Raw genomic sequence first — 44,409 nt, forward strand, 5'->3', positions numbered from 1 at the left:
GAACGCGAGCGCGACGGTGGCGGTGCCGAGCAGGAATAGCGCCGAGATCAGCTTGGCCGTCTTGCCGTATTCCCGGTCGATCGTCATGAAAATGACGGTGCCGATCGGACGGGCCATGAAGGCCAGCGCGAAGACCATGAAGGAATAGAGGGTCCCGGTCAGCTCGCTCGCGAACGGAAAAACCAGACGCGGAAACACGATCACCGAGGCGATCGCGAAGACGAAGAAGTCGAAGAATTCCGAGGTACGGCCGATGATGACGCCGATGGCGATCTCGCCGGGACTGGCCTGGTCGTGGCCGTGCTCGCCCGTGTGGAGGTTTGCCATTTCGGGGGTCTGTGCCGTCGCCATTGGTGCGCCCTTAACGTCCTGAAAACCAAAGCCGACCGCCCGGCGGGGCCCAGGCAATCTGGCCCTATCTGGCCCAACCTCCCGCACTGCAACATTGGACAAATTGTCCAATGTCCCCATTGTTGCGCCGCAGCTACCCCTTGGCCCCGCAAAGGAAACTCAATCTCATAAGGCTCGGCCCGTGTCCCGTCTCAAGATCCTGGCGCTACTACCTCTGGCTGCTGCGCTCAGCGGCTGCGACTACGTCGTGCTGGCGCCAGCCGGCGATATCGCAGCGCAACAGCGCGACCTCGTCATCATCTCCACCGTCCTGATGCTGCTGATCGTCGTGCCCGTGATGGCGCTGACGGTGCTGTTCGCCTGGCGCTACCGCCAGTCCAACACCGAGGCCCGCTACGAGCCGGACTGGGATCACTCGACCAAGCTCGAGCTGGTGATCTGGTCGGCGCCGCTCTTGATCATCGTTTGCCTCGGCGCGCTGACCTGGATGGGCACGCATCTGCTCGATCCCTATCGCACCCTCGGCCGCATTCATGCCGAGCGCGCGGTGGACAAGTCCAAGGCCCCGCTCGAGGTCGACGTCGTCGCGCTCGACTGGAAGTGGCTCTTCATCTACCCGGATTACGGCATCGCCACCGTCAACGAGCTCGCAGCTCCGGTCGATCGCCCGATCACCTTCCGCATCACTGCGTCCTCGGTGATGAACTCGTTCTACATCCCCGCGCTCGCCGGCCAGATCTATGCGATGCCGGGCATGGAGACCAAGCTCCACGCCGTCGTCAACCACGCCGGCACCTACAAGGGTTTTTCGGCGAACTATAGCGGCGCCGGCTTCTCCGGCATGCACTTCAACTTCAAGGGGCTCGACGACAAGGGTTTTGACGCCTGGATCGCCAGCGCCAAGTCGGCCGGCGGCTCGCTCGGCCGCGCCGAATATCTCCAGCTGGAGAAGCCCAGCCAGAACGAGCCGGTGCGGCGCTGGGGCACCGTCGATGCCGATCTCTACCGCCTGATCCTCAACATGTGCGTCGAGACCGGCAAGATGTGCCAAAGCGAGATGATGGCGATCGACGCCAAGGGCGGCAACGGCCATCAGGGCCTGAACAACACCCTGCCGCTCGCCTACGACAAGTATGCCCGCCGCGGCACGGTGCTCGGACCAGAGCCGACCTTCGTCGCCGGCACCTGCACGCCGGATGCGCCGCAGGGGCAGACCACCGCCTCGATCAAGGCTCCGACCGATTTCGCGCCGCTCCTGGGTGCCGGCCTGAAGCGGCCGTCGTTCACGCCGCTGAAGTCCTCGTCCTTCTTCCTCGGACAGCGTCCCAAGTCCGATTCCTGAAGTCAGATTCCTAAAGAGAACGCGCATGTCTCCTGATCTTCTCAAGCTCATCTTCGGCCGGCTCGGCCTCGAATCGCTGCCGCTGCACGAGCCGATCGTCGTCGGCACCTTCGTAGTGGTCGCGCTCGGCGGCGCCGCGCTGCTCGGCGGCCTCACCTATTTCCGCCTCTGGGGCTATCTCTGGCGCGAATGGTTCACCACGGTGGATCACAAGCGCATCGGCATCATGTACATGATCCTCGGCATCGTGATGCTGCTGCGCGGCTTTGCCGACGCGCTGATGATGCGCGGCCAGCAGATGCTCGCGTTCAACGGCTCCGAAGGCTATCTCAACGCCCATCACTACGACCAGATCTTCACCGCCCACGGCGTGATCATGATCTTCTTCGTGGCGATGCCGCTGGTCACCGGCCTGATGAACTACGTCGTGCCGCTGCAGATCGGCGCGCGCGACGTCTCGTTCCCGTTCCTGAACAATTTCAGCTTCTGGATGACGGTCGGCGGCGCGGTGCTGGTGATGGCCTCGCTGTTCATCGGCGAATTCGCCCGCACCGGCTGGCTGGCTTATCCGCCGCTGTCGAACATCGGCTACAGTCCCGACGTCGGCGTCGACTATTACATCTGGGCGCTGCAGGTCGCCGGCGTTGGCACGACGCTATCCGGCATCAACCTGATCTGCACCATCGTCAAGCTGCGCTGCCCCGGCATGACCATGATGAAGATGCCGGTGTTCACCTGGACCTCGCTCTGCACCAACGTGCTGATCGTCGCCTCCTTCCCGGTCCTGACCGTGGTGCTCGCGCTGCTGTCGCTCGACCGCTACGTCGGCACCAACTTCTTCACCAACGATTTCGGCGGCAGCCCGATGATGTACGTGAACCTGATCTGGATCTGGGGCCACCCCGAAGTCTACATCCTGGTTCTCCCGGCCTTCGGCATCTTCTCGGAAGTGACCTCGACCTTCTCGGGCAAGCGGCTGTTCGGCTACACCTCGATGGTCTACGCCACGGTGGTCATCACCATCCTGTCCTACCTCGTGTGGCTGCACCACTTCTTCACGATGGGCTCGGGTGCCAGCGTCAACTCGTTCTTCGGCATCACCACGATGATCATCTCGATCCCGACGGGCGCGAAGATGTTCAACTGGCTGTTCACGATGTATCGCGGCCGCATCCGCTACGAGCTGCCGATGATGTGGACCATCGCCTTCATGCTGACCTTCGTGATCGGCGGCATGACCGGCGTTCTGCTCGCGGTGCCGCCGGCCGACTTCGTGCTGCACAACAGCCTGTTCCTGATCGCGCACTTCCACAACGTGATCATCGGCGGCGTGGTGTTCGGCGCGTTCGCCGGCATCAACTACTGGTTTCCGAAGGCGTTCGGCTTCAAGCTCGATCCGTTCTGGGGCAAGATGTCGTTCTGGTTCTGGGTCACGGGCTTCTACCTGGCCTTCATGCCGCTCTACGTGCTCGGCCTGATGGGCGTGACCCGCCGCCTGCGCGTGTTCGACGATCCGTCCTTGCAGATCTGGTTCGTCATCGCCGCGATCGGTGCCGTGTTCGTCTTCATCGGCATCCTCGCGATGCTGATGCAGTTCGCGGTCAGCCTGCTCAAGCGCGAGCAGCTCAAGGACGTCACCGGCGATCCCTGGGACGCGCGCACGCTGGAATGGGCGACCTCCTCGCCGCCGCCGGACTACAACTTCGCCTTCACCCCGGTCGTTCACGACAATGACGCGTGGTGGGACATGAAGCGGCGCGGCTATCAGCGTCCGCTCACCGGGTTCAAGCCGATCCACATGCCCAGCAGCACCGGCACCGGCATCATCCTCGCCGGCTTCGCCACCGCGATGGGCTTTGCTCTCGTCTGGTACATGTGGTGGCTCGCCGCCCTGAGCTTCATCGCGATGCTCGCCGTCGGGATCGGCCACACCTTCAACTATCACCGCGACTTCGACATTCCGGCTGACGACGTCATCCGGACCGAGGACGCGCGCACCAAGCTGCTCGCCGGAGCCAAGTAAATGACTGTTGCCCTCAATCCCTCGCAGACCGGCGAGCCGGTCTTCTACCTCGCCGACGAGCATCCGCATCCGGAAGGCTGGAGCACCTCGCTCGGCTTCTGGATCTATCTGATGAGCGACTGTCTCATCTTTGCGATCCTGTTCGCCACCTACGGCGTGCTCGGCGGCAACTATGCCGCCGGCCCCGCGCCGAAGGACCTGTTCGACCTCACCCTGGTCGCGGTGAACACCTCGATGCTGCTGCTGTCGTCGATCACCTACGGCTTTGCGATGCTGACGATGCAGCAGAACAAGGTCGCGCAGACGCAAATCTGGCTCGCGATCACCGGCCTGTTCGGCCTCGCCTTCATCGGCATCGAGTTCTTCGAGTTCGCCCACATGATCCACGAGGGCGCCACGCCGCAGCGCAGCGCCTTCCTCTCCGCCTTCTTCACCCTGGTCGGCACCCACGGCCTGCACGTCACCTGCGGCCTGATCTGGCTGGTGACGCTGATGGTGCAGGTCGGAAAGTTCGGCCTGATCGAGGCCAACCGCCGCCGCCTGATGTGTCTGTCGATGTTCTGGCACTTCCTCGACGTGGTCTGGATCGGCGTCTTCACCTTCGTCTATCTCCTGGGAGTTCTGCGATGAGCACCGATACCCACGCAGCTGGCGCGCACGACCATCACCACGAGGGCGGCCACGCCCACAGCACGTTCTCGGGCTACATGCTCGGCTTCGTGCTCTCGGTCGTGCTCACCGCGATCCCGTTCTGGCTGGTGATGAGCGGCGCGCTGCCGAGCAAGCAGATCACCGCGCTGGTGATCATGGCCTTCGCAATCGTGCAGATCGTCGTGCACATGGTCTATTTCCTGCACATGAACACGGCCTCCGAGAACGGCTGGACCATGATGGCGCTGATCTTCACCATCGTGATGGTGGTGATCGCGCTGTCGGGTTCGCTGTGGGTGATGAGCCATCTCAACAGCAACATGATGCCGATGCACCAGATGAGCGGCATGAAGTGAGCGAAACCGGGACCGTGACAGGTGAGGACGGAGATGCGCGCAGCAAGGCTGCGCGGTCGCCGTCCTTGTGGCTCACGGTCCTCTCGCTCATTGCTTTCGTGCTTCTGATCGCGCTTGGCGTCTGGCAGATCGAGCGCCGCGCCTGGAAGCTGGCGCTGATCGACCGGATCGAGCAGCGCGTCCACGCGCCGGCTCAGCCGATCCCCTCGCCCGCGGCGTGGTCCACCGTCAGCGCCGCAAATGACGAATACAGGCACGTCAGCCTCAGCGGGCGCTTCCTGCATGAGAGCGAGACGCTGGTTCAGGCCGTCACCGAGGAAGGCCCCGGCTATTGGGTGCTGACGCCGCTTGCGCGCGACGACGGCATGCTGGTCCTGATCAATCGCGGCTTCGTGCCGTCCGAGCGCCGCGACGCATCGACGCGCCGGGACGGCAATCCGCAAGGTCGGGTCGAGATCACCGGCCTCCTGCGCATCACCGAGCCGAAGGGCGGCTTCTTGCGGACCAATGTGCCCCAGCACAACCGCTGGTACTCGCGGGACGTCGCCGCCATTGCGGCGGCGCGCGGGCTTGGCGAGGTCGCGCCCTTCTTCGTGGACGCCGACGCCGGATCACAAATCGCCGGCGGCCCAATCGGCGGATTGACCGTGATCCGCTTTCCCAATAACCACCTGATCTACGCGCTGACGTGGTTTGCCCTGGCTTTCATGCTGGCCGGCAGACTTTTCGTCATATTCGGCGGCGGGCTGTTCCGTCGCAAGCGCTTCGTCCACGACAAGGCCGGCGGCTCGGATGCCGACGCCCGCAGGACGGGATCAGATGCTGGAACGATCGTCGAGCCGACCTGACGACGGGAAAACGCTTTCCCAGACGCTTGGGCGTGATGGGCAAGCCGTCACGCTGCAATCGCAGGCCGACGCGCGCAGCGAGCTGATCGGCACCATGCCGACCGAGGACGAGACCAACCGCAAGAACATGGCGCTGCTGATCCAGCTGCGCTGGACCGCGGTGGTCGGCCAGATCGTGACCATCGGTGCCGTGCATTTCGGCCTCGGCATCCCCCTGCCGCTGGAGCGGATGGGCGCGGTGATCGGCGCGCTGGTGCTGCTCAACGTCTCCAGCCTGGTCTGGGTGCGCCATCGCGCTGCGATCACCAACAACGAGCTGTTGGTCGCCTTGATACTGGACGTCGCCGCGCTGACCGCGCAGCTCTATCTCTCCGGCGGCGCCACCAATCCTTTCACCTCGCTGTTCCTGCTCCAGGTGACGCTCGGTGCGGTGCTGCTCGATGCCCGATCGACCTGGTCGCTGGTGGCGCTGACCTGCGCCAGCTTCGTCTGGCTGACATTGGCCTACCGGCCGCTCGATCTGCCGCCCAATCCGTTGAGCGAGACCTATACGCTCACCGTAACAGGCATGCTCCTGGGCTTCGTGCTCAACGCCGTGCTGCTCGTCGTGTTCGTCACCCGCATCAACAGGAATTTGCGCGAGCGCGACGCGCATCTGGCGGCGCTGCGCCAGCATGCCGCCGAACAGGACCATATCGTGCGCATGGGCCTGCTCGCCTCCGGTGCGGCGCATGAGCTCGGCACGCCGCTCGCCTCGCTCTCGGTAATCCTCAGCGACTGGCGCCGCATGCCCGATCTTGCCGCCGATCAGGAGCTTGCCGAGGACCTCGCGGAGATGGAAACCTCGTTGCAGCGCTGCAAGTCGATCGTGACAGGCATCTTGGTGTCGGCGGGCGAAGCGCGCGGCGAAGGCTCCTCGCCGACGACGGTGACGGCCTTCGTCACCGCGCTGGTCGACGAATGGCGCAATGCGCGCTCCGCCCGCACGCTCTACTTCGTCAACACCTTCGGCGAGGACGTCGCAATCGTCTCCGACGTCGCGCTGAAGCAGGTGATCTTCAACGTGCTCGACAACGCCTATGAGGTCTCGCGCGAGTGGGTCGAGCTCGTCGCCGAGCGCGAGGGCGACAATCTCGTGCTGTCGATCTCCGACCGCGGCCCGGGCTTTGCGCCGGAGATGCTGGCGCAGCTGGGCAAGCCCTACCAGTCGAGCAAGGGTCGCGCCGGCGGCGGGCTCGGCCTGTTCCTGGTGGTGAACGTCGTGCGCAAATTGGGGGGCACCGTGAGCGCCAAGAACCACAGGAAGCGCGGCGCCACGGTGCGCCTCACGCTGCCGCTCGCAACATTGGCGATCGGAGGGAATTTTGACGCCTGACCGTTCGCTGATCGTTGTCGAGGACGATGCGGGTTTTGCCCGCACGCTGAAGCGCTCGTTCGAGCGCCGCGGCTACGAGGTGGTACTCGCCGCCTCGATCGAGGAGGTGCGCCAGGTGCTGGAGGAACGCTCTTTCGGTCATGCCGTGGTCGACCTCAAGCTCGGCGGCGCCTCGGGCCTTGCCTGCGTCGAGCTCCTGCACACGCATGACCCGGACATGCTGATCGTGGTGCTGACCGGCTTTGCCAGCATCTCCACCGCGGTCGAGGCGATCAAGTTAGGGGCCTGCCACTATCTGGCAAAGCCGTCGAACACCGACGACATCGAGGCCGCCTTCCACAAGGCCGAAGGCAACGCCGAGGTCGCGCTCGATGCGCGGCCGACCTCGATCAAGACGTTGGAATGGGAACGCATCCACCAGACCTTGATCGAGACCGACTTCAACATCTCGGAAGCGGCCCGCCGGCTGGGCATGCACCGGCGGACGCTGGCAAGGAAGCTCGAGAAGCGGCCGGTGAAGTAGGAGCGCTATCGCATTTGAGAGCATTCCCTGCGGTCCATCCTTCGAGACGCCCGCTTTAGGCGGGCTCCTCAGGATGAGGCGGAGTGCGCGGCAGCAGTTTTCAACGAGCACTGATGCTGATGAGCCTCATCCTGAGGAGGCGCGTCAGCGCCGTCTCGAAGGACGAGGCGTGCGCACCGGCCGCCTCCACGAGTCATATACGATAGCCCTCGGTCACGTAGGGGAAGCGCGTCGAGGCTCCTCCTGCTTGCCTATTTGCCGAACTGCGCGATCAATTCGGCCAGCGCGACGTGGCCTGTGCACGATCCCGTTCCCGGATCAGACCCGCCGTCCTCCAGAGCGGTGGCGTAGAGGACCGCGGGATCGGACTCGAGGCGTGCGCGCAGTGCCGCCAGCTTCGGCCAGCGGCTCCTCTCCGCGACCGCGTGGAAGTCGAGCCAGCGTGCGACGCCGACGAGCACGGCGTCGGCGAGGGTCGGCCGCTCCCCGAGCAGGAATTGTTGCGCTTCGATCATCGCTTCGAGCTTGTCATGACGCTCGATGACCCTTGCTGTACCAAAGGCGCGCAGGACCGACTTCGCGGCAGGCTCCATGGCTTCGGCTTCCAATGCGGCCCACAGCGGCGCGAAGGCGGCGGTGAAACCGGTATTCACGAACGCCATGAGCTGATGCATGCGATCGGATTGCCGTGACAGCGGATCGAAGCTGATGCGCCGTTCGACATCCCTGGCCTCTAGCCAGGCCGCGATCGCCATCGTTTCCGTCAGCACCTCGCCCTGCTCGGTGATGAAGACCGGCGTCTCGTGTCGCGGATTGATACGGGCGTATGACGGGCTTCGCATCTCGCCCATCATATCGACCCGACACAGCCGATATGGCTTACCCAGCCATTCGAGAGCAGCAACGAGCCCCATGGAGCTTCCCTTCGGGAAGCCGTAGAGTAGAATTGGGTCCATGATCCATTCTCCGTGATTTCTGATGATCACGCTGCGCAGCGGTGATGCGACCCTAGCCGCTCGCCGCATCAAGTAAATTACGAACTTTTTTGTAACCTGGAGGCGCCGATGAAGGATCTCGTGTCGAGATGTCCCATCGAGGAAGTGATGCAGATTCTGAGCGGTCGCTGGCCGACGCTGCTGATCTATTATTTGAAGCAGGGCACCAAGCGCTTCAGCGACTTGCGCCGAGACAATCCGACCATCTCACACAGGATGCTCGCGCTTGAGCTCCGCAAGCTGGAAGACGCCGGTATCGTAAGCCGCACGGAATTCGGCGGATATCCGCTGCGCGTGGAGTACGATCTGACGGCCGCCGGTCACGCGCTCGTGCCGTTGATCGATGCCCTGGGGGACTGGTGGGCGTCGGTTTCAGCCAGGGCTGACGGAGAAGAGCTTCGGGGTGAAATCCGCGTCTCGGCAACGACGCAGCGGACTTGATGCGCTGAAGGCTTAAACGAGGAGACTGCCGTGACAATGCTCGTCGAGCGCTTCAACCTGCCGGCTGCGCATTCGCCCGCGCCGAGCGAGCGCGATGTCGAAACAGTTCAGTTCGCACAAGCCGCGCTGACGTCCGCCAAGCGGGAGGGCCTGCAACTCGCGGTGCGGGCGCGCTATGTCGCCCTCGTCGTCATTGGCTGCCTGATCATGGTGATCAACCCGGCCTGGGAGCAGCTCTACTACGTGGCGCTGCTCGGCTTGTTCGCACTGATCGGCTGGGCCCAGGTCCGGGTTGGGCGGGTCGGCCTGTCACGGCCGGAATTGGCACTCCTGTTCTGCGACCTGGCGCTGCTGACCTGCCTCATCGTGGTTCCCAATCCGTTCGGAGCCTCGCACTGGCCGGTCGCGATGCAGTACCATTCCGGCAACTTCATCTATTTCTTCGTCCTGCTCGCGGGCGCCACACTGGCCTATACTTGGCGGACCGTGATTGCGGTCAGCGTTTGGACGGCTGCGCTCTGGTTGATCGGCATCGCCTGGGTCTGGTGGCAACCCGATCGCGATCCTGCGCTGACGGCCCGCATCGCGGCCGCAACAGGCAGCGATGAGCGCTTGTTTGCGATGATCTCGCCCAGCGAGATCGTGTTCCACGTTCGCATCCAGGAGATCGTCGTCTTCATGATCGTGGCCATGACCTTGGCGCTCGCGGTCCGCCGCAGCAACGACCTCCTGGTCCGGCATGCCGCGGTGGAGCGCGAGCGCGGCAACCTAGCGCGCTACTTCTCCCCCAATGTCGTGGCGGAATTGTCGAAACAGGACGAGCCGTTGAAGCAGGTGCGCACGCAACACGTCGCGGTGCTGTTCGTCGACATCGTCGGCTTCACGGCCTTTGCCGATGGACGCTCGCCGCAGGAGGTTGTGCGGACGTTGCGGGAATTCCACGGATTGATGGAGCAGGAGGTTTTCCGCCATAGCGGCACGCTCGACAAATATCTCGGGGACGGATTGATGGCAACGTTCGGCACGCCCTTTGCCGGCGAGCACGACGCCAGCAACGCGCTGCGATGTGCCCAGGCGATGATCGCGGCGGCGGAGAGTTGGAACGATCAGCGGGCAGCGTCAGGCGAGCCAAAGCTGCATGTGAGCTTTGGCTTGCATTATGGGCCGGTGGTGCTCGGCGACCTCGGGCAGACCTGTCTGGAATTTGCCGTGATCGGCGCGACCGTCAACGTGGCAAGCCGTCTCGAGGCCTTGACCCGCACCCTGGGCTGCGCGCTGGTGGCAAGTGACGACCTCGTCAGCCAGGCGAAGGCCGAGCTGGGCGGCGCAGCCGCAACGTTTCAGTCATTGGAAGCGCGAGAGGCGCGGGCGGTCCGCGGCATTCAGCAGCCGATCGCGATCTGGACCCAGCCGCGCGGCGCGTAGAGCCGAACTCCCGCGGCCTCAGGAAGCCAAACAAAAAGCCCGGCCAAACGGCCGGGCTTTTGATTGCTTGCGTTCGGCGCCGGCTTACGCGGCCTCGTCGGCGACGGTGCTGTCGTCGCCATCGGTATCGTCGGTATCACCCTCGGCATCCGTGTCAGCTTCGCCCTCGGCAGCTTCCGCCTTGGCATTGCGGCGCGGGCTCTTGGCGAGCTGCGCCTCGATCTCCTTGACCGCTTCGGTCTCGGTCGAGTGCTGCACCACCGCGATCTCGCGGGACAGGCGGTCGAGCGCCGCTTCATAGAGCTGGCGTTCCGAGTAGGACTGCTCGGGCTGCGATTCCGAGCGATAGAGGTCGCGCACGACTTCCGCGATCGCGACGATGTCGCCCGAATTGATCTTCGCTTCGTATTCCTGGGCGCGGCGCGACCACATGGTGCGCTTGACGCGGGCGCGGCCCTTGAGCGTTTCCAGCGCCTTCTTGACCAGCGCCGGATCGGACAGCTTGCGCATGCCGACATTGGCGACCTTGGCGGTCGGCACGCGCAGCGTCATCTTGTCCTTGATGAAGTTGATGACGAACAGCTCGAGCTTCGCACCGGCGATCTCCTGCTCCTCGATGGCCAGGATCTGGCCGACGCCGTGAGCGGGATAGACCACGAATTCGTTGGCCTTGAAGCCCTGACGCTGGGTCACGACCTTCTTTTCCTCGACCTTCGGCGCAGCCGCGGGCTTGGCGGCCGGCTTGGCGGCGACGGGAGCCTTGGCGGGCGCAACGGCAACAGGGGCCTTCGTCGCGGCGGGCTTGGCAGCGGGGGCCTTGGCAGTCACAGGCTTGACATTCAAAGGCTTGGCGGCAGCAGGCTTGGCAGCGGTCGCTTTCGCGGCCGGTTTGGCAGTCTTGTTAGGCATTGCGCTTCTTTTGTTCTTCGAGGACTTTGCAGCCGGCGCCTTCGTCGCGGTCCGACCCTTGGATGCGCTACGGCTGGCCGCGGCGACTTTTTTGGCCTCCTTATGGGAAGCCCTCGCTGAAGTACTCTTTTTACGCGTTTTCTGTGACACAGCCTGCGCGCGGAAACTGCCACGCCCCTGTTCGACATTTGGTTTCACGGGAACCCAGAGGGGCCAACGGGGCTGACGGGGTTCGGCTTAATGTGCCCAATATAGCACATTTCCCGCAAAAATCAATGATTTAGGGGTCTTGAGGGCTGGTTTTCGGCGGCAGCGCCGCTATTAGGGTTAAGTTTGGGCGCGAATTAGTCCCCAGAGCCGGGGTTCGGAGAAAAATATTTCTCGAACTTGCCTTCCATGCCGTCGAATTCCTTGGCGTCGGCAGGTGATTCTTTCTTCTGGGTGATGTTCGGCCAGCTCTTGGCGTAGTCGGCGTTGACCTGGAGCCACTTTTCGAGGCCCGGTTCCGTGTCCGGCTTGATGGCGTCGGCGGGGCATTCCGGCTCGCACACGCCGCAATCGATGCATTCGTCGGGATGGATGACGAGCATGTTGTCGCCCTCGTAGAAGCAATCGACCGGGCAGACCTCGACGCAGTCGGTGTACTTGCACTTGATGCAGTTTTCAGTGACGACGTAAGTCATCCAACGCTCCGAAAAGCTCTTTTAGAAGTCGCGGCTTGCCTAGCGCGGATGGCCGGGCGCCGCAAGGTCGGGAAGGCCCGATCATGACGGCTTTGTGTGTTTGATCGATCAAGAAATGAATGCAAAGCGCAATTAATTGCGCGTGCCGAGCTCCTCATAGAGCACGCGAGCCGAGGCGGCATCGCCACGGCGCTCGTTGAAGGCGGTGACCTTCAGCACGCGCACGGTGCGATCGAGCGCGATGGTGAGGACGTCGCCAAGCTTAATGGCATGGCCCGGCGACGTCTCGCGCACGCCGTTGACGCGGACATGGCCGGTGACGACGAGCTCGGCCGCGGAGGTGCGCGCCTTCACCACCCGCGCGTGCCACAGCCATTTGTCGATACGCTGCCGCTCGGTCGTCGTCGTCGTGGGATTACTCCTTCCGCCCCAGCTGCTCTTTCAGCGCGGCGAGCTTTGCGAAGGGCGAGTTCGGATCGACCGGACGATCGCGCTCGCGCGGGTTCGCGCTCGAGGCGTAGGGACGCAGCGAGGGACCCGACTCGCGATCACGGCGGTCGCGGCCCTTGTCGCGGTCGCGGCCGCGATTGTCGCGGCCCTTGTCGCGATCTCCGCCGAACTTCTTGTTGTCGCGGTTGCGATCGCGATCCTTGTCGCGGTCCCCCTTGCCCTGGAAGCTGCGATTGCGGTCGTCGCGACGCTCACCGCCCTCGCCGCCTTCACGCGGCTTGCGGAAGTCGCGGCCGCCATCGCGGCGATGGCCGCCGCCGTGACGATGGCCCGGCTTCGCGCCGTCGGCGGCTTCGCCGGGCGCGGCGCTCGCAGCATCGGGTGCAGCGCCAGCCTCAGCGCCGGGCCGCGGACGCTGGTTGTTGTGGCGCTGATGGCGATGGCGCTCGTGGCGCGGCTTGCGATCTTCGTGACGACCGGCAGGGCGCCAGACCTCGACCAGCTCAGGCTCGGCCGGTGCGACTGTTGCCTCAGGCGCGGCAGCATCGGGGGATGCAGCAGCTTCCGTCGCGGCGGTCTCGGCGGCAGCCGCTTCGAGGCCGGCAGCCTCGGCGGGCGTCGCAGCCTCTTCTGCGGGCGGCGCGATTCCGGGGGCGTCCTCGGGCGTGACGGGCGCTTCCGGAGACGCTTCCAGCGCCGGCTCCTCGTGAGCCTCCGCAGGAGCGGGCTCGTCGTGCGGCTCCATGCCGGGCGCGTCTTCGACGGTGACGGATTCGGCCGTAGCCTCAGCGGCCGGAGCCTCAGCCGGCAGGCCGGCAACGGCTTCCGCCGCAGCCTCGGTCGAGATCTCCGCGCTGCCTTCAGCGGGCGGCGTCTCGGCCGCGACGGTCTCAGTGACGATCTGCTCGGTCACGACCTGCTCGGCGACCACAGGCTTCGGCGGCAGCGGCGGGCGCTTCTCCATGCGATAGCCCAGCGCGCGCAGCACGGAGGCGAAATCCTCGCCGGCAGATCCGGTGAGCGAGGTCATCGCCTGCGTCACCACGAAGCTGCGGCCATCGAACGCGCCGGCGGGCTTCTCGCCCGGCGAATTCTCGCGCCAGGCCAGCGCCGGGCGGATCAGGTCGGCGAGGCGCTCCAGAATGTCGACGCGCACCGCGCGCTCGCCGGCCTGCTTGTAGCCGAGCACGCGATAGGCATCGCGCGGCAGCGCCTTGTCGACCGGGAACGAGGTACGGCCCGAGGAGGCCAGATGCTGCGCGCCCGAGAGCGCGGAGAGATCGACATTGTCCTGCTTCAGCGCCCAGAGCAGCGCGGCAAGCGCACGCGCGGCGGGCTTGAGCAGGCCGGGGAAATAGATGTGATAGGCGCCGAAGCGGACGCCGTATTTGCGCAACACGGCGCGCGAGGGCTGGTCGAGATCCTTCAGCTCGCTGGCGATCTTCGGCCGCTCGAGCACGCCGAGCGCCTCGACCAGCTGATAGGCGATGCCGCGGGCAATGCCGGTGACGTCCTCGGCCTTCGACAGCTCGAACATCGGCCCGAGCAGCTTTTCGATGTGCGTCTTGAGCCAGAGCTCGAGCCGCGCCTGCACCTTGTCGCGGGGCGCGCCGGTCAGGCGCTCGTCGGAGATGATGCGGATGCGCGGATGCAGCGCCTCGTCTGCGGCGGCGAGGCGCGCCACGGCATCGCCGGTCCAGCGGATGATGCCTTCGGACGTGAGCACGAACTGCTCGTCCGGCGCATTGCCCAGCTTTTCGGCGCGCGCGTTGATCTCGCCGGCGAGCACCGCTTGCGCTGCAGCCTGCAAGGCTTTCGCATCGGAGCCGGCTTCCGCCGCATCCGGTGCAAAGGTGAAGCCATCGAGGCGGCCGATGACATGGCCTTCGACGATGACTTCGCCGGTCTTGCCGATTTCAGTATTCAAGCTCGTGTTCTCCCGCAGGCGGCGCATCAATACACTGGTCCGGCGATCAACGAAACGCTCAGTCAAGCGTTCATGGAGCGCATCCGATAATTTATTTTCGACCTCCCGCGCGATCCCCTGCCAGCGTTCCGGGTCTTTCAGCCAGTCCGGGCGGTTGGCGACGAAGGTCCAGGTGCGGATCTGGGCGATTCGGGCCGACAGCGTGTCGATGTCGCCGTCGATGCGGTCGGCCTGGGTGACCTGGGACTCGAACCAGGCATCGGGAATGCAGCCCTTGCGCATCAGGAAGCCGTACAGCGTCGTCACCAGCTCGGCATGGGCGGCCGGCGACAGCTTTCTGTAGTCCGGGACCTGGCAGGCTTCCCAGAGCCGCTCCACGGCAGCCTTGCCATGCGCGATATCGCGCACCTCGCCGTCGCGGGCGGCGTGATCGAGCACGCGCATGTCCTCGGCGATCGGCGCGCGCGTCAGCGTCTCGTGGCCGGGGGCGAGGTTCAGCGAGACCTGGAGCGCGCCGAGCGAGGAGAAATCGAGCTTCGAATTGCGCCATTGCAGCACCTTCACGGCATCGAAGGTGTGGTTCTGCAGCGCGTTGACGAGCTCGGGCTCGAACGGCGCGCAGCGGCCGGTGGTGCCGAAGGTGCCGTTGCGGGTGGCGCGGCCGGCGCGCCCCGCAATCTGCGCGAATTCGGACGGCGTGAGGCGGCGGAACTGGTAGCCGTCGAACTTGCGGTCGGAGGCGAAGGCGACGTGGTCGACGTCGAGATTGAGGCCCATGCCGACGGCGTCGGTGGCGACGAGATAATCGACGTCGCCGTTCTGGAACATCGCGACTTGCGCGTTTCGTGTGCGGGGCGAGAGCGAGCCCAGCACCACGGCGGCGCCGCCATGCTGGCGGCGGATCAGCTCGGCAATCGCGTAAACTTCATCGGCCGAGAACGCGACGATGGCGGTGCGGCGCGGCTGGCGCGTGATCTTGCGATCGCCGGCGAACTCGAGCTGCGACAATCTGGGCCGCGTGATCATGGACACGCCCGGCAACAGGCGCTCGATGATCGGGCGCATGGTGGCGGCCCCGAGCAGCAGCGTCTCGTCGCGGCCGCGGCGGTTGAGGATTCGATCGGTGAAGACGTGGCCGCGCTCGAGATCGGCGGCGATCTGGACCTCGTCGACGGCGAGGAAGGAGACGTCGATATCGCGCGGCATCGCCTCGACGGTCGAGACCCAATAGCGCGGGTTCTTCGGCTTGATCTTCTCCTCGCCGGTGACGAGCGCGACGCTGGCCTCGCCCGCGCGGGCGGCGATCTTGTTGTAGACCTCGCGCGCGAGCAGGCGCAGCGGCAGGCCGATCATGCCCGAGGGATGCGCCAGCATCCGCTCGATGGCGAGATGGGTCTTGCCGGTGTTGGTCGGCCCGAGCACCGCAGTGACGCCCGCGCCGGGTGCGCGCTCGGAAGCGAAGGGGGAGGAGGAAAAAGCCATGTCTATCGGATTAGGTAATGGCGATTTGGGCGAATGTCAGTGCTGGATGGGGCGGTGAGGGGGCTGGCTCTTCGTTCCTCATCCTGAGGAGCGCGTCAGCGCGTCTCGAAGGATGAAGGCCCGGCTGGTGCTGCTGGGCGAGCCAAGCCCCTCGCCCTTCGAGACGGCCGCTTGCGCGGCCTCCTCAGGGTGAGGGGCACACCGCGGGCGTGAAAACGCCTTCCCCAAATCCCGCGCAACTGTCTCACTTTGCGACGCTTTTCCCGTTCGCTTTAAGCTTCGGAACGACTCTAGAACGAATCGCGGCCGAATCGCTGACTCCCCTGTGAGTCCCGTTCCGTTCACGCAACATGTCGCGGGACTCGTCTTGGTTGCGCACTAGATGGAGTTTTGCGGGGGCGCACAAGCGGCCGGGGTGGTTAAAGCTGGGGACGAGGCTGAGTCGAATCAGAATCGGGGAGGAGTCAAATGGATTCCCTGGGCACGGGGTGGTCAAACAAAGAGTGCGAAAACAACCCCATGCACAGTAGGTAAGTGCTTGATTTTGCTAGGCCACCACCGAACGCTCGTCATTCCCGGGCGCGACGCAGTCGCGAACCCGGAATCCATCGTGAAACCGTCTCTGTAGCCCGATGGATTCCGGGTTCGCGCCAAGGGGCGCGCCCCGGAATGACGTCGGAGAGAGCGGTGCGGCCTCCTTGCCTACTGCGTCTTGGCGACCCTCGGCGGCTGGGGGGCGGAGATGAAGCTCGTCGCTTCCAGCATGGCCGGGCCGAGCGGCGTCGGCACTTTCAGCCAGAACGGGACCAGGATGCGCGTGCCGGCGATGGGGGCGAACGCGATCTCCATGTTGCGCTGGGCGGCGAGGTATTTGATCACCGGGCGGTCGGGAATGTAGCCGGCGATCGGCACGAAATAGATCGCGCAGACCACGACCGGGCCCTTGTACCCCTTCTCCGCCTTCACGGTCTCCATGCGCTTGAAATCGAGCTTGAGCTCGTAGCGCATGCGGCCGTCGAACACCGGCGCGGAGCTGTGGCAGGCGTCCTGCGAAACGGGATCACCGGTGCCGGGCACGCGCAGGAGCGAGGCCGTCATGGGGTCCCAGACGCCGCGGCGGTGGGCCTCGGTGACGACGATGCGGTCCGGATCGACCGGCGGCTCCGGCACGATGGCAAAATCCTTCACATTGCCCTTGTCCAGGGTGATGCGGATCTCTTCAGTCTTCTTCTGGGTGGTGGTGGAGGCCTGGTAGCCGGTCGCAACCAGCGCGCCATTGACCACGCGCCCCTGGCTGGCGCCGGTGCCGGACCCGCCCGTAAACGACTTCAAAAGCCCGGTGGTGCCGCCGGCGGCCGCCGCCGAGAACACGTCGTCCTGGATATCGATGTTCCAGGCGCCCTTGCCGACGGGAATGCCCGCCAGCGTCGCCTCATATTGCGCCTCGAGCTTGCCTTGCGCCGCCGCCGGCGCCGCGCCGGACGCCAGGCCCAGCACCACCGCCAGGCCACAAATCGCCATCAGCCGGCCAGCCAAGGGGACGTCCAAGCGGACGCCCCGACACAGACAGGCTGAGCGCAGGTCTTGCGCGAAATGAAGGGTTGTCGGCACGAAATAATCCAATCGGGGCGCGATCCGCTGTTACTTAAGCCAAAAACCGCGACAAACAATGTGTCGGGGCGTGCAGCCCCGGGAACTCCACTGGACTCTTCGACGGCGAATACGCCCTTTATGTGATGGTAAGGCGCGACAATCATTGCCGTTTTGGTGATCGGGCGGTAACGGGGGGCGTTCCGACCTCTCTTCCCTCCGCCGTCATGCCCCGCGAAGGCGGGGCATCCAGTACGCCGCGGCCTCTCGACTCTGGCCGCGCCGCTGCGGAGTACTGGATCGCCCGGTCAAGCCGGGCGATGACACCGAGCGTGGGGCACGAGATCCCGGGTTCGGGCTCTGCCCGCCCCGGGACGACGGGCCAAAAACGGCCCGTCGCCTTGACGCAAGGCCCCTTCCCCCCTATACGTCCGCCCGCTCCCTGCAAGGACGAAAGAATTTGCCCCCGTGGCGCCGAAATGGCGGCCGCACTCGTTGGGGGTTCGAACTAAAGGATTTATGCCATGTCTCGCCGCTGCGAACTGACGGCCAAGGGCCCCCTCGTCGGCCACAAGGTCAGCCACTCCAACATCAAGACCAAGCGCCGCTTCCTGCCGAACCTCGTCAACGTGACGTTCATCTCGGAAGCCCTGGGCCGCAACGTGCGCCTGCGCGTCTCCACCAACGCGATCAAGAGCGTCGACCACAATGGCGGCCTCGATGCCTACCTGCTCAAGGCCAACGCCGACGCGCTCTCCCCGCGCGCGGTCGAGCTGAAGCGCGCCATCCAGAAGAAGGTCGGCGACACCCAGCCGGCCAAGCAGGCAAGCTGAGATTTTTCAGGATAGGGCGGGGGCTAAGTTGCGTCGCGTGGCGTAGGCTTAGCCGAGTAAGAGTTCGAGTAGCGGCCGGATCGGAAGATCCGGCCGTTTTTGTTTGTACACAGGAGAGCAGCTTCCGGAGTGCAGCGCGTTGACCGCCGGATATCCTGTTTTCCTCTGCTGCGCCTTTGTTCAACAGCTGCCTCCGACCAAATCGAGCGAGGCGATTGTGATCGCTCAAAGGTTGTGACAGCTTTTCCTTTAGATTCGCGGCGTATCCCACATTGGCCGCCTACTAACGGACAAGAAATGAAAGCTATCGGCTTCAATTTTCACAAAGGCAGGATCCGAGTCGTCGTCTTGGAATTCATCGAAGGCAAGGCAACGTTCTTGAGCAGAAAGTTGGTCGACATCGATCCAAACCTACCTTTGCCGGAGCTCACACACAGGTACGTTTCGAACCTTCGTGGACTACTCGATGAAACGCCAACGGATTCGGTCGCTGTTCGGCTTGTCTACGAATCAGCCAGCCTCGATGCCGCAAAATCGCAAATCATGCCTGCCGGACTTCTCGCTTTGATCTGCCACGAGAAGGGGCGAACACTCTATCAATATACACCACAGGCTCTTCGCTCAGGGAAGGCGTTCGGTCTGGATAGGTCGAAGAAGCCAATCAGGGAAGTAGACGCTCTGTTCGGAGACCATCCTCCTCATTGGGACGATCTCCACCGCGGCGCCGTGTTAGTTGCTTGGCGAGCATTGTTGGAGAACAATTGATGCAGCTGGCGCCCGGAGATCAGATCGGTCCCAAGTACACGACCAAGCAGCACTTGGGACAGGGTTCTTTTGGCACTGTCTACGAGATGCGCGACAACCTTCTTGCGCGAGATTGCGCGCTGAAGTTCGTAGAAAATACGAATCCAACAGAATTCAAAGCGCATTACGAAGGACAAATTCTTCATAAGTGCAAACACGACAACATTGTTGGTGTGAACTCTGTCGATGTGTTGCAAGCTCCGACCGGCGAGCTGTACGCGGCAATCGACATGGAATACTGTCGAGATGGATCGGTACAAGACCTACTGGTAGCGGAATTCATCTCTATCCGCCGGTCGTTAAAGATATTGATCGATACATGCTTTGGTCTAGAGCATGCCCACCGACAATCCATCCTTCATCGCGATATAAAACCAGCGAATATCCTGGTGGCCGGCAATCGCTACAAATTAAGCGATTTCGGACTCGCGAAGACTGAATTGTTAGGCAGCGGCGCGGGCACCCGAGTCTACCTAGCCCCTGAAGTTTGGAACAATATCACGAATGTTTCAACAGAAGTATACTCTGCGGGTATGACCCTATTCCAGCTCTGCAACAACTATCCCGACCTGCACACACGCGTGACCATCGGTCAGGTGAAAGCGGGTAAGGTGATCGAGGTGGTCGGATATCGCGATTATGTACCACGACGCCTGAAGACAATCTGCAATAAAGCATGCGCCCTAGATCCAGACCGTCGCTACAAGACTATCGAAGAGATGCGCCAAGCAATTGAGCGACTTCGAGTGGCGCAGAACTGGGAATTGAAGGCTGATCTGGAATGGATCGCACAGATCGGACAGCAACATCACCAGATGCGCTGCGAAGGCACCGGTCCGGTAAACTGCATCTATCTCGTAAATGGCCGTAGAAAGAATGCAAATTGCCGGATCGTCGCTGATGTAGATGCGGCGCGACTGCATCAGCACCAATGGGTGGCAGGAAATACGTTGTCTTGATCTTCGATCATGCCTGCTCACCTCGAGTGTCATGCAGTCCAGCGATGATGGCGATGACGTTAACAATCGAAATGGTGGCCTCGCAGCAAATGGCGGCCTCACGAAACGTTGCAGTTCGCTTGTGCTGGAGGTGAACAGCTAAATCCAAGGCGGCTTTCGCATGTTTTCTCACAAATTCATTGGCGCCTCCACTGAGTGAGCTCGCTATGTACGCTTCAAGCATCCGCTTTGCGTCCGTAGCACTCGCAGTGACCCCATCTAGCGTAGGGTGCTCATTTGAGTCGAATACTTCTTGGGCCGCCGAAATCAGTAACTCCCGGCCCAATAAGCCCACGCTTTGGAATTGCTCTTCGTTCTCCGCTGCATCAAGTCTTCTGCGCATTTCAACCACAGTGCGGTCCACACGCACCCAACCCGTCGGCTCGTAGGGTGACGCCGGCTTTTCCCGTAGCTGCTTTCGAACAATTTCAAATGCATCACTCACGAATTTCCGACGAGATTTGTAGGTCGGCAGATCGTCCTGGCTCCATCGACCATACCAATCCCATAGAGAACGGTACGGCGGCAATTTTTCGTAGCCCCGCGAACGCAATTCGGATTCAGCCTCATCGAAGAGTGCTACGAATTGACGTTCCACATTCTGAATTTGAGGACCACCCGTAGCAACGGCAATCATCATTGCCATCAGCTTGTCTAACGTTGAGATAAGTTCTTCGTCGGTCATGCATTCTCTAGAAAACGGAGCGCCGACTCTATGCTTTAAGTCCGCGTTGCGGCCGGTTCATAGTCGCCGACAGCACCTATTGGCGGATCGACCGAGAACCTAACCACCTACCGTCAATCATTCACCATTCTCCTGGCAAAAGCCACCGAGAGGGAAAGCGCTGGGTGACGGCGCAGGGCAGCTAGGGTGAACTATATACTATCAAATGCAGAGTGGCCCCGATATCACTCAATCGAACTTCTGATGGCTTTCTCCACTGATACCCTTGTCAGGTAACTTCCGCTATACTCGCCCCGGTAGCATCACCCGGAGGCGCATCCCATGGAATCCGCCCACCCCGCCGACCACAAGCCCGCCGGCAAGAACCTCGTCATCTGCTGTGACGGCATCGGCAACGAGATCTCGGAGAACATCTCCAACGTCCTGAAGCTCTATCGCTGCCTGCGCAAGACGGACAAGCCCTCGCCGCGACAGATGGCGCCCTTCGACTCCGGCGGCCGGCACCGCAGCGCCACCCGTAAACACCCCCCGCGCCCGTTAACCGTCCATTAACCAACGCACCCTAGCCTGCTGCAATCGTCCAGCCATCACTAGCTCGAAATCCCTTCCCGGTTCGCTCCAGGAGAAGCGCGGATGTGCGTTGAGTTGTTGACGTATGCCGATCTCGGTGCCCGCCTCAATGTCTCGCGCGAGGCCGCGCGGGCAGTGGCGCGGCGTCGGCGGTTGCCGCGCTCGCGGTCGGCTGACGGCAAGGCGGTGGTGAGCGTCGATCTCGCCGCGCTCCGCTACACGCCGCGTCCGCGACGCGCCCGCCGGGCAGATCCCATCGCGACCTCCCTGGCCAGGATCGAGGCCGTCAAGACCGAGGTCTTCAAGGCGGAGATCGCGCGGCTCGAATCCGTCGCAACCGCCTACAGGGCCGTGTTCGAGCGCGAGCGCGAACGTGCCGATCGCCTCGCCGTCGAGCTGACGCAGGCGGCCGCCGAGACGACGGCCGCCAATGCATGGGCTGCACGACTGGAAGACGAAGTGACGGCGCTGCGGAGCGGTCGCCGCCCTGGCGGCTCGATCGCGGGACACGCGGCGCGTCGGTTGGGACACCTGGCCGCCTTCATCGTGCAAGCAGACCGCGCGGCCCGCAGGTAGGACTCAGAACTTTCTTTAATCCCCGGCTTGCCGGAGCAATCGCGAGGGAAGAATGACTGGCAACACCGATATCCATGAAATGAAGGCCCGCATCGTCGTGTTCGGCGTCGGCGGCGCCGGCGGCAATGCCGTCAACAACATGATCGCGGCCGGGCTGCAGGGGGTCGAGTTCGTGGTCGCCAACACCGACGCGCAGGCGCTGGCGATGTCGAAGGCGAAGCGCCTCATCCAGCTCGGCACGAAGGTGACCGCGGGCCTCGGCGCCGGCTCGCAGCCGGAACTGGGACGCGCCGCAGCCGAAGAGGCGATCGACACGATCCGCGAGCAATTGACCGGCGCGCACATGGTGTTCGTGACGGCAGGCATGGGCGGCGGCACCGGCACCGGGGCTGCACCCGTCGTCGCCAGAATCGCGCGCGAGCTCGGCATTCTCACCATCGGCGTGGTCACCAAGCCGTTCTACTTCGAGGGCCAGCGCCGCATGCGCTTTGCCGAAGCCGGCATCGAGGAGCTGCTGAAGACAGTCGACACCCTCCTGATCATCCCGAACCAGAACCTGTTCCGGGTGGCCAGCGAGAAGACCACGTTCGCCGATGCCTTCGCCCTTGCCGACCAGGTGCTTTACTCGGGCGTGGCCTGCATCAGCGACCTCATCGTCAAGGAAGGCCTGATCAATCTCGATTTTGCCGACGTCCTCTCCGTCATGAAGGAGAAGGGCAAGGCCATGATGGGACGGGGCGAGGCCTCCGGCGAGAAGCGCGTGCTCGCAGCCGCCGTGGCCGCGATTTCCAATCCGCTGATCGAGAATCCCTCGATCAAGCGCGCCAGTGGCCTCATCATTTCCATCACCGGCGGCAAGGATCTCATGCTGTACGAGGTCGACGAAGCCGCCACCCGCATTCGCGACGAGGCCGACCCGGACGCCAACATCATCGTCGGGGCGTCCTTTGACGAAAGCTTAGAGGGCATCGTCCGCGTCTCGGTGGTGGCGACCGGTATCGATAATCTCGATCCGGCGCAGGCGCTACCAGTGGAAACCGCCCTCACCCAGCTCGCCGGCAGGCTGCGCAACGACGGCGGCCGCATCGCCGATCGCATCGAGCGCAGTGCCCCCCTTCCGCAAGCGGCAAGCCCGCCGCTGCGGCCGCAGCCGCACCACCCCGTGGGACCGCCGGCACGGCCGAGCCTGGACCATGCGCAGCAGGCGGCGCTTCAGCCGCTGGATCCTTACGGGCGTGCGCCTGCGCGCAATGCGCCCGACGAGAGCGCTCTCGATATTCCGGCCTTCCTGCGCCGCGCGGCGAACTGAGCGGCGGCGAGCGGGGAAGTTACCTGCTCGGCAACCAGCGAGCCCAACGACAACTTGTCATCCCGGGGCGCGACGAAGTCGCGAGCCCGGGATCCATAACCACCATCGTGAGTATGGATTCCGGGCTCGCGCCAAGAGGCGCGCCCCGGAATGACGGCGTAGAGCGTGCGCAGCCGCCGAGGCTTCAGGCCGCCGTGCTGTGCGGCTTCTCCGCTGCTTCCTTGTCCGTTTCCTTGTCGCGGGACAGCCAGGCCGGAAAGCGCAGCAGGCGTTCGTTGGTGTCCTTCGGCAGCTCGACGGGCGGCACTTCAACGGCCGAACTCGGCAAGTCCAGCGCCGCGTGGCCGGATCGCACTGCATCCGCGCGCTGATCCAGTTCACGCAACAGGGGATCGAGCACGCTGTCGACCTCGGTCGCCACCGACACCAGGAAACTATTGAGCTCGCGCGCCTCGGGCACAACGGCCGCCGCCGATTCGACCGCCCTGGAGAGACCGTCCACGACAGGTGCAAACGCGCCGGCGGCTTGCTTGATTCGCGTCTTGATCAGTTCGATCTCGCTCAGGACGCGCTCACGCTCCCGCCTCTTCTTCTCCTCCGAAAGGCGGGCTTCAATTTCGGCGATCTGGGCCGTCAGGGTCGTCGCTTCAGATGCGAGCGCATCGCGTCTGCCGCGCGCGCGATCGAGATCGCGGCTGAGATTGTCCACTAAGTCGTCCCTTGCGAACATGGCTTTGCTCCGTAGGACAGGCGTTCTGCCCTGTAGGACGGCCTTGGCGCGAACAGCCAGCCTCGCCACCGACCGGATGGCCGGATCAGCCGAAACAGGCATCAACTTCCGCCGCGTCACATGGGCCGACATGGTGATCCCCCATCGTCAACATTAGGCAACCGCATGGTTAACAAGAGGTTAATGTCAACAGACGATGCTGCCATTGGGGCTGCATGCCGGCGGCGTCGCCTTCCTCCCCTCGCTGCCACCCATTTTCCGCTATACTCGCCCGGGTAGCATCCCTCGGAGGCGCATCCCATGGAGTCCGCAGCCACCGCCGACCACAAGCCCGCCAGCAAGAACCTCGTCATCTGCTGTGACGGCACCGGCAACGAGATCTCGGAGAACATCTCCAACGTCCTGAAGCTCTATCGCTGCCTGCGCAAGACGGACAAGACGCAGCCCAGGCAGATGGTGTTTTACGATCCCGGGGTCGGCACCATGACGGAGCCGTCGACCTGGGGGCGCTGGAAGGCCAACATCAAGCTGGTGTGGGGGCTCGCGACCGGCTACGGGCTCGACGACAACGTGCTGTCGTCCTATTGCTTCCTGGTTCAGCATTACGCGCCCGGCGACAAGATCTATTTGTTCGGCTTTTCGCGCGGGGCTTACACCGTGCGCGTGCTGGCGGGGCTGATCCACAAAATTGGCCTGATCTCGCCGGAGCAGGCGAACCTCGCAGGCAGCGGGCTCATCGCCTACAAGCAATATTCCGGCAGCGGGCGCGGCAACGACGTCGAGGACATCAAGAACATCGTGTTCGACGAGAGCGGGCCGCTGCCGAAGGACGAATTCGACCTCGCCGCGCAATTCGCGCGCATCACCTCGACGCGCTGGCCGACCATCCATTTCGTCGGCGTCTGGGACACGGTGGCGAGCGTGATCGTGCCGCGCGCCGATCGCTTCTACTGGCCGAGCCTGGAGGAGCTCGCCTTCACACTGCGCGATCCCAGCATCAGGATCTTCCGGCAGGCGATCGCGATCGACGAGCGGCGGCGCATGTTCCGCCTGAAGCCATACGCGGAGCCGCAGGAGTTCTGGAGCAACCGCTACGTGCCTGATGAGAAGAAGGTGCCGCAGGACATCATGCAGGTGTGGTTCGCCGGCGTGCATTGCGACGTCGGCGGCGGCTATCCGGAGGCCGAGAGCGGCGAGTCCAAATATCCGCTGCTCTGGATGATCGACGAGGCCGAGAAGGCGGGGCTGAAGTTCAACCCGCGCACGGTGAACCAGCTTGCCTGGGGCATCCAGCGCAAGAACTCGCCGTTCACATATGTCGAGCCGGCTTTTACCGGCAAGAGCGGCATGCTGCACGATTCCATGACGGCGGCCTGGCGGGTGCTGGAGTTCTTGCCGAAGCGCGCGAAATATCGGGAATGGCCGGAGCGGAAAGTCTATTTCGGCTTCTACATCCCCGATGGCGAACCGCGCCTGATCCCCGAAGGCGCGCATGTGCATGAGAGCGTGCTGAAGCGCATGGCGGTTGAGCCGGGCTACCGGCCGGTGAACCTGCCGAAGGACTATGTGACGGTGCCGATGCCGGTGCCGCCGGGGGCGGATGTGGGGGCGGAGGTGGAGGGGGTGACGGGGTGACTTCCCTTCTCCCCTTGTGGGAGAAGGTGGCATAGGCGGCCTACGGCCGCCGTCTTAAGCATACGCCGACGCGTAGCGTCGGCTACGGCGCCGGATGAGGGGTTGTTGCCGCGCGTGGGACCGTTCGCGAGGATAGAACCCCTCACCCGGCTTCGATGCTTCGCATCGAAGCCACCCTCTCCCACAAGGGGAGAGGGGAAGCGCACTCCGCTACCGCTGCTTTTGCCTTTCGCTGACACTTTTCGTTAAAATTCTCGGGCGCGGCTTAGGGGGATCGCATCAACTCTTTTCCATGATTGGGACAGATCAGCCGCCGCGACCTGCGGAGTTGGAGGAGACGTGCCAATGCATCCGCGCAAGTTCGTCCGTGTGAAGCCCGCAGGCCTGGTGTCACGCCAGGCCAAGATCATCACCGACCCGCGCGCGCCGGTGATCCCGTGCACGCTGATCGACTATTCGCCCGGCGGGGCCTGCGTCGATCTCGGCGGTCAGGTGGCGATCCCCGATCGCTTCGAGCTGCTGCACGTCAACACCAAGAAGCGCTGCCGCATCGCCTGGAAGCGCGGCACGCGCGTGGGCGTGGTGTTTTGAGGGAATAGCGGCCGGTTGCTGGCCCTGCCTTTTTGGCAAGGACTCGCCTTGGAGAGATTTTCCCTGCAGCCATCCTTCGAGACGCCCGCTTTAAGCGGGCTCCTCAGGATGAGGGGGGAGTGCGCGGCGGCAGTTCTCGACGGGCACCGGCGCCGATGAGCCTCATCCTGAGGAGGCGCGTAGCGCCGTCTCGAAGGACGAGGCGTGCGCGCCGCCGCCGCCACATCTCATCTTCAACAGCCCGCCTTTGCGCTGCAAACGGCCAGCGTCTTCGCGCATGACGGCTCCGGCGGGGTCGGCTAGATTGCGTCCCTAACAACAAGAACGAATTGTCCGGGGAGGACAGGCGTGCACCAGGGACGTGTCGTGTTCGGCGCGATCGAGGAGGTCGTGTTCGGCCATCCTGCGGCTGAAGCCATCGTCGCGCAGATGGACCGGCTCGGAACAAGCCGCGCCTTCCTGATGGTGTCGGGGACGCTGAACCGGCAGACCGACGAAATCACGAAAATCAGGGAGGCGCTCGGCTCCCGCTGCGCCGGCCTGTTCGACGCGATGCCGGCCCATACGCCGCGCGAGGCGGTGATCGCGGCGACACAAGCGGCGCGCGCGGTGGAGGCGGATCTGATCGTCACAATCGGCGGCGGTTCCATCACTGACGGCGCCAAGGCGGTGCAGCTCTGCCTTGCCAACGGCATCGACGATATCGCCGGCATCGACCGCATCCGCGTGCACAAGGGCGCCGCGCCCGAGATGAAGGCCCCAATCGTGCGGCAGGTCAGCGTGCCGACCACGATCGCCGGCGGCGAGTTCTCATCGATCGCCGGTGTCACCGACCGCGCGAGCCACGTGAAGCAGATGCTGCGGCATCCGCTCGCGGTGCCGCGCGCGACCATCCTCGATCCTGCCATCACCGTGCACACGCCGGAATGGCTGTTCCTGTCGACCGGCATCCGCGCCGTCGACCATTGCGTCGAGGCGATCTGCTCGCGCGAGACGCATCCTTACGCCGATGCGCAGGCGGTGAAGGGCCTCGCCATGCTCGCCGACGCGCTGCCGCGGGTAAAGGCCGACCCTTTGGATCTCGATGCGCGGATGGACGCGCAGATCGGCACCTGGCTGTCGATGGGCGCGCTCGCCGCGGGTGTGCCGATGGGCGCAAGCCACGGCATCGGCTACGTGCTGGGCGGGGCCTTCGACGTGCCGCACGGCTACACCTCCTGCGTCATGCTGCCGGCGGTGATGCGCTGGAACGCGCGCGACAATGCCGAGCGGCAGATGATCGTCGCGGCCGCGATGGGCTATCCCGGCCGCAATGCTGCCGACGTGCTCGATGCCTTCATCCGCTCGCTCGGCATGCCGCGCAGCCTTGGCGACGTGCGCATCTCCCCGGAGCATTTCGATGCGATCGCGGAAGCCGCGATGCGGACGAACTGGATTCCGCGCAACCCGCGCAAGATCGCTAGCTCCGCCGATGTGCGCGAGATCCTGCTGCTTGCCGCCTGATCGACATCCGGAGGATCGATGTACACAGGTCACCACGCCCGCCTGCGTCCGCTGCAGCCCGCCTTCATCATGGCGGCGACCGGCGAGGCCGTCACCTATCGCGACTTGGAGGCGCGCAGCAACCGGCTGGCGCACTTGTTCCGCCAGCACGGCTTGAGGCGGCTCGACCATTATTCGATCTTCATGGAGAACAATGCGCGTTATCTCGAAGCCTGCGGCGCGGGCGAGCGCTCCGGGCTCTACTACACCTGCATCAACTCGTTCCTGACGCCGGGCGAGCTCGCCTATCTGCTCGTCAACAGCCAGTCGAAGATTTTGATCACGTCGATGGCCAAGCTCGCCATCGCGCGCGAGGCGATCGAGGCTTGTCCCGACATCAAGCTCTGCATCGTCGCCGACGGCCCGGGCGAGAGCGAGCGCATCGTTGGCCTATCGGAGGTGACCGCCGGCCTGCCGGCAACGCCGATTCCCGACGAGTGGCTCGGCACCGCCATGCTCTATTCCTCCGGCACGACGGGACGACCTAAGGGCATCCTGCGCCCGCTGCCGGAGGAGAAGCCGAAGCACAATCTGCCGCTGTTCGATTTCCTGTTGAGGCTCTGGCACTACCGCGAGGGCATGGTCTACCTGTCGCCGGCGCCGCTCTATCATTCGGCGCCGCAGGCGGCCGTGAACCTCACGATCCGCATGGGCGGCACCGTGATCATCATGGAAAGCTTCGATCCCGAGCGTTACCTGCAGCTGGTCGAGCAATGGGGCATCACCCACACGCAATTGGTGCCGACGATGTTCTCGCGCATGCTGAAGTTGCCGGAGGAGGTGCGCGCCCGCTACGATCTGTCCTCGCTGGAGATCGCCATCCACGCCGCCGCGCCCTGTCCGCCGCAGGTCAAGGACGAGATGATCAAATGGTGGGGACCGATCATCCACGAATATTACGGCGCCACCGAAGGCCTCGGCTTCACCGCCTGCAACAGCGAGGAATGGCTGGCGCATCGCGGCACCGTCGGCAAGGTGCTGCTCGGGGACCTGCACATTCTCGACGAGAACATGCGGGAATGCCCGACCGGCACGCCCGGCCAGGTCTGGTTCAAGACGGCAACGCCGTTCGAATATTTCAACGATCCCGAGAAAACCAAGGAGGCGCGCTCTGCCGATGGGAGCATGAGCACGGTCGGCGACGTCGGCTATGTCGATGCCGACCGCTTCCTATACCTGACCGACCGCGCCACCTTCATGATCATCTCCGGCGGGGTGAACATCTATCCGCAGGAATGCGAGAACCTCCTGATCACCCACCCCAAGGTGGCGGACGCCGCGGTGTTCGGCGTACCCAATGCCGATCTCGGCGAGGAGGTGAAGGCGGTGGTGCAGCCGATGCCCGGCGTGGAGCCGGGGCCGGCGCTCGCCGAGGAGCTGATCGCGTTCTGCGCAAAGTCGCTGTCGCGGCAGAAGGTGCCGCGCTCGGTCGATTTCGAAAAGGAATTGCCGCGGCTGCCGACCGGCAAGCTGTACAAGCGGCTGCTGCGGGACCGGTACTGGGGGAACAAGGTCTCGCGGATCGTGTGAGGGTTTCCGCTACGTAAGGTGCGCAAGCAAGCGCCATACACGCAACTGTCTTCCCGGGGCGCGACGAAGTCGCGAGCCCGGGACCCATAACCCCAGGAAGGAGTTGCGGCATGGGCTGGCAACTCCGAGTCTTCGCCAAACTCCTCCCTGTGGCTATGGATCCCGGATCGGCGCGCGCTGAGGGCGCGCTTGTCCGGGATGACAGCGGAGGTTGTTGAGGCGACCTCGCGCAAACTCTCACAGGAATCGCGTCTTCGCACCTGCACTCTCACATCGCGAGAGAAGCACCCGAGATATTCCGTCATCCGAATTGTCGAGAGCGCAGCTGGCCTTGCGGGTTGCCTCGCTGCACGCGCCTCGCTATCGTCGGGATAACAGGCCGCAAAAGGCCGAGGTCCAGGGAGGATGAGCATGCGGAGCGTGTGGGCGCTCGCCGCAATGGCGGCGTTATCTGTGCTGACGGCCTCAACTGCCACGCTCGCCGGCGAGCCCAAGCAGGGCGGCATCTTGCGGATGTATCACCGCGACAGTCCGGCCAACGCCTCGATCCTCGAAGGCGCGACCTATTCGATCAACATTCCCTTCATGGGGGTGTTCAACAATCTCCTCATCTACGATCAGCACATCGCGCAGAACAGCCCCGATACGCTGCGGCCGGACCTCGCCGAAAGCTGGTCCTGGAGCAGCGACAACAAGAAGCTGACGTTCAAGCTGCGCCAGGGCGTGAAATGGCACGACGGCAAGCCGTTCACCTCGGCCGACGTCAAATGCAGCTTCGATCTGTTGATGGGCAAGTCGCAGCAGAAGCTGCGGCAGAATCCGCGCAAGGCCTGGTACAGCGAGGTCAACGAGGTCACGACCAACGGCGAATTCGAGGTCACCTTCGACCTGAAGCGGCCGCAGCCCTCGCTGCTGGCGATGCTCGCCTCCGGCTACACGCCGGTCTATCCCTGTCATGTCTCGCCGGCGGACATGCGCACCCATCCGATCGGGACCGGACCGTTCAAGTTCGTCGAGTTCAAGGCCAATGAATCGATCAAGCTGACGCGCAATCCCAATTATTGGAAGAAGGGCCTGCCCCATCTCGACGGCATCGAATACACCATCATCACCAACCGCTCGACCGCGATCCTGGCCTTCGTCGCCGGCAAGTTCGACATGACCTTTCCGACGCACATCACGATCCCGCTTTTGAAGGACATCAAGTCGCAGGCGCCGAACGCGACCTGCGTCGTCGAGCCGACCAACGTCTCGACCAACATCATCGTCAATTCGACCTCCGCGCCGTTCGACAACATCGACATCCGCCGGGCGATGGCGCTCGCGCTCGACCGCAAGGCGTTCGTCGACATCCTGTTCGAAGGCCAGGGCGACATCGGTGGCACCATGCTGCCGCCGCCGCAGGGCCTTTGGGGCATGCCGAAGGACAGGCTGGAGACCATTCCGGGCTATGGCCGCGACATCAACGCCAACCGCGAGGAAGCCAAGAAGCTGATGCAGAAGGCGGGCTATGGTCCGGACAAGCGCCTCGCCGTGAAAGTCTCGACGCGCAACATCGCGGAATATCGCGACCCCGCCGTGATCCTGATCGACCAGCTCAAGACCATCTATATCGACGGCGAGCTCGACGTCGTGGAAACCGCGAACTGGTTCCCGAAGGTCGCGCGCAAGGATTACATGCTCGGCCTCAACCTGACCGGCAATGCCGTCGACGATCCCGACCAGTCGTTCTACGAGAACTATGCCTGCGGCTCGGAGCGGAATTACACCAATTATTGCAACAAGGAGATCGAGAAGCTGTTCGACGTGCAGTCGCAGGAGACCGACATCGGAAAGCGCAGGCCGCTGGTGTGGGACATCGACAAGAAGCTGCAGGAGGACGTCGCCCGCCCGATCATCTTCCATGCCCGCGCCGGTACCTGCTGGCACCCCCACGTCAAGGGCGTCACGATCATGTCGAACAGCTCCTACAACGGCTTCCGCTACGAGGACGTGTGGCTCGACAAGTGACGCGACGCTGACGGCTAGCGCGGAGGGCGGTGCATGTTTGCCTATCTGGTGCGGCGCCTGTTCCTGATGTTCGTGACCCTGTTCGGGATCTCGGTCGTCATCTTCTTCCTGCTGCGCATCGTGCCGGGCAACATCGTCGACATCCTGTTCGCCGCCGCCGGCTATGTCGATCCCGCCGACAAGGCCAATCTGGAGAAGGAGCTCGGCATCGACCGTCCCCTGATCGTGCAATATTGGCACTGGATCAGCGGCTTCATGCGCGGCGATTTCGGCTTCTCCTACGTCTCGGAGAAGCCGGCGCTGCAGGAGATCCTGCCGCGGATTCCGATCACGGCAAAGCTCGCCGGCCTCGCGCTGCTGTTCTCGGCATCGATCGGCATTCCGCTCGGCGTCATCAGCGCGGTGAAGCAGGGCACGAAGCTCGACTACGCGCTTCGCGTCGTCAGTCTCAGCGGCCTGTCGCTGCCCTCGTTCTGGCTGGGGCTTCTGATCCTCACCGCCTCGGTGGCGATGTTCGGCCAGATGCCGATCTTCAATCCCAATCCGAAGACCTGGCTCGAGGCGTTCGCGACCTACGCCGTGCCGGCTGCCGCCGTCGGCTTCCGCAGCGCGGCCCTGACCATGCGCATCACGCGCTCCTCGATGCTGGAGGTGCTGCGGCAGGATTACATCCGTACCGCCCGCGCCAAGGGGGCCTCCGAAGCGGCGGTGAACTATCACCACGCGCTGAAGAACGCGATCCTGCCCGTGATCACCGTGATCGGCATCGAGGCGGCGTTCCTGATCGGCGGCCTGATCGTCACCGAGACGGTGTTCAACATCCCCGGCGTCGCGCGCTTCCTGGTGGAGGCGATCCGCTGGCGCGACTATCCGATCGTGCAGAACCTCGTGATGTTCATCGCGGTCGTGGTGGTGTTCGCCAATTTCACCGTCGACATGCTCTACGCGGTGTTCGACCCGCGGATCAGGTACACGGATTAGGAGAGCAGCTTGGCCGCGATCGACTTCGACGTTGAGCTGAGGCGGGCCGGGGCGCATGCGACCGGGGGCTGGCGGCGCGTGCTGTTCATGGCGCAGCGGCACGTGCTGGGCGCGGCCGGGCTCGTCATCATGACATTGTTCGTGCTGACGGCGATCTTCGCCGATGTCATCGCGCGCTATGATCCGCTGACCGTCGATTCCGCCCGCGCGCTGGCGCGGCCGAGCTGGGCGCACTGGATGGGCACCGATTCCTTCGGCCGCGACGTGTTCAGCCGCATCATCCACGGCGCGCGGATTTCGCTCGCGGTCGGCATCGGCTCGACCGTGCTCGGCGGCACCATCGGTGTGATCGTCGGCCTCACCTCGGGCTATCTCTCCGGCTGGTTCGATCTGGTGTTCCAGCGCGTCTCCGACGTGCTGCAGGCGCTGCCGCTCCTGGTGCTGGCGCTAGTGATGACAGCCGCGCTCGGGCCCTCGCTGCCGAACGTGATCATCGCCATCGCCATTCCGCTGATCCCGACGGTGGCGCGCGTCATCCGAGCCAACACGCTGGCGCTGCGCGAACAGCCGTTCGTGGAGGCCGCCAAGTCGATCGGCATGAGCGAGATGCGGATCGCGCTGCGTCACGTGCTGCCGAACACGCTGGCGCCGCTGATCGTGCTCGCCACCGCCCAGCTCGGCTCGACCATCCTGACCGAGGCTTCGCTGTCCTTCCTCGGCCTCGGCATTCCCGAACCCTATCCGTCGTGGGGGCGCATGTTGTCCGAATCCGCCGCCGAATATGTCCGCACCGCGCCGTGGCTGGTGATCTTCCCGGGCGTCGCGATCAGCCTCGCAGTGTTCGGCGCCAACCTCTTCGGCGACGCCCTGCGCGACATCCTGGATCCGAGGCAGCGCGGCTGATGGCGGACAAGACCGATCTCGTGCTCGACGTGAAGAACCTGAAGACGGTGTTCTTCACCAATTCCGGCCTGTTCAAGGCGGTCGACGACCTCTCCTTCAGCGTGAGGCGCGGCGAGACGCTGGCGATCGTCGGTGAATCCGGCTGCGGCAAGAGCGTGACCGCGCTGTCGCTGATGCGTCTCGTGCCCGATCCGCCCGGCCGCATCGTCGGCGGCTCCGTCTCGCTGGAAGGCACCGACCTGCTGGCGCTGGATGAGGCGCAGATGCGCGCGGTCAGGGGCAATCGCATCTCCATGATCTTCCAGGAGCCGATGACCTCGCTCAATCCGGTGATGCGGATCGGCGACCAGATCGTCGAGGCGGTGCGGCTGCATCGGCATATCTCGGCGAAAGAGGCGCAAGGCATCGCCGTCGAGATGCTGCGGCTGGTGCGCATTCCCGAGCCGGCGCGGCGCGCGCGCGAGTATCCGCACCAGCTCTCCGGCGGCATGCGCCAGCGTGCGATGATCGCAATGGCGCTGGCCTGCCGGCCGGCGCTCCTGATCGCGGATGAGCCGACCACCGCGCTCGACGTCACCATCCAGGCGCAGATCCTGGCGCTGATCCTCGACCTGCAGAAGGAGCTCGGCACCGGGCTCGTGCTGATCACGCACGATCTCGGCGTGGTCGCGCAGACCGCGCAACGCGTGATCGTGATGTATGCGGGGCGAAAGGTCGAGGAGGCCAGCGTCGAGGCGCTGTTCGCCGCGCCGAAGCATCCCTATACGCGCGGGCTGATGGCCTCGATCCCGGCCGTGCCGGCCTCCGGCGCCGCCGCGCAGGCGCGGCTGAACGAAATCCCCGGCACGGTGCCGTCGCTGGTGCGGCTGCCGCAAGGCTGCGCCTTCGCGCCGCGCTGCAAGCTCGCCATCAAGCGCTGCGAGGCCGAATATCCGCCGCTGGCAGATTGGGGCGGCGGGCATCTGGCCGCCTGCTGGCGCGCGGAAGAAGTGGCGGAGGTGGCATGACCGAGGCACTGCTCGAAGTCACCGACCTCAAGAAGCACTATCCCGTGCGCGCCGGCGTGTTGCGCCGGCAGGTCGGCACCGTGCACGCGGTCGATGGCGTCTCCTTCGCGCTCGGCACCGGCGAGACGCTCGGCCTCGTCGGCGAATCCGGCTGCGGCAAGTCCACGGTGGCGCGCAGCGTGCTGCGGCTGGTCGAGCCGACCTCGGGCCAGATCCGCCTCGACGGCGAGGACATCACGCATCTGTCGAAAACCGCGATGCGGCCGCACCGCCGCTCGATGCAGATCGTGTTCCAGGATCCGTTCGCCTCGCTCAATCCGCGCATGACCGCCGGCGACATCGTCGGCGAGCCGATCGCCGTGCACGGGCTCGCCACCGGCAAGGAGCTGGACGCGCGGGTCGCAAGGCTTTTCGAGCAGGTGGGGTTGCGGCCCGACCAGATGCGCAATTTCCCGCATCAATTCTCCGGCGGTCAGCGCCAGCGCATCTGCATTGCCCGCGCGCTGGCGCTGGGGCCACGCCTGATCGTCTGCGACGAGCCGGTCTCCGCGCTCGACGTCTCGATCCAGGCGCAGGTGATCAACCTTCTGATCGACCTGCAGCGGCAGCACGGCTTCTCCTATCTCTTCATCGCGCACGACCTTGCCGTGGTCGCCCATATCAGCCACCGCGTCGCCGTGATGTATCTCGGCCGCATCGTCGAGATCGCCGACAAGGACGAGCTGTTCCGCAATCCCCGGCATCCCTACACGCAGGCCCTGCTCGCCTCGGTGCCGGTCGCCAACCCGCTGGCGAAGAAGCTCGCGCCGCTGGTCGACGGCGACGTGCCGAGCCCGGTCAACCCGCCGTCGGGCTGCGCATTTCACACCCGCTGCCGGTTTGCGATGGAGCGGTGCAAGACGGAACGGCCGGCGCTGCTGGATGCCGGCGATGGGCATCAGGTGGCGTGCCTGCTCAATGACGGGACAGGGCGAGGCCGCTAAGGCGGACTCATAGAAGAAATGTCAGCTCCTGAGGGAGGAGCGGAAATCTTCTGCTCGGCAGAGCGTTACCGCTTTTGACCCAAAGCGGACCTCAAGGGGCTATATGGGATCATCCTCACATGGAAATGACCAGTAAGGGCGGCTCTCGAGATTTGCGGGCCCAAGCCGATGCACCTCGCCCGCCAAGCAGGCGTGACAGGGACGGCGGCACATCCAAAGGATCCGGACAAGAACCTTGAAGTAGCGCAAAAATTTTTGCAGGTCCTCTTGACTAGAAATCCGCGTATTCCTAGGTCGTTTGCCGCCCGGGGGCCGGTTCCGGACCCGGATTTTGGACATCGCTGAACCTACCCAAAGGAGGATGTGCATGCATTTCCGCCCGTTGCACGACCGTGTGCTCGTGCGCCGCATCGATGCGGAGGAGAAGACCGCCGGCGGCATCATCATTCCCGACAACGCCAAGGAGAAGCCGCAGCAGGGCGAGATCATCGCCGTGGGGCCGGGCGGGCGAAACGAGCAGGGCCAGCTCGTGCCGCTCGACGTCAAGGTCGGCGACCGGGTGCTGTTCGGCAAGTGGTCGGGCACCGAGGTCAAGATCGACGGCGAGGAGCTGTTGATCATGAAGGAAAGCGATCTTCTCGGCGTGGCCGAGCAGGCCGGCACGCTGAAGAAGGCGGCGTAACGCTGACAGTCATCGAACGGAAAGGAGTTTAACAACATGGCTGCCAAGGACGTGAAGTTCGCGACCGAGGCCCGCGAGCGCATGCTGCGGGGCGTCGACACACTGGCGAATGCGGTGAAGGTCACGCTCGGTCCAAAGGGACGCAACGTCGTTATCGAGAAATCGTTCGGCGCTCCCCGCATCACCAAGGACGGCGTTACCGTCGCCAAGGAGATCGAGCTGGAGGACAAGTTCGAGAACATGGGCGCCCAGATGGTGCGCGAGGTCGCCTCCAAGACCAGTGATCTCGCCGGAGACGGCACCACCACGGCGACCGTGCTGGCGCAGGCCATCGTCAAGGAGGGCGCCAAGGCGGTCGCTGCCGGCATGAATCCGATGGACCTCAAGCGCGGCGTCGACCTTGCCGTGGACGCGATCGTCGCCGACCTCAAGTCGCACGCCAAGAAGATCACCTCCAACGACGAGATCGTCCAGGTCGGCACCATCTCCGCCAACGGCGACACCGAGATCGGCCGCTTTCTGGCGGATGCGATGCAGAAGGTCGGCAATGAGGGCGTGATCACGGTCGAGGAGGCCAAGAGCCTGCACACCGAGCTCGAAGTGGTCGAGGGCATGCAGTTCGACCGCGGCTACATCTCGCCCTATTTCGTCACCAACGCCGAGAAGATGAAGGCCGAGCTCGAGGATCCCTATGTGCTGATCCACGAGAAGAAGCTGTCGGGCCTGCAGGCCGTGTTGCCGCTGCTGGAGCAGGTCGTGCAATCCGGCAAGCCGCTCCTGATCATCGCGGAGGAGGTCGAGGGTGAGGCGCTGGCGACGCTGGTCGTCAACCGCCTGCGCGGCGGCCTGAAGGTTGCCGCCGTCAAGGCGCCGGGCTTCGGCGACCGCCGCAAGGCGATGCTGGAGGATATCGCGATCCTCACCGGCGGCACCGTGATCTCCGAAGATCTCGGCATCAAACTCGAGAACGTCACCGTGAAGATGCTGGGCCGTGCCAAGAAAGTGGTGATCGAGAAGGAGAACACGACGATCGTCGACGGCGCCGGCGCCAAGAAGGACATTGAGGCGCGCAGCCAGCAGATCAGGGCGCAGATCGAGGAAACCACCTCGGACTACGACCGCGAGAAGCTGCAGGAGCGCCTCGCCAAGCTCGCCGGCGGCGTCGCGGTGATCCGGGTCGGCGGCGCGACCGAGGTCGAGGTCAAGGAGCGCAAGGATCGCGTCGACGACGCTCTGCATGCGACCCGGGCCGCGGTCGAGGAAGGCATCCTGCCGGGCGGCGGCGTGGCACTGCTGCGCGCGCTCAAGGCGCTCGACGGGGTCAAGACCGCCAATCCCGACCAGAAGGCGGGCGTGGACATCGTGCGCCGCGCCATCCAAGTCCCGGCGCGGCAGATCGTGCAGAATGCGGGTGAGGACGGCTCCGTCGTCGTCGGCAAGCTGCTCGAGAACCAGACCTACACCTGGGGCTTCAATGCCGCGACTGGCGAGTACCAGGATCTGGTGCAGGCCGGCGTGATCGATCCTGCCAAGGTCGTCCGCACCGCCTTGCAGGATGCGGCCTCGGTGGCCTCGCTGCTCATCACGACCGAAGCGCTGGTGGCCGAGAAGCCGAAGAAGACGGAAGCGCCGAGCGCTCCCGCGATGGACTTCTAAGGACGGGCGAGCCCGGCCGAACGGCCGGGCTCGTTTGCCATGGATCTGTGACTGTGTTCTCGAACGAAAGGAGGATGAAATGATCAAGGATCGTGCTTTCTCCGCTCGCGGGGAAACCACTCGGAAAACGTTGCGGCGGCTCGCCGCCTTGGCCGTTGGGGCTGGCCTCTCGCTGGTGCCTATTGCGGCCTTTGGCGCCGAAAGCCCCGGCCCTGCCGCCAAGACGGCGGACAGTTTCGAGCGGCTCGCCTTGCCGCCGATCCCGTACCTGGACACGATGCCGTGGTCGAGCTGGGATCGGGGCAGCCCGACCATGAAGGTGGACACATTGCTGCCGGTCCTCGGGCCATCCGGGATCCGGCTCGACCTCACGCCGCCTGATCGGGACAAGCCGGAGCCCGCCACCAGCTGAAATGGGGGAGCGGCCGGCGAGGCCGCTCCTCATCGTTCAGCCACTCATCGCTCACGCGAAAGGAGGATCATCAGATGAGAGGCATTGTCCTCGCCGTCGCTGTGTTGGGCATGGCCAATGGGCTTCAGGCCAAGGAGGCCGACACGCCTCGCGCCGAGATGCGGAGCTCGGCCGAGCCCGCCCGGCAGCTTGCGACCAGTTCCGTCGGAGCGTCTCGGAGCAATCCTGAGAAGTCCGGCCAGACCGAGCGCAGGAGCCGGGAGTTTTCACCCGAACGTCTCGTCCCCGATATCTGCAGAGGATGCTGATCGGCCTTGGCCGATCAGCATTCTTCTTCGCTCGCCTAACGCGACGTCGCAAGGCGCGCCTCATCGAGGCGCGCGAACATCTTCGCCTTGATCCGCTGCAACGCGCGCTGCTCGATCTGTCGGACGCGCTCGCGCGAGATGCCGAACTTGCCGGCGAGCGCATCCAGCGTCTGCTGCGGCTCGCCGAGATATCGCGCCTCGACGATGCTGCGCTCCCGCGGTGTCAGCGCAGCGAGTGCATCGGCGAGGGCAGCCTTGGTGCGTTCACGGTCGGCCGCGTCCAGCAGCAGACTCTCCGGATCGGGAGAGGGATCCACCAGCCGGTCCTGCCATTGGTCGCCTTCCGTCTCGACGCTGATCGGCGCGTTGAGTGAGATGTCGCCGCGCAGCCGGCCGTTCATCTCGGCGACGTCGGCTTCCCTGACGTCGAGATGCCTCGCGATAGATGTCAGCTGATCCGTCCGGAGCTCGCCATCCTCCGCAACGCCAAGCTTGTTCTTCAGCTTGCGCAGGTTGAAGAACAGCTTCTTCTGCGCAGCAGTGGTGCCCAGCTTGACGAGCGACCATGATCGCAGGATGTATTCCTGAACCGAGGCCTTGATCCACCAGGAGGCATAGGTCGCGAGCCGGAAGCCTTTCTCGGGGTCGAACCGCTTGACGGCCAGCATCAGCCCGACATTGGCCTCCGAGATGAGGTCGGCGATGGCGAGGCCATAGCGGCGATATTGCAGCGCGATCTTCGCCGCGAGCCGCAAATGGCTCGTCACCAGCCGATAGGCGGCGTCACGATCGCCGCTATCGCGCAATCGCCTCGCATAGTCGGCTTCCTCCGATGCCTCGAGCAGCGGAAAACGATGGATCTCCTTGAGATAGCGGGATAGCCCGCTTTCCCCGTGAAGGGCAGGAAGGGAGGCAACCAACATCGCGCCCTCCCTCACGAGCACCGTTCGCCCCGATCAGGGGCGCCTTGCCGATCCAAGCGATAATCTGAGTGAAGCGCCGAGAGCGGCGCGGTCCGAGCGCAGTCAGGTTTCATGGCCAAATCCTCGTTAGAGCAAGATGGTTGGACCACCGCGAACCTGATCCGCTGAGCCCGATCATGGCACCCAGACGCCTCAGGCCGGTGGGCGCCACTAGAATTTGGAAATGGCCGGAATGTTCCAGCGTGAACGGTCGTGACGGAAATTGCGATTGCCGTATGCCTTTGCCGCTGCAGACAGGCTCTTGAAACGCGGAGCCTTCATTCCAATCTGGTCCACGCAGGCGCCGATGAGGCTGCACGCATGCTTGGTTCGTGGGATGGATGACTATCGTGATCTCGTGAGCGCAGCTCTTGCGCTGTTCTGCGCCGGCTTGATGTTGGTGGCCGGCCATCTCCTGATCGAATGGCACGCCAGAAGCACCGATCCCGGCATCGGGATCGAGGCGCCGAAGCGCGAGGGCGCGCCCGCGCCGCTCATCTCGAACGGTTCGCCTCCAGACAGGCGGATGATCGAGCTTCCCGCCGAGATCAGGCGCAAGCGCGCCGCGTGAGTGGCCCTAGATCGCCCGCAGCCCTTCCTTGGGCATCTCCCGGATCAGCACATCGATGTCGCTCTGCTCCAGCGTTTCCTTCTCGAGCAGCTTTTTTGCCGCGCGGTCCAGGATCGGCCGCCGCGTGGTCAGGATGCCCTGGGTGCGCTGGAACACCTGGTCGACGATGGTTTTCACCTCGTGGTCGACCGCGGCCGCGGTCTCCTCGGCATAGTCGCGCTCGCGCGTCGGATAGGGGCGGTCAGGGCCGGCCAGGAAGTTGCCGGGATCGCGCTCATAGGCGACGCTGCCGAGACGCTCCGACATGCCGTAGCGCGTCACCATGCTGCGGGCGATATCGGTGACGCGGCGCAGGTCGTCCGCCGCACCGGTCGACAAGTGCCCGAACACGATAAGCTCCGCGGCGCGGCCGCCGAGTAGCACCGCCATCTTGTTCTCCAGCTCCTCCTTGGTCATCAGGAAACGGTCCTCGATCGGCCGCTGGATGGTGTAGCCGAGCGCGCCGACGCCGCGCGGGATGATCGAGACCTTGTGCACGGGATCGGTCCCCGGCAGTGAGAGTGCGACGAGGGCGTGCCCCATCTCGTGATAGGCGACGATCTCGCGTTCCCTGGGGTTGAGCAGGCGGTTGCGCTTTTCCAGGCCTGCGATCATGCGCTCGACCGCATTGTTGAAATCGCTCATGGTCACCGCATCGGCGCCGCGGCGCGTCGCCAGCAGCGCGGCCTCGTTGACGAGATTGGCGAGGTCCGCTCCCGTGAAACCAGGGGTGAGCGCGGCAACGGCGTCTGCATCGACATTGTCGGCGAGGCGCACCTTCTTCATGTGCACATTGAGGATCTCGATGCGGCCCCTCTTGTCGGGCCGGTCGACCAGCACCTGCCGGTCGAAGCGGCCGGCGCGGAGCAGGGCGGGATCGAGGATTTCGGGCCGGTTGGTGGCGGCGAGGATGACGAGCCCGGAGCGCGAATCGAAGCCGTCGAGCTCGACCAGCAGCTGGTTGAGTGTCTGCTCCTTTTCATCATGGCCGCCGGCGAACGGGCCGATGCCGCGGGCGCGGCCCAGCGCATCGAGCTCGTCGATGAAGATGATGGCCGGCGCCTTTTCGTGCGCCTGCTGGAACAGGTCCCGCACCCGCGCCGCACCGACGCCGACGAACATCTCGACGAACTCCGAGCCGGAGATCGAGAAGAACGGCACCCTGGCCTCGCCGGCCACGGCCTTGGCCAGCAAGGTCTTGCCTGTGCCTGGCGGGCCCACCAGCAGCACGCCTTTCGGCATGCGGCCGCCGAGCCGGCCATAGTCGGTCGGGTTCTTCAGGAAATCGACAACCTCGCGCAGCTCGTCCTTGGCCTCGTCCACGCCGGCGACGTCGGCAAACGTGACGCCGGTGTTGGATTCGACGTAGACCTTGGCCTTGCTCTTGCCGATCGCCATCAGCCCGCCGCCGATCCCGCCGCCCTCGGCCATGCGGCGGCCGATGTACCACCAGACGCCGAAGAACAGCAGAACCGGCATCACCCAGGACAACAGGTCGCGCAGAAACGTGCTCTCGATCTGCCCGGTGAAACGGACGTTGTGCTTCTCGAGCTCCTGGGCGACGTCCTGGTCGACGCGCGTGGTGACGAATTGCTTCTGGCCGCCGGACAGCGGCTCCTTCAGCGTGCCCTGCAAGGTGCGGTCGGAGATGCCGACCGTCTCAACTTTCCCCTGGCGCAGCAATTGCTGATATTCGCTGTAGGGGACCACCGCGATCTGGTTCGCCGCCGAGATCAGATACTGAATCAGGAAGACCGCGAAAATTGCGGCGATGGCGTATCCGATATTGAAACGGGCATTCTTGTTCATGCGAAGACCAGATCCGATCGTGTTACGCGGGCCGGGCTAGCGTCGAGGCGCATTTGGCGCGCTCGCTCGGGCCCGGTGCGCCTCCGGACCTGCATGTTCACGACAGAACTTCTCCTGCTGCCATCGGTTCCAGTCATCCCAAACGCGGGCTCGGCAGCGCTGGACGCAGGCGATCGAGATGCCGGACAGCGATAAGGCCCGGTTGCGGGCCGGGCCTTTGCATCAGTTCACCAGGGATACCAGTAAGGATATGCCGCCGGATAATACCGGACGGTCCGATAATAGCGGGGGCCATAATAGTATCGCGGCGGACCATAGACCGGCGCATAATAGACCGGAGGTGCGGCCGCGGCGGCCAGCGCTCCGGTGAACAGGCCGAGCGCGATGGCCGGACCAATGCCTGGACTGCCCCAATGATGATGATGGCCCCGCCAATGGGCCGAGGCCGGCGCAACGGTTCCGATGAGGAGCGTTGCTGCCGCGGCGATTGCAAGAGCAAGCTTTCTCATGTGACTTCCCTCGACTTATGCCCGCGCAAGCGGGCTTCTCGATCCTTTGCATGAGTTTCGTTTTGCCGGACACAGCCGGCAGCGTCTGAACTTAGGATGGGCGGCGACGACTTCAAGCCTCTAACCGACAATTGGCCAAGTGGAGAGAACAGTCAGATCGTGTCAATCGAAGAAGGGCTTCGAACGTCCCTGCTGGCGCGTGCCAATAGTGACTAAGTCCGTAAATTCAGCCTTTGGTCCATCTGCGAAGTTGCGCTGCGTCTCACAGAGGTCTGCTTATCGCGGCAGAGCGGTCCAGATTTGCTCAACCTGAGTTCTTCGCATTTTGACCCTTCAGCGACCTCCGGAGCCGTCCGCTTTCCCGCCGCTGTTAAGGTTGGGACCGCAGGCGGTCAGCTGCTTAATGAGCACACAGCCTAGGACAGCACCGGCGCGGCGGGTCCGCCTCTCCGTTGCCATTATGCCGCGGGCCGCGATGGAAACCGGCTCGGCGATTACGCGGTTGATTTGGCATCGAAACCTCCAATGGAGGGTGCCATGCAGAATTGGGAAGGGAATTGGACGAACGCAAAGTTTTGTGACGTTGCGAACCTGATCCTCGGCGCGATACTGTTCGTTTCGCCCTGGATATTCGGTTTCGATGCGGGGACGGTCTCTCAGAACGCCGTTATCACCGGTATCGCCATCGCGATCCTTGCGGTCGCGGCGCTGGCGGCGTTCGCGGTGTGGGAGGAATGGCTGAACCTCGTCGTCGGCTTGTGGGCACTGGTATCGCCCTGGGTATTGGGCTTCCAGGGAACCACCGCGATGACCGTGCATGTGATCATCGGCGCGGCGGTCGCAATCTTGGCAGCGATCGAGCTCTGGATTATGTCCCGCAACCCGCCGCGGCTGACCACCGGTAGCTGAGAAGCTGGATCGTTTGGCTCGTGGCATAGCTTCGCCGTCATCGGAAAAACCTGTCCAGCCGACGCGGACGAAATTCGGTGCGGACCTGGGGCCGGCAGCTACTCAGCGCAGTCGGCCTTGGGTCAGCCGTAAGTGCCGCAGCTCGAGCTAGCCTTGCTGGACGGCTTACTCCCGGCGCCAAATTCCGAAAGTGCCGATGGAAAGGCCTTGCTCCGGGGCTAGGTTCATCGGGCATTCCGTTTGCGTCGGATTCCCAAATTTGAATGCCACGGGGCATGATTTTTGGGACCAAGCTGCGTTTGCCATCCAACGGCAGACATCTCGGTCCCAGCTCGTTTTTCGATCCGGAAAAACCTCCAGGCTGGGGCCGATGTGGTCTACTCCGGGCGTAAGCCGCCCCATCAGTACCAGCCCATCTTGAAACAGAGACCAAGCCAACCAGCGAGCGCGACTAGAGCGGCAATGTTGATGTACTTCTGAGCGTCCTGCATCATTGCACCGCAATCAAAGGCGCCCCGCAATTCGGACCAACGGTGATTTGCCACTACCCGTTCCGCCTCTCTGCCCTTGACCAGATCAACAAGGTTCCGGTTTCTGGCGCTCGGTTCATCGCGGGAGCTCGGGGTTTCTCCACCTTATGTGCTTTGGCGTGTTCTTCTCGACCTGCGGGACCATGCGGGCGGGATCGGGACCGCCCGGAACGCCCCTGGGGCCGAGCAGCTCACGCGTAATGTCATCCTCGGTTCTTTCCGGCTCGACGCCGTTGATGGGCCGCTGTCGCACGGGAGCGACCTCCTGATGCCCACGGCAAGCTCAGGTCACCTCAGGCTTGAAGGTCTGCGGCTGCTGCTCTGGCGGCGGCATTTTAAAAGGAATGGGGAACGGCGTGCGCGCGAGGCTTACCAGCGCCGCCCGTTCCTCGGAGAGACGGCTTTCGATGTACTCGCGCTCCAGATCGGAAAGGCGGGTCTTGAGCAGCCGGTGGTAGCGGTGAATGCTATTGCGGTGGGTGCGCAACCGGGCGAGCTTTTCTTCCAGTGTCATCATCGTCGTCCTCGACGGTTACAAGCAATCCTTTCCAAAAGAGGTCGGAGGAGCCCTCCGGCGTGAGACTTAGAGAGGCTTGATCTTGTTTCAAGATGGATCAGAAGATTGGACCAATTGCCTCAACCTCAAGCCAGCGTTCTGTACGCTCCGTGCTCCCCAGCGCGGGGCCGGATCATGGCAACCGAAAATCCGCCATGTGCTCTTCCCGTTGATGTCCGCTTGTGGCACTCAGCCGACCATTGGGACCTCGCCCTCCGAGCACCGCTTTTGACCCATAGCAGAAGTCTGAGCCTGCACTCCAACCCCTCAACCGCCCGGGTCGAAACTCATTCTTGCGGTTGCACGTGCCTGACGCCGGAACGTGAGCATCGTCAGGGTCCCTGATCTCCTTAAACAATGGCATGGTCAGCAATCCCAGCGAGATGTGTAGCAGTAATGCTGTCGCAA

The 44,409-nt window shown here is 64.1% G+C and carries 41 protein-coding genes and 1 pseudogene (1 of these 42 only partly in view); 29 read left to right on the forward strand and 13 right to left on the reverse strand.

The annotated features are described in order from the left end of the window. Positions 1-351, reverse strand: partial view of an MFS transporter gene (locus I6F12_RS26915; protein ID WP_036020259.1) — the beginning only. 978 nt of this gene lie to the left of the window's left edge; 351 of the gene's 1,329 nt are visible here — the first part of the coding sequence; it begins with the start codon at positions 349-351; its stop codon lies beyond the left edge, outside the window. 181 nt (positions 352-532) lie between these two features. Between I6F12_RS26915 and cyoA the strand changes: the two genes are divergently transcribed. From cyoA to I6F12_RS26950, 7 genes are read left to right on the forward strand one after another with little or no spacing between them, the layout of a single operon-like run. After that, positions 533-1,693 carry a ubiquinol oxidase subunit II gene (gene cyoA / locus I6F12_RS26920; RefSeq protein WP_225157600.1) on the forward strand — a complete coding sequence of 387 codons (1,161 nt, stop codon included), beginning with the start codon at positions 533-535 and terminating at the stop codon, positions 1,691-1,693. 25 nt (positions 1,694-1,718) lie between these two features. Beyond that, positions 1,719-3,716, forward strand: coding sequence for a cytochrome o ubiquinol oxidase subunit I (gene cyoB, locus I6F12_RS26925; RefSeq protein WP_109142142.1), 1,998 nt, complete (start codon positions 1,719-1,721; stop codon positions 3,714-3,716). Further along, complete coding sequence (cyoC, locus tag I6F12_RS26930) at positions 3,717-4,346, forward strand: cytochrome o ubiquinol oxidase subunit III (protein ID WP_225157601.1); 630 nt, start codon at positions 3,717-3,719, stop codon at positions 4,344-4,346. Further along, a complete protein-coding gene (gene cyoD, locus I6F12_RS26935; RefSeq protein ID WP_225134383.1) occupies positions 4,343-4,723 on the forward strand; it encodes a cytochrome o ubiquinol oxidase subunit IV in 381 nt (126 codons plus the stop codon). The genes cyoC and cyoD overlap by 4 nt, the downstream gene beginning before the upstream one ends. Next, positions 4,720-5,571 carry an SURF1 family protein gene (locus I6F12_RS26940; RefSeq protein ID WP_225157602.1) on the forward strand — a complete coding sequence of 284 codons (852 nt, stop codon included), beginning with the start codon at positions 4,720-4,722 and terminating at the stop codon, positions 5,569-5,571. The genes cyoD and I6F12_RS26940 overlap by 4 nt, the downstream gene beginning before the upstream one ends. After that, the gene (locus I6F12_RS26945) at positions 5,543-6,946 is read left to right on the forward strand and encodes an ATP-binding protein (protein WP_225128415.1); all 1,404 of its coding nucleotides are present in this window, start codon (positions 5,543-5,545) and stop codon (positions 6,944-6,946) included. The genes I6F12_RS26940 and I6F12_RS26945 overlap by 29 nt, the downstream gene beginning before the upstream one ends. Continuing rightward, a complete protein-coding gene (locus I6F12_RS26950) occupies positions 6,936-7,469 on the forward strand; it encodes a response regulator transcription factor (protein WP_225132071.1) in 534 nt (177 codons plus the stop codon). Before I6F12_RS26945 ends, I6F12_RS26950 begins: the two co-directional genes overlap by 11 nt. A 251-nt stretch (positions 7,470-7,720) precedes the next feature. Here I6F12_RS26950 and I6F12_RS26955 read toward each other — a convergent pair whose 3' ends face one another. Next, positions 7,721-8,425 (reverse strand): glutathione S-transferase family protein, encoded by a 705-nt coding sequence (locus I6F12_RS26955; protein ID WP_225157603.1) that lies wholly within the window; start codon positions 8,423-8,425, stop codon positions 7,721-7,723. Positions 8,426-8,533: 108 nt separating this feature from the next. Between I6F12_RS26955 and I6F12_RS26960 the strand changes: the two genes are divergently transcribed. Further along, positions 8,534-8,905, forward strand: coding sequence for a helix-turn-helix domain-containing protein (locus I6F12_RS26960; protein ID WP_225153298.1), 372 nt, complete (start codon positions 8,534-8,536; stop codon positions 8,903-8,905). Positions 8,906-8,941: 36 nt separating this feature from the next. Then, positions 8,942-10,330 carry an adenylate/guanylate cyclase domain-containing protein gene (locus tag I6F12_RS26965; RefSeq protein ID WP_225157620.1) on the forward strand — a complete coding sequence of 463 codons (1,389 nt, stop codon included), beginning with the start codon at positions 8,942-8,944 and terminating at the stop codon, positions 10,328-10,330. An 84-nt stretch (positions 10,331-10,414) separates the two neighbouring features. On the opposite strand, the gene I6F12_RS26970 is transcribed toward I6F12_RS26965, so the two are convergent. From I6F12_RS26970 to I6F12_RS26990, 5 genes are all read right to left on the reverse strand, one after another. Continuing rightward, positions 10,415-11,239: a CarD family transcriptional regulator gene (locus tag I6F12_RS26970; protein ID WP_074447640.1), complete on the reverse strand. Its 825-nt coding sequence runs from the start codon at positions 11,237-11,239 to the stop codon at positions 10,415-10,417. A 344-nt stretch (positions 11,240-11,583) separates the two neighbouring features. Further along, positions 11,584-11,922: a ferredoxin FdxA gene (fdxA, locus tag I6F12_RS26975; RefSeq protein ID WP_018643465.1), complete on the reverse strand. Its 339-nt coding sequence runs from the start codon at positions 11,920-11,922 to the stop codon at positions 11,584-11,586. A 132-nt stretch (positions 11,923-12,054) separates the two neighbouring features. Next, a complete protein-coding gene (locus tag I6F12_RS26980; RefSeq protein ID WP_074447665.1) occupies positions 12,055-12,306 on the reverse strand; it encodes a S4 domain-containing protein in 252 nt (83 codons plus the stop codon). A gap of 31 nt (positions 12,307-12,337) precedes the next feature. Then, the gene (locus tag I6F12_RS26985) at positions 12,338-15,781 is read right to left on the reverse strand and encodes a helicase-related protein (RefSeq protein WP_225157604.1); all 3,444 of its coding nucleotides are present in this window, start codon (positions 15,779-15,781) and stop codon (positions 12,338-12,340) included. A gap of 702 nt (positions 15,782-16,483) precedes the next feature. Then, entirely contained in the window at positions 16,484-17,302 is an 819-nt protein-coding gene (locus I6F12_RS26990; RefSeq protein ID WP_225157621.1) for a DUF3108 domain-containing protein, read from the reverse strand. Positions 17,303-17,895: 593 nt separating this feature from the next. Between I6F12_RS26990 and rpmB the strand changes: the two genes are divergently transcribed. From rpmB to I6F12_RS27005, 3 genes are all read left to right on the forward strand, one after another. Continuing rightward, complete coding sequence (gene rpmB / locus I6F12_RS26995) at positions 17,896-18,204, forward strand: 50S ribosomal protein L28 (RefSeq protein ID WP_036045358.1); 309 nt, start codon at positions 17,896-17,898, stop codon at positions 18,202-18,204. 297 nt (positions 18,205-18,501) lie between these two features. After that, the gene (locus I6F12_RS27000) at positions 18,502-18,969 is read left to right on the forward strand and encodes a hypothetical protein (RefSeq protein ID WP_225141203.1); all 468 of its coding nucleotides are present in this window, start codon (positions 18,502-18,504) and stop codon (positions 18,967-18,969) included. Next, the gene (locus tag I6F12_RS27005; RefSeq protein WP_225141205.1) at positions 18,969-19,967 is read left to right on the forward strand and encodes a serine/threonine-protein kinase; all 999 of its coding nucleotides are present in this window, start codon (positions 18,969-18,971) and stop codon (positions 19,965-19,967) included. Before I6F12_RS27000 ends, I6F12_RS27005 begins: the two co-directional genes overlap by 1 nt. Positions 19,968-19,974: 7 nt before the next feature. Here I6F12_RS27005 and I6F12_RS27010 read toward each other — a convergent pair whose 3' ends face one another. Continuing rightward, the gene (locus I6F12_RS27010) at positions 19,975-20,691 is read right to left on the reverse strand and encodes a hypothetical protein (protein ID WP_225141207.1); all 717 of its coding nucleotides are present in this window, start codon (positions 20,689-20,691) and stop codon (positions 19,975-19,977) included. Positions 20,692-21,012: 321 nt separating this feature from the next. Between I6F12_RS27010 and I6F12_RS27015 the strand changes: the two are divergent. From I6F12_RS27015 to ftsZ, 3 genes and pseudogenes are all read left to right on the forward strand, one after another. Further along, positions 21,013-21,165 (forward strand): annotated as a pseudogene (locus I6F12_RS27015) (DUF2235 domain-containing protein); the annotation flags it as partial. 159 nt (positions 21,166-21,324) lie between these two features. After that, the gene (locus tag I6F12_RS27020; RefSeq protein WP_225141209.1) at positions 21,325-21,837 is read left to right on the forward strand and encodes a hypothetical protein; all 513 of its coding nucleotides are present in this window, start codon (positions 21,325-21,327) and stop codon (positions 21,835-21,837) included. Positions 21,838-21,889: 52 nt separating this feature from the next. Further along, entirely contained in the window at positions 21,890-23,146 is a 1,257-nt protein-coding gene (gene ftsZ / locus I6F12_RS27025; protein ID WP_225141211.1) for a cell division protein FtsZ, read from the forward strand. 184 nt (positions 23,147-23,330) lie between these two features. Here ftsZ and I6F12_RS27030 read toward each other — a convergent pair whose 3' ends face one another. Continuing rightward, positions 23,331-23,855, reverse strand: coding sequence for a hypothetical protein (locus tag I6F12_RS27030; protein WP_225157605.1), 525 nt, complete (start codon positions 23,853-23,855; stop codon positions 23,331-23,333). A gap of 321 nt (positions 23,856-24,176) precedes the next feature. Here I6F12_RS27030 and I6F12_RS27035 point away from each other — a divergent pair, with 321 nt between their 5' ends. The 12 genes from I6F12_RS27035 (at position 24,177) to I6F12_RS27090 (ending at position 37,808) form a co-directional block, all read left to right on the forward strand. Beyond that, the gene (locus I6F12_RS27035; protein WP_225141215.1) at positions 24,177-25,511 is read left to right on the forward strand and encodes a DUF2235 domain-containing protein; all 1,335 of its coding nucleotides are present in this window, start codon (positions 24,177-24,179) and stop codon (positions 25,509-25,511) included. A 345-nt stretch (positions 25,512-25,856) separates the two neighbouring features. After that, a complete protein-coding gene (locus I6F12_RS27040) occupies positions 25,857-26,102 on the forward strand; it encodes a PilZ domain-containing protein (protein ID WP_036020176.1) in 246 nt (81 codons plus the stop codon). Between the two features lie 348 nt (positions 26,103-26,450). Next, positions 26,451-27,605, forward strand: a complete 1,155-nt coding sequence (locus I6F12_RS27045; protein WP_225157606.1) for an iron-containing alcohol dehydrogenase — start codon at positions 26,451-26,453, stop codon at positions 27,603-27,605. A gap of 18 nt (positions 27,606-27,623) precedes the next feature. Beyond that, positions 27,624-29,174, forward strand: coding sequence for an AMP-binding protein (locus I6F12_RS27050; RefSeq protein WP_036020173.1), 1,551 nt, complete (start codon positions 27,624-27,626; stop codon positions 29,172-29,174). A gap of 411 nt (positions 29,175-29,585) precedes the next feature. Then, positions 29,586-31,184 (forward strand): ABC transporter substrate-binding protein, encoded by a 1,599-nt coding sequence (locus I6F12_RS27055; protein WP_225157607.1) that lies wholly within the window; start codon positions 29,586-29,588, stop codon positions 31,182-31,184. Positions 31,185-31,217: 33 nt separating this feature from the next. Next, complete coding sequence (locus tag I6F12_RS27060) at positions 31,218-32,165, forward strand: ABC transporter permease (RefSeq protein ID WP_057025974.1); 948 nt, start codon at positions 31,218-31,220, stop codon at positions 32,163-32,165. A 9-nt stretch (positions 32,166-32,174) separates the two neighbouring features. Beyond that, entirely contained in the window at positions 32,175-33,068 is an 894-nt protein-coding gene (locus I6F12_RS27065) for an ABC transporter permease (protein ID WP_036020171.1), read from the forward strand. After that, entirely contained in the window at positions 33,068-34,075 is a 1,008-nt protein-coding gene (locus I6F12_RS27070; RefSeq protein WP_036002031.1) for an ABC transporter ATP-binding protein, read from the forward strand. Before I6F12_RS27065 ends, I6F12_RS27070 begins: the two co-directional genes overlap by 1 nt. Then, entirely contained in the window at positions 34,072-35,058 is a 987-nt protein-coding gene (locus I6F12_RS27075) for a dipeptide ABC transporter ATP-binding protein (protein ID WP_225157608.1), read from the forward strand. Before I6F12_RS27070 ends, I6F12_RS27075 begins: the two co-directional genes overlap by 4 nt. Before the next feature lie 367 nt (positions 35,059-35,425). Further along, the gene (gene groES, locus I6F12_RS27080) at positions 35,426-35,740 is read left to right on the forward strand and encodes a co-chaperone GroES (RefSeq protein ID WP_225157609.1); all 315 of its coding nucleotides are present in this window, start codon (positions 35,426-35,428) and stop codon (positions 35,738-35,740) included. A gap of 36 nt (positions 35,741-35,776) precedes the next feature. Further along, positions 35,777-37,396, forward strand: a complete 1,620-nt coding sequence (gene groL / locus I6F12_RS27085) for a chaperonin GroEL (RefSeq protein WP_225145707.1) — start codon at positions 35,777-35,779, stop codon at positions 37,394-37,396. Between the two features lie 79 nt (positions 37,397-37,475). After that, entirely contained in the window at positions 37,476-37,808 is a 333-nt protein-coding gene (locus I6F12_RS27090) for a hypothetical protein (protein WP_225145708.1), read from the forward strand. Between the two features lie 343 nt (positions 37,809-38,151). Here I6F12_RS27090 and rpoH read toward each other — a convergent pair whose 3' ends face one another. Beyond that, on the reverse strand, positions 38,152-39,039 hold the full coding sequence (rpoH, locus tag I6F12_RS27095) for an RNA polymerase sigma factor RpoH (protein ID WP_225114819.1): 888 nt from the start codon (positions 39,037-39,039) through the stop codon (positions 38,152-38,154). A 376-nt stretch (positions 39,040-39,415) separates the two neighbouring features. Here rpoH and I6F12_RS27100 point away from each other — a divergent pair, with 376 nt between their 5' ends. Continuing rightward, positions 39,416-39,649 carry a hypothetical protein gene (locus I6F12_RS27100; protein WP_128262508.1) on the forward strand — a complete coding sequence of 78 codons (234 nt, stop codon included), beginning with the start codon at positions 39,416-39,418 and terminating at the stop codon, positions 39,647-39,649. Positions 39,650-39,655: 6 nt separating this feature from the next. Here the strand turns inward: I6F12_RS27100 and ftsH are convergent, their stop codons facing one another. Then, positions 39,656-41,497 carry an ATP-dependent zinc metalloprotease FtsH gene (gene ftsH, locus I6F12_RS27105; RefSeq protein ID WP_225157610.1) on the reverse strand — a complete coding sequence of 614 codons (1,842 nt, stop codon included), beginning with the start codon at positions 41,495-41,497 and terminating at the stop codon, positions 39,656-39,658. Between the two features lie 227 nt (positions 41,498-41,724). Continuing rightward, complete coding sequence (locus I6F12_RS27110) at positions 41,725-42,006, reverse strand: hypothetical protein (RefSeq protein WP_225157611.1); 282 nt, start codon at positions 42,004-42,006, stop codon at positions 41,725-41,727. 537 nt (positions 42,007-42,543) lie between these two features. Between I6F12_RS27110 and I6F12_RS27115 the strand changes: the two genes are divergently transcribed. Beyond that, positions 42,544-42,915 carry an SPW repeat protein gene (locus I6F12_RS27115; RefSeq protein WP_036002168.1) on the forward strand — a complete coding sequence of 124 codons (372 nt, stop codon included), beginning with the start codon at positions 42,544-42,546 and terminating at the stop codon, positions 42,913-42,915. Between the two features lie 813 nt (positions 42,916-43,728). Here the strand turns inward: I6F12_RS27115 and I6F12_RS27120 are convergent. Further along, the gene (locus I6F12_RS27120; RefSeq protein WP_306469161.1) at positions 43,729-43,962 is read right to left on the reverse strand and encodes a hypothetical protein; all 234 of its coding nucleotides are present in this window, start codon (positions 43,960-43,962) and stop codon (positions 43,729-43,731) included. Positions 43,963-44,409 lie beyond the last annotated feature (447 nt).

The organism is Bradyrhizobium sp. IC4059 (assembly GCF_020193615.1).
Lineage (GTDB): Bacteria > Pseudomonadota > Alphaproteobacteria > Rhizobiales > Xanthobacteraceae > Bradyrhizobium > Bradyrhizobium yuanmingense.

Bases quoted from the DNA above. Each gene is read 5' to 3' on its own strand.
- cyoD (WP_225134383.1), top strand. From the start codon at position 4,343: ATGAGCACCGATACCCACGCAGCTGGCGCGCACGACCATCACCACGAG.
- I6F12_RS26960 (WP_225153298.1), top strand. From the start codon at position 8,534: ATGAAGGATCTCGTGTCGAGATGTCCCATCGAGGAAGTGATGCAGATT.
- I6F12_RS27090 (WP_225145708.1), top strand. From the start codon at position 37,476: ATGATCAAGGATCGTGCTTTCTCCGCTCGCGGGGAAACCACTCGGAAA.
- rpoH (WP_225114819.1), bottom strand. From the start codon at position 39,039: ATGTTGGTTGCCTCCCTTCCTGCCCTTCACGGGGAAAGCGGGCTATCC.
- I6F12_RS27050 (WP_036020173.1), top strand. From the start codon at position 27,624: ATGTACACAGGTCACCACGCCCGCCTGCGTCCGCTGCAGCCCGCCTTC.
- I6F12_RS27100 (WP_128262508.1), top strand. From the start codon at position 39,416: ATGGATGACTATCGTGATCTCGTGAGCGCAGCTCTTGCGCTGTTCTGC.
- cyoB (WP_109142142.1), top strand. From the start codon at position 1,719: ATGTCTCCTGATCTTCTCAAGCTCATCTTCGGCCGGCTCGGCCTCGAA.
- I6F12_RS27070 (WP_036002031.1), top strand. From the start codon at position 33,068: ATGGCGGACAAGACCGATCTCGTGCTCGACGTGAAGAACCTGAAGACG.
- I6F12_RS27040 (WP_036020176.1), top strand. From the start codon at position 25,857: ATGCATCCGCGCAAGTTCGTCCGTGTGAAGCCCGCAGGCCTGGTGTCA.
- ftsH (WP_225157610.1), bottom strand. From the start codon at position 41,497: ATGAACAAGAATGCCCGTTTCAATATCGGATACGCCATCGCCGCAATT.
- I6F12_RS26965 (WP_225157620.1), top strand. From the start codon at position 8,942: ATGCTCGTCGAGCGCTTCAACCTGCCGGCTGCGCATTCGCCCGCGCCG.
- I6F12_RS27010 (WP_225141207.1), bottom strand. From the start codon at position 20,691: ATGACCGACGAAGAACTTATCTCAACGTTAGACAAGCTGATGGCAATG.
- I6F12_RS26945 (WP_225128415.1), top strand. From the start codon at position 5,543: ATGCTGGAACGATCGTCGAGCCGACCTGACGACGGGAAAACGCTTTCC.
- groES (WP_225157609.1), top strand. From the start codon at position 35,426: ATGCATTTCCGCCCGTTGCACGACCGTGTGCTCGTGCGCCGCATCGAT.
- I6F12_RS27115 (WP_036002168.1), top strand. From the start codon at position 42,544: ATGCAGAATTGGGAAGGGAATTGGACGAACGCAAAGTTTTGTGACGTT.
- groL (WP_225145707.1), top strand. From the start codon at position 35,777: ATGGCTGCCAAGGACGTGAAGTTCGCGACCGAGGCCCGCGAGCGCATG.
- I6F12_RS26990 (WP_225157621.1), bottom strand. From the start codon at position 17,302: ATGGCGATTTGTGGCCTGGCGGTGGTGCTGGGCCTGGCGTCCGGCGCG.
- I6F12_RS27120 (WP_306469161.1), bottom strand. From the start codon at position 43,962: ATGATGACACTGGAAGAAAAGCTCGCCCGGTTGCGCACCCACCGCAAT.
- I6F12_RS26955 (WP_225157603.1), bottom strand. From the start codon at position 8,425: ATGGACCCAATTCTACTCTACGGCTTCCCGAAGGGAAGCTCCATGGGG.
- ftsZ (WP_225141211.1), top strand. From the start codon at position 21,890: ATGACTGGCAACACCGATATCCATGAAATGAAGGCCCGCATCGTCGTG.
- I6F12_RS26970 (WP_074447640.1), bottom strand. From the start codon at position 11,239: ATGCCTAACAAGACTGCCAAACCGGCCGCGAAAGCGACCGCTGCCAAG.
- I6F12_RS26985 (WP_225157604.1), bottom strand. From the start codon at position 15,781: ATGGCTTTTTCCTCCTCCCCCTTCGCTTCCGAGCGCGCACCCGGCGCG.
- rpmB (WP_036045358.1), top strand. From the start codon at position 17,896: ATGTCTCGCCGCTGCGAACTGACGGCCAAGGGCCCCCTCGTCGGCCAC.
- cyoC (WP_225157601.1), top strand. From the start codon at position 3,717: ATGACTGTTGCCCTCAATCCCTCGCAGACCGGCGAGCCGGTCTTCTAC.
- I6F12_RS27060 (WP_057025974.1), top strand. From the start codon at position 31,218: ATGTTTGCCTATCTGGTGCGGCGCCTGTTCCTGATGTTCGTGACCCTG.
- fdxA (WP_018643465.1), bottom strand. From the start codon at position 11,922: ATGACTTACGTCGTCACTGAAAACTGCATCAAGTGCAAGTACACCGAC.
- I6F12_RS27110 (WP_225157611.1), bottom strand. From the start codon at position 42,006: ATGAGAAAGCTTGCTCTTGCAATCGCCGCGGCAGCAACGCTCCTCATC.
- I6F12_RS27035 (WP_225141215.1), top strand. From the start codon at position 24,177: ATGGAGTCCGCAGCCACCGCCGACCACAAGCCCGCCAGCAAGAACCTC.
- I6F12_RS27075 (WP_225157608.1), top strand. From the start codon at position 34,072: ATGACCGAGGCACTGCTCGAAGTCACCGACCTCAAGAAGCACTATCCC.
- I6F12_RS27005 (WP_225141205.1), top strand. From the start codon at position 18,969: ATGCAGCTGGCGCCCGGAGATCAGATCGGTCCCAAGTACACGACCAAG.
- I6F12_RS27055 (WP_225157607.1), top strand. From the start codon at position 29,586: ATGCGGAGCGTGTGGGCGCTCGCCGCAATGGCGGCGTTATCTGTGCTG.
- I6F12_RS27020 (WP_225141209.1), top strand. From the start codon at position 21,325: ATGTGCGTTGAGTTGTTGACGTATGCCGATCTCGGTGCCCGCCTCAAT.
- I6F12_RS27000 (WP_225141203.1), top strand. From the start codon at position 18,502: ATGAAAGCTATCGGCTTCAATTTTCACAAAGGCAGGATCCGAGTCGTC.